The sequence below is a fragment of the Streptomyces sp. NPDC054047 genome, from assembly GCF_055585065.1.
In genome coordinates this window covers 544862-601215 of the sequence record NZ_JBVJKV010000002.1, presented here as the reverse complement: position 1 = coordinate 601215, position 56354 = coordinate 544862, and the positions used below count along the sequence as shown (strand labels likewise).

Annotated in this window: 50 protein-coding genes and 1 pseudogene (1 of these 51 cut by a window edge); 23 read left to right on the top strand and 28 right to left on the bottom strand. The window is 71.7% G+C overall.

The annotated features are described in order from the left end of the window. The 6 genes from ACZ6ZP_RS09320 to ACZ6ZP_RS09295 form a co-directional block, all read left to right on the top strand. Nucleotides 1–928, top strand: partial view of an enolase C-terminal domain-like protein gene (locus ACZ6ZP_RS09320; protein WP_361461862.1) — the 3' portion only. 173 nt of this gene lie to the left of the window's left edge; only the last 928 of its 1101 coding nucleotides appear in the window; the start codon falls outside the window, past its left edge; the stop codon is at nucleotides 926–928. Nucleotides 929–956: 28 nt separating this feature from the next. Then, entirely contained in the window at nucleotides 957–1529 is a 573-nt protein-coding gene (locus ACZ6ZP_RS09315; protein ID WP_469406192.1) for a nucleoside/nucleotide kinase family protein, read from the top strand. Nucleotides 1530–1539: 10 nt separating this feature from the next. After that, entirely contained in the window at nucleotides 1540–1893 is a 354-nt protein-coding gene (locus ACZ6ZP_RS09310) for a VOC family protein (protein WP_351159150.1), read from the top strand. A gap of 62 nt (nucleotides 1894–1955) precedes the next feature. Further along, nucleotides 1956–2678 carry a GntR family transcriptional regulator gene (locus tag ACZ6ZP_RS09305; protein ID WP_469406191.1) on the top strand — a complete coding sequence of 241 codons (723 nt, stop codon included), beginning with the start codon at nucleotides 1956–1958 and terminating at the stop codon, nucleotides 2676–2678. Between the two features lie 173 nt (nucleotides 2679–2851). Beyond that, complete coding sequence (locus ACZ6ZP_RS09300; RefSeq protein ID WP_366461823.1) at nucleotides 2852–4150, top strand: amidohydrolase family protein; 1299 nt, start codon at nucleotides 2852–2854, stop codon at nucleotides 4148–4150. A gap of 65 nt (nucleotides 4151–4215) precedes the next feature. Beyond that, nucleotides 4216–5511, top strand: a complete 1296-nt coding sequence (locus ACZ6ZP_RS09295; protein ID WP_469406190.1) for an amidohydrolase family protein — start codon at nucleotides 4216–4218, stop codon at nucleotides 5509–5511. A gap of 54 nt (nucleotides 5512–5565) precedes the next feature. Here the strand turns inward: ACZ6ZP_RS09295 and ACZ6ZP_RS09290 are convergent, their stop codons facing one another. The 10 genes from ACZ6ZP_RS09290 to ACZ6ZP_RS09245 all read right to left on the bottom strand — a co-directional run bounded on the left by ACZ6ZP_RS09290 (nucleotide 5566) and on the right by ACZ6ZP_RS09245 (nucleotide 16095). Continuing rightward, nucleotides 5566–7545 carry a DUF5107 domain-containing protein gene (locus ACZ6ZP_RS09290; RefSeq protein WP_469406189.1) on the bottom strand — a complete coding sequence of 660 codons (1980 nt, stop codon included), beginning with the start codon at nucleotides 7543–7545 and terminating at the stop codon, nucleotides 5566–5568. A 69-nt stretch (nucleotides 7546–7614) separates the two neighbouring features. Continuing rightward, nucleotides 7615–8154, bottom strand: coding sequence for a GNAT family N-acetyltransferase (locus ACZ6ZP_RS09285; protein WP_469406187.1), 540 nt, complete (start codon nucleotides 8152–8154; stop codon nucleotides 7615–7617). Nucleotides 8155–8171: 17 nt separating this feature from the next. Beyond that, nucleotides 8172–8486 carry a hypothetical protein gene (locus tag ACZ6ZP_RS09280; protein ID WP_469406186.1) on the bottom strand — a complete coding sequence of 105 codons (315 nt, stop codon included), beginning with the start codon at nucleotides 8484–8486 and terminating at the stop codon, nucleotides 8172–8174. Beyond that, entirely contained in the window at nucleotides 8483–8731 is a 249-nt protein-coding gene (locus ACZ6ZP_RS09275) for a LapA family protein (RefSeq protein ID WP_351159129.1), read from the bottom strand. Before ACZ6ZP_RS09275 ends, ACZ6ZP_RS09280 begins: the two co-directional genes overlap by 4 nt. A gap of 128 nt (nucleotides 8732–8859) precedes the next feature. After that, nucleotides 8860–9786 carry a S66 peptidase family protein gene (locus tag ACZ6ZP_RS09270; protein ID WP_469406183.1) on the bottom strand — a complete coding sequence of 309 codons (927 nt, stop codon included), beginning with the start codon at nucleotides 9784–9786 and terminating at the stop codon, nucleotides 8860–8862. Then, complete coding sequence (locus ACZ6ZP_RS09265) at nucleotides 9783–11768, bottom strand: S9 family peptidase (protein WP_383817935.1); 1986 nt, start codon at nucleotides 11766–11768, stop codon at nucleotides 9783–9785. The genes ACZ6ZP_RS09270 and ACZ6ZP_RS09265 overlap by 4 nt, the downstream gene beginning before the upstream one ends. 36 nt (nucleotides 11769–11804) lie before the next feature. Continuing rightward, nucleotides 11805–13157: a M20/M25/M40 family metallo-hydrolase gene (locus ACZ6ZP_RS09260; protein WP_361461878.1), complete on the bottom strand. Its 1353-nt coding sequence runs from the start codon at nucleotides 13155–13157 to the stop codon at nucleotides 11805–11807. Next, nucleotides 13150–13983 carry a M55 family metallopeptidase gene (locus tag ACZ6ZP_RS09255; protein WP_351159119.1) on the bottom strand — a complete coding sequence of 278 codons (834 nt, stop codon included), beginning with the start codon at nucleotides 13981–13983 and terminating at the stop codon, nucleotides 13150–13152. Before ACZ6ZP_RS09255 ends, ACZ6ZP_RS09260 begins: the two co-directional genes overlap by 8 nt. A 64-nt stretch (nucleotides 13984–14047) precedes the next feature. Continuing rightward, nucleotides 14048–14572, bottom strand: coding sequence for a pyridoxamine 5'-phosphate oxidase family protein (locus ACZ6ZP_RS09250; RefSeq protein ID WP_351159117.1), 525 nt, complete (start codon nucleotides 14570–14572; stop codon nucleotides 14048–14050). A 44-nt stretch (nucleotides 14573–14616) separates the two neighbouring features. Further along, a complete protein-coding gene (locus ACZ6ZP_RS09245) occupies nucleotides 14617–16095 on the bottom strand; it encodes an MFS transporter (protein WP_351159115.1) in 1479 nt (492 codons plus the stop codon). A gap of 144 nt (nucleotides 16096–16239) precedes the next feature. Here ACZ6ZP_RS09245 and ACZ6ZP_RS09240 point away from each other — a divergent pair, with 144 nt between their 5' ends. Beyond that, nucleotides 16240–17181 carry a LysR family transcriptional regulator gene (locus tag ACZ6ZP_RS09240; RefSeq protein WP_469406180.1) on the top strand — a complete coding sequence of 314 codons (942 nt, stop codon included), beginning with the start codon at nucleotides 16240–16242 and terminating at the stop codon, nucleotides 17179–17181. Here the strand turns inward: ACZ6ZP_RS09240 and ACZ6ZP_RS09235 are convergent. From ACZ6ZP_RS09235 to ACZ6ZP_RS09210, 6 genes are all read right to left on the bottom strand, one after another. Beyond that, entirely contained in the window at nucleotides 17165–18208 is a 1044-nt protein-coding gene (locus ACZ6ZP_RS09235; RefSeq protein ID WP_469406179.1) for a tellurite resistance/C4-dicarboxylate transporter family protein, read from the bottom strand. The genes ACZ6ZP_RS09240 and ACZ6ZP_RS09235 overlap by 17 nt on opposite strands. A 94-nt stretch (nucleotides 18209–18302) precedes the next feature. Beyond that, on the bottom strand, nucleotides 18303–18815 hold the full coding sequence (locus ACZ6ZP_RS09230; RefSeq protein WP_361461884.1) for a hypothetical protein: 513 nt from the start codon (nucleotides 18813–18815) through the stop codon (nucleotides 18303–18305). A gap of 56 nt (nucleotides 18816–18871) precedes the next feature. After that, a complete protein-coding gene (locus ACZ6ZP_RS09225; protein ID WP_383817735.1) occupies nucleotides 18872–19603 on the bottom strand; it encodes a class I SAM-dependent methyltransferase in 732 nt (243 codons plus the stop codon). Between the two features lie 153 nt (nucleotides 19604–19756). Next, on the bottom strand, nucleotides 19757–22210 hold the full coding sequence (locus ACZ6ZP_RS09220) for an ATP-binding SpoIIE family protein phosphatase (protein WP_469406178.1): 2454 nt from the start codon (nucleotides 22208–22210) through the stop codon (nucleotides 19757–19759). A 148-nt stretch (nucleotides 22211–22358) separates the two neighbouring features. After that, nucleotides 22359–24773 (bottom strand): MFS transporter, encoded by a 2415-nt coding sequence (locus tag ACZ6ZP_RS09215; protein ID WP_351159103.1) that lies wholly within the window; start codon nucleotides 24771–24773, stop codon nucleotides 22359–22361. Nucleotides 24774–25039: 266 nt separating this feature from the next. Further along, complete coding sequence (locus ACZ6ZP_RS09210) at nucleotides 25040–25483, bottom strand: SRPBCC family protein (protein WP_351159101.1); 444 nt, start codon at nucleotides 25481–25483, stop codon at nucleotides 25040–25042. A 167-nt stretch (nucleotides 25484–25650) separates the two neighbouring features. Between ACZ6ZP_RS09210 and ACZ6ZP_RS09205 the strand changes: the two genes are divergently transcribed. From ACZ6ZP_RS09205 to ACZ6ZP_RS09195, 3 genes are all read left to right on the top strand, one after another. Beyond that, nucleotides 25651–26694, top strand: a complete 1044-nt coding sequence (locus ACZ6ZP_RS09205; RefSeq protein WP_351159099.1) for an Rv2578c family radical SAM protein — start codon at nucleotides 25651–25653, stop codon at nucleotides 26692–26694. Between the two features lie 132 nt (nucleotides 26695–26826). Then, nucleotides 26827–28395: an alpha/beta hydrolase gene (locus ACZ6ZP_RS09200; RefSeq protein WP_469406174.1), complete on the top strand. Its 1569-nt coding sequence runs from the start codon at nucleotides 26827–26829 to the stop codon at nucleotides 28393–28395. Nucleotides 28396–28476: 81 nt separating this feature from the next. After that, complete coding sequence (locus tag ACZ6ZP_RS09195) at nucleotides 28477–28869, top strand: RidA family protein (RefSeq protein WP_469406173.1); 393 nt, start codon at nucleotides 28477–28479, stop codon at nucleotides 28867–28869. 17 nt (nucleotides 28870–28886) lie between these two features. On the opposite strand, the gene ACZ6ZP_RS09190 is transcribed toward ACZ6ZP_RS09195, so the two are convergent. Then, nucleotides 28887–29456: an adenylosuccinate lyase gene (locus ACZ6ZP_RS09190; RefSeq protein ID WP_361461902.1), complete on the bottom strand. Its 570-nt coding sequence runs from the start codon at nucleotides 29454–29456 to the stop codon at nucleotides 28887–28889. 344 nt (nucleotides 29457–29800) lie between these two features. On the opposite strand from ACZ6ZP_RS09190, the gene ACZ6ZP_RS09185 reads away from it, so the two are divergent. From ACZ6ZP_RS09185 to pssA, 9 genes are all read left to right on the top strand, one after another. Continuing rightward, nucleotides 29801–31582, top strand: coding sequence for a 3-hydroxyacyl-CoA dehydrogenase family protein (locus tag ACZ6ZP_RS09185; RefSeq protein WP_351159091.1), 1782 nt, complete (start codon nucleotides 29801–29803; stop codon nucleotides 31580–31582). A gap of 124 nt (nucleotides 31583–31706) precedes the next feature. Beyond that, on the top strand, nucleotides 31707–32510 hold the full coding sequence (locus tag ACZ6ZP_RS09180) for a TetR family transcriptional regulator (protein WP_237330317.1): 804 nt from the start codon (nucleotides 31707–31709) through the stop codon (nucleotides 32508–32510). Nucleotides 32511–32957: 447 nt separating this feature from the next. Further along, a complete protein-coding gene (ccrA, locus tag ACZ6ZP_RS09175) occupies nucleotides 32958–34295 on the top strand; it encodes a crotonyl-CoA carboxylase/reductase (protein ID WP_469406172.1) in 1338 nt (445 codons plus the stop codon). A gap of 17 nt (nucleotides 34296–34312) precedes the next feature. Then, entirely contained in the window at nucleotides 34313–36340 is a 2028-nt protein-coding gene (locus ACZ6ZP_RS09170; RefSeq protein ID WP_351159084.1) for a protein meaA, read from the top strand. Next, nucleotides 36337–37302 carry an HpcH/HpaI aldolase/citrate lyase family protein gene (locus tag ACZ6ZP_RS09165; RefSeq protein WP_351159082.1) on the top strand — a complete coding sequence of 322 codons (966 nt, stop codon included), beginning with the start codon at nucleotides 36337–36339 and terminating at the stop codon, nucleotides 37300–37302. The genes ACZ6ZP_RS09170 and ACZ6ZP_RS09165 overlap by 4 nt, the downstream gene beginning before the upstream one ends. Before the next feature lies 1 nt (nucleotide 37303). Continuing rightward, on the top strand, nucleotides 37304–37831 hold the full coding sequence (locus ACZ6ZP_RS09160; protein WP_468612058.1) for a MaoC family dehydratase: 528 nt from the start codon (nucleotides 37304–37306) through the stop codon (nucleotides 37829–37831). A 2-nt stretch (nucleotides 37832–37833) separates the two neighbouring features. After that, entirely contained in the window at nucleotides 37834–39039 is a 1206-nt protein-coding gene (locus ACZ6ZP_RS09155; RefSeq protein ID WP_351159076.1) for an acyl-CoA dehydrogenase family protein, read from the top strand. 169 nt (nucleotides 39040–39208) lie between these two features. Continuing rightward, the gene (locus ACZ6ZP_RS09150) at nucleotides 39209–39865 is read left to right on the top strand and encodes a phosphatidylserine decarboxylase (RefSeq protein WP_160508247.1); all 657 of its coding nucleotides are present in this window, start codon (nucleotides 39209–39211) and stop codon (nucleotides 39863–39865) included. Next, complete coding sequence (pssA, locus tag ACZ6ZP_RS09145; protein WP_351159072.1) at nucleotides 39852–40706, top strand: CDP-diacylglycerol--serine O-phosphatidyltransferase; 855 nt, start codon at nucleotides 39852–39854, stop codon at nucleotides 40704–40706. The genes ACZ6ZP_RS09150 and pssA overlap by 14 nt, the downstream gene beginning before the upstream one ends. A gap of 92 nt (nucleotides 40707–40798) precedes the next feature. On the opposite strand, the gene ACZ6ZP_RS09140 is transcribed toward pssA, so the two are convergent. The 6 genes and pseudogenes from ACZ6ZP_RS09140 to ACZ6ZP_RS09115 all read right to left on the bottom strand — a co-directional run bounded on the left by ACZ6ZP_RS09140 (nucleotide 40799) and on the right by ACZ6ZP_RS09115 (nucleotide 45713). Next, complete coding sequence (locus ACZ6ZP_RS09140) at nucleotides 40799–42064, bottom strand: ABC transporter substrate-binding protein (RefSeq protein ID WP_351159069.1); 1266 nt, start codon at nucleotides 42062–42064, stop codon at nucleotides 40799–40801. Further along, entirely contained in the window at nucleotides 42061–43176 is a 1116-nt protein-coding gene (locus tag ACZ6ZP_RS09135; RefSeq protein WP_383817613.1) for a branched-chain amino acid ABC transporter permease, read from the bottom strand. Before ACZ6ZP_RS09135 ends, ACZ6ZP_RS09140 begins: the two co-directional genes overlap by 4 nt. Continuing rightward, nucleotides 43169–44059 (bottom strand): branched-chain amino acid ABC transporter permease, encoded by an 891-nt coding sequence (locus ACZ6ZP_RS09130; RefSeq protein WP_351159067.1) that lies wholly within the window; start codon nucleotides 44057–44059, stop codon nucleotides 43169–43171. Before ACZ6ZP_RS09130 ends, ACZ6ZP_RS09135 begins: the two co-directional genes overlap by 8 nt. Continuing rightward, the gene (locus ACZ6ZP_RS09125; RefSeq protein WP_469406556.1) at nucleotides 44056–44181 is read right to left on the bottom strand and encodes an ABC transporter ATP-binding protein C-terminal domain-containing protein; all 126 of its coding nucleotides are present in this window, start codon (nucleotides 44179–44181) and stop codon (nucleotides 44056–44058) included. Before ACZ6ZP_RS09125 ends, ACZ6ZP_RS09130 begins: the two co-directional genes overlap by 4 nt. A 117-nt stretch (nucleotides 44182–44298) precedes the next feature. After that, nucleotides 44299–44811: pseudogene (locus ACZ6ZP_RS09120) on the bottom strand (ABC transporter ATP-binding protein); the annotation flags it as partial. A gap of 89 nt (nucleotides 44812–44900) precedes the next feature. After that, the gene (locus ACZ6ZP_RS09115) at nucleotides 44901–45713 is read right to left on the bottom strand and encodes an ABC transporter ATP-binding protein (RefSeq protein ID WP_351159064.1); all 813 of its coding nucleotides are present in this window, start codon (nucleotides 45711–45713) and stop codon (nucleotides 44901–44903) included. A gap of 263 nt (nucleotides 45714–45976) precedes the next feature. Here ACZ6ZP_RS09115 and ACZ6ZP_RS09110 point away from each other — a divergent pair, with 263 nt between their 5' ends. Then, nucleotides 45977–47176 carry a PucR family transcriptional regulator gene (locus ACZ6ZP_RS09110; RefSeq protein WP_351159061.1) on the top strand — a complete coding sequence of 400 codons (1200 nt, stop codon included), beginning with the start codon at nucleotides 45977–45979 and terminating at the stop codon, nucleotides 47174–47176. A 488-nt stretch (nucleotides 47177–47664) separates the two neighbouring features. Here ACZ6ZP_RS09110 and ACZ6ZP_RS09105 read toward each other — a convergent pair whose 3' ends face one another. Then, the gene (locus ACZ6ZP_RS09105) at nucleotides 47665–48816 is read right to left on the bottom strand and encodes a glycerate kinase (protein WP_351159058.1); all 1152 of its coding nucleotides are present in this window, start codon (nucleotides 48814–48816) and stop codon (nucleotides 47665–47667) included. A 369-nt stretch (nucleotides 48817–49185) separates the two neighbouring features. Between ACZ6ZP_RS09105 and ACZ6ZP_RS09100 the strand changes: the two genes are divergently transcribed. Next, nucleotides 49186–50247, top strand: coding sequence for an ADP-ribosylglycohydrolase family protein (locus tag ACZ6ZP_RS09100; RefSeq protein WP_351159055.1), 1062 nt, complete (start codon nucleotides 49186–49188; stop codon nucleotides 50245–50247). 76 nt (nucleotides 50248–50323) lie between these two features. Then, nucleotides 50324–50815, top strand: a complete 492-nt coding sequence (locus ACZ6ZP_RS09095) for an NUDIX domain-containing protein (protein WP_469406167.1) — start codon at nucleotides 50324–50326, stop codon at nucleotides 50813–50815. A gap of 50 nt (nucleotides 50816–50865) precedes the next feature. Here the strand turns inward: ACZ6ZP_RS09095 and ACZ6ZP_RS09090 are convergent, their stop codons facing one another. The 3 genes from ACZ6ZP_RS09090 to ACZ6ZP_RS09080 form a co-directional block, all read right to left on the bottom strand. Beyond that, on the bottom strand, nucleotides 50866–51366 hold the full coding sequence (locus tag ACZ6ZP_RS09090) for a methylated-DNA--[protein]-cysteine S-methyltransferase (protein WP_351159393.1): 501 nt from the start codon (nucleotides 51364–51366) through the stop codon (nucleotides 50866–50868). A 26-nt stretch (nucleotides 51367–51392) separates the two neighbouring features. Continuing rightward, complete coding sequence (locus tag ACZ6ZP_RS09085) at nucleotides 51393–52874, bottom strand: AlkA N-terminal domain-containing protein (RefSeq protein ID WP_383817932.1); 1482 nt, start codon at nucleotides 52872–52874, stop codon at nucleotides 51393–51395. Nucleotides 52875–53017: 143 nt separating this feature from the next. Next, nucleotides 53018–54427, bottom strand: a complete 1410-nt coding sequence (locus tag ACZ6ZP_RS09080; protein WP_351159050.1) for a phytoene desaturase family protein — start codon at nucleotides 54425–54427, stop codon at nucleotides 53018–53020. A 98-nt stretch (nucleotides 54428–54525) separates the two neighbouring features. Here ACZ6ZP_RS09080 and ACZ6ZP_RS09075 point away from each other — a divergent pair, with 98 nt between their 5' ends. Further along, nucleotides 54526–55122, top strand: a complete 597-nt coding sequence (locus tag ACZ6ZP_RS09075; protein ID WP_351159047.1) for a hypothetical protein — start codon at nucleotides 54526–54528, stop codon at nucleotides 55120–55122. Here the strand turns inward: ACZ6ZP_RS09075 and ACZ6ZP_RS09070 are convergent. Continuing rightward, the gene (locus ACZ6ZP_RS09070; protein WP_361461923.1) at nucleotides 55058–55888 is read right to left on the bottom strand and encodes an inositol monophosphatase family protein; all 831 of its coding nucleotides are present in this window, start codon (nucleotides 55886–55888) and stop codon (nucleotides 55058–55060) included. The genes ACZ6ZP_RS09075 and ACZ6ZP_RS09070 overlap by 65 nt on opposite strands. Nucleotides 55889–56354 lie beyond the last annotated feature (466 nt).

The window sequence follows — 56354 nt, the reverse complement described above, 5'->3', positions numbered from 1 at the left end:
CGCCCTGATCGCCGAGCAGCTCGCCCCTGCCGTCACGGGCCTCGACGCGCTCGACATCCCCGCGGCGCACGCGGCGATGACGAAGGCCGTCCGCAACACCGGCCGCCCCGGCGCCGCTTCGTGCGCCGTCTCGGCGATCGACATCGCCCTGTGGGACCTGAAGGCACGCCTCCTGGAGATGCCGCTCGTCCGTCTCCTCGGCGCGGCCCGCGACGAGGTCCCCGTCTACGGCAGCGGGGGCTTCACGACGTACCACGACACGCATCTGGCGGCCCAGTTGAACGGCTGGGTGCACGGCCAGGGCATACCCCGCGTCAAGATCAAGGTCGGCGAGGCGTGGGGGCGCGCGGCGGCCCGGGACGTGCTGCGGGTGCGCACGGCGCGTGATGTCATCGGCTCGCAGGCCGAGTTGTACGTCGACGCGAGCGGCGCCTACACCCGCAAGCAGGCGATCCGGGTGGGCCGGGTGCTCGCCGAGCACGGCGTCGGCTGGTTCGAGGAACCGGTGCCGTCGGACGACCTGCGGGGGCTCGCGCTGGTGCGGGACGCGCTGGTCTGCGACGTGACGGCCGGGGCGTACGGCTACGACCTCTCCTACTTCGCGCGGATGGTGCCCTCCGTGGACTGCCTGCAGCTGGACGCGACGCGCTGCGGCGGACTGACCGAGTGGCTGCGCGCGGCGGCCCTGGCGCAGGCGCACGGCATCGAGGTCTCGGCACGCTGCGCCCCGCACGCGCATGCGGCGGTCGCCGCGTGCGTACCGAATCTGCGGCACATCGAGTGGTTCCACGACCACGTGCGGATCGAGTCGATGTTCTTCGACGGCGCCCTCGACCCGACGGGCGGCTTCGTGCGCCCCGACGGCGGCGTCGGCCACGGCCTGGAGCTGCGGCGCACGGAGGAAGTCGAGGAATATCGGGTCGCATAAGGGCCCGCCGCCCTGCCACGCTCGCCTCATGCGGAAGACGGAGGCACTGCTCATCGGGGGCCGTTCCGGGGCCGGCAAGTCCTCGGTGGGGTGGGAGGTCGCGGCGCTGCTGCGGGCGGCGGACGTGGGACACGCGTACATCGAGGGCGACACCCTGGACGCGGTCCACCCGACACCGGACGGCGATCCCGACCGCTCCCGGATCACCGAGCGCAACCTCGCGGCGCTCTGGGCGAACTACACGGACCTGGGCTGCCACCGCGTCGTCTACACGAACACGGCGAGCGTCCTGGGCAGCGAGGAGTGGCTGTTCGCCGGCGCGCTGCGCGGCCCGCGCATCGTCCGCGTCCTGCTCACGGCGTCGGACGCCACCGTCGAGGAGCGTCTCACGCGCCGCGAGCTGGGCTCGGAGCTCCAACAGCAGCTGCGCCGCAGCGCGTACATGGCCCGCCGGCTGGAGGAGCAAGCGGCCGACGGCACCCATCGCGTGGCGACGGACGGGCGGCGGATCGGGGACATCGCGGCCGATGTGGTGGCCGCCACGGGGTGGAACCCCCGGAAGTCGCCGGAAACGATCTCACGTCCGGGCCGGGCCAACTAGGCTCGCCCGTATGGAGATCCTGGGAACCACGCTGCGTATCTGCGTCGAGGACCTGGAGTCCTCGGTCGCCTTCTACGAACGCCTCGCGGGCGGCCCCGCGCAGCGCTTCGAGCGTGCGGGCGTGTCGGTCGCCGCGGTCGGCTGCTTCCTGCTGATGAGCGGTCCCGAGCGGGAGCTGGAGATCCTCCGCAAGGTCTCCGCGACGATCGCGGTGGAGAACGTCGACGAGGCGTACGCCGTCCTGAACGCGTCCGGCGCCCATGTCGTCGCGGGCCCCGTCGCGACCCCGGCGGGCCGCAACCTCATCGCGATGCACCCGGACGGCTCGGTCTTCGAGTACGTGGACCGGCGCGTCGCGACCTGACCGCCCCGGCAGGGGCGCCCCGTATCCTCCACGGCAGGCAGGGTGATCGGAGGACGGTGCACGTGGCGGGCAGTACGGCGGACGGATCGGCGGGCGGCACGGAGCGGGTGTCGCTGAGCGCCCAGGCGCGCGAGGCGGTCCGCCAGCGCATCGTGGACCGCCGCTATCCGCTGGGCGCGCGCCTGGTGGAGCGCGAGGTCGCCGAGGAGCTGCGGATGTCGCGGGTCCCCGTGCGCGAGGCGATGCGCGCGCTGGTCGCCGAGGGCCTGCTCGAACTCCTGCCGCACAGCGGGGTGCGGGTGCGCCGCCTGGAGCGTGCCGACGTACGCCATCTGTACGAGGTGTGGGAGCCGCTCGCGGTCCAGGCGTCGCGGCTCTCCGCGCGCCGGGTGGCGGCGAGCGCGCCGGACGAGCCGCCGGGTCTCGCCGCGCTGCGGGCCACGCTCGGCCAGGCCGAGCAGGCGTCCGACGTGGACGACGGGCCGCGCGAGGTCGCCGCGCACACGGCGTTCCACGAGGGCATCGTGACCCTCTCCGGCAATCCGCTGCTGGCCCGCACGATGGAGCAGCTGAGCTGGCAGCTCCAGCTCCTGTTCGGCATGCGCGCCGAGCCGGACCACATGCGGGCCCAGCACGACCTCATCTACCGCCAGATCGCGGCGGGCGACGAGGAGACCGCGGCGGCGAGCACGCTGCTGCACGTGCGGGACAGCCAGGTGGTGGCGCTGCGGTCGCTCTTCGAGGAGAGCGGGGGCGGGAGCGCCGCCGCAGAGAGCGACGTCTGAGGGCGAAAGCCCTGCCGACGGACTCTGTATACCAATAGCCTCCATGACTGCCACAGCTCTGTTCATCACCCTGCACATAACAGCCCATTCCCGCACCCCTCCTTGCGGGCCACTCCAGGTTGGTATACAAACTGCGGACGCGACCCCTCCGTATCCCGCCCTGGAGCAGCCCCATGTGCGTCGAGTCCATCCCTCCGCCCTCCTCCCGGCTCACCCGGCGTGGCGTCCTCGCGGGCGCGGCGGCACTCGCCGGAACCACGGCGGTGCTGTCCGCCTCCGCTCCCGAGGCGAGCGCCACCGCACGCGAAGCCGCCCTCGAAGCCGCCCGCGAGGGCCGGCAGACCGGCGGTGATCTGGTCATCGAGGGCGGCACCCTCCTGGACCCCGCGACCGGCGAGGTGACCGAGGACGCGGTGGTCGTCATCGTGGACGGCGTCGTGCGCTCGGCGGGCAGGCGCGGGCGGACCGAGGTGCCCGAAGGGGCCGAGGTGCTCGACGCGCACGGGCGCTGGGTCCTGCCGGGCCTCGTCGAGGCGCACATCCACCTCAACACGGCGGCCGAGGCGCGCGACGCGGTGCTGCTCGGCGCGACCAGCGCCCGCAGCGGCTCGACCAACTTCTACCAGGACATCGCCGTACGGGAGCTGGCCCGCCAGGCCCCGAAGCAGGCGCCCCGGCTGCGTGCCGCCGGAGTCTTCGTCACGCCCGACCTGGGCGACACGATCCTGGCCGACCCGGATCTGACCCCGCTGGCCAGGCTGCGTGACGGCGTGCGGTCGCCCGAGGCGCTGCGCCGCGTCGTCGAGGTCAACCTCGCCCGTGGCGCCGACGTCATCAAGACCCGGGTCAACGAGCGGGCGGGGCTTCCCGAGCAGGACCCGCTGGCCCAGGTGTACGACCGCGAGCAGCTCTCCGCCGTGGTGGCGGCGGCCCGGCGCGGCGGCAAGGGCGTGCTCTGCCACAGCTACAGCGAGAAGGGCTGCCACGACGCCGTCATGGCGGGCATCCGCTCGCTGGAGCACGGCGCGTTCGTCGGCGAGCGCACGCTGCACGAGATGCGGCGCAGGGGCACGTACTTCACGCCGACGCTCACCGCGATCGCCGGTCTCGCCGAGTCGTCGGACCCGGTGCTCGCCGAGCGTGGCCGTCAGTACCTGCCGGTCCTGAAGCGGGCCGTGCTCGCCGCGCACGAGATGGGCGTGCCGCTCGCGGCGGGCACGGACTCCTCCGGCGGCAAGATCAAGCCGATCGGCCGCGAGGTGGAGCTGATGCGGGCGGCGGGGCTCTCCGCGCTCGACGCGATCCGCACGGCCACCACCGGCGCCGCGAAGCTGCTCGGCCTCGACCGGACGGCGGGCCGCCTCGCGCGCGGCTTCGCCGGTGACGTGCTCATCGTGGACGGCGACCCGCTGTCCGACGTGACGGTCCTCAAGAAGCCCGTACGCGTGGTCCGTTCGGGCATCGCGCTCTGAACCCCACCTCAGCCCCGGAATCCCCGAAATCCGCGGAATCCCCGGAATCCCCGAAGGAGATCTCTGTGACGCCTCTCTCCCGTCGCGGCGTGCTCGGCGCCGCCGCAGCGTTCGCCGGTACCGGAGCCGCCGTGTCGGCCGGCTCCCCGGCCACCGCGTCGTCCCGTGGCGGCGGCCACCGCCCCGAGGCCGTGGTGTTCCGCGACGTCCGGCCCTTCGGGGCGACGAAGCCCGTGGACCTCACGGTGGTCGACGGCCGCATCACGGACGGCAAGGCGCCCAAGGGCGCCAAGGTGATCGACGGCGGTGGCCGGGTCGCCCTGCCCTCGCTCGTGGACGCCCACATCCACCCGGACAAGACGACGTGGGGCGGCTCCTGGGTGACGCGGAAGCCGGCGAGCGGCATCGCCGACTACTGCGCCCAGGACGTGGAGCTGTTCAAGGGCCAGGACCGGCCGGTCGGCGAGCGCGCGTACGGCCTGATGGCGCACGCCGTGACCCGCGGCACGCGCGCGATGCGCGCCCATGTGGACGTGGCGCCCGCCTACGACCTGGCGGGCGTCGAGGGCGTGAACACGGCCCGCGAGCGGCTGCGGCACGCCCTCGACGTGCAGATCGTGGCCTTCCCGCAGCACGGCGTGATCCGGACCCCCGGCACGGCGGAGCTCCTGGAGGAGGCGGCCCGCTCCGGCGCCATCGACCTGATCGGCGGCATCGACCCGATCAGCTTCGACCACGCGATGGACGAGCAGCTGGACCTGGTCTTCGGCCTCGCGGACCGGCACGGGGTCGGCGTGGACATCCACCTGCACGACCGCGACGAGAAGGGTACGAAGGTCCTGCGGGCCATCATCGACCGCACCCGCGCGCTGTCCCTGCGCGGCAAGGTCACGGTCAGCCACGTCTTCTGCCTGCCGAACCTGCCCGACACCGAACTGGGCAGAATGGCGGCCGACTTGGGCGAGCAGGACATCTCCCTGACGACGGTCGCGCCGAACGAGTCGCTGGTCCTGCCGATCGCGAAGCTGCGCGAGCACGGGGTGCGGGTCGGGCTCGGCTCGGACGGGGTGCGCGACGCGTGGAGCCCGTTCGGCAACGCCGACATGCTGCACCGCGCGCACATCCTGGGCTGGGTCACCGACGTCCGCCTCGACGACGAACTGACCGACTGCTACAACGTGGGCGCGCACGGCGGCGCCGACGTGCTGGGCCTTGACCACGCGGACCTGAAGCCCGGCGCACCCGCCGACTTCATCCTCGTACGCGGCGAGTGCCTGCCGCAGGTCCTGGTGGACATGCCGCAGCGGGACATGGTGGTACACGGCGGCCGCGTCGTGGCCAGGAACGGCGAGTTGGCGTAACCGGCCCCCTGGAGGGGGCGACTGCCCTCGTCCCCTCCAGGCTCCCCGGGACCCTCACTCCTCCGAAGCCGCCCGCATCCGGTAGTCGTACCGGGCGGGCAGCTTTTCGTCGGTCACCGCGTGCCACAGCTCGCCGAGCACCTCGGCGCCCTCGCGCAGGTCGGCGACCTCGAAGCCCTCGTCGAATATCGCCCGCGCCGCCGCCTTCTCGCCCTCGGCGACGAGCAGTTGGATCTCGACGAGGCGGAAGCGGCCCTCCGCCCGCGTGGACTCCCGCAGGCGGTCCCACACGCCGCGCGCCACCGCGGGACGGCCGGCAGCGAGCAGCACGCCGATCGCCTCCCTGCCGAGGGCGGCACTCGCGGCGGTCCACAGGACGCCGTCGTCGCGGCGCTCCTGGCACAGGTCGTCGAAGGCTTCCGCGTACCGGTCGGCGGCGCGCTCGATGTGGCCCGAATCCTGGTCGGCGACCGCCAGGCACCGCAGCAACGGCCAGCGCGATGGGGCGAGTTGGAGGCCGCGCTCCCAGCTGCGCACCGCCTGCGCGCGGTCGCCCGCGTGCCACTGGGCCACGCCCAGGTGGTACTCGGCGACCGGCCGCGCGGGCGCCGTCTCCAGCATGTCCCGCCAGTGCGGGGCGACCAGGGTCGGCCCCGGCGGCGCCACCCGGCGCGGCTCGGGGACGGCGCCGGAGTGCAACAGCTCAAGCCACGGCTCCTGTTCGGGGCCCAGCGTGGACTCGGCGAACGGCGTGCCCGGCACCTTGTAGTGCGCGCGCAGGACTTCGAGCGCGCCCCACCCGGACCCGGTGGCGAGCACCTCGCCCGGCTCGGTGTCCGCGCACGGCCGCCACGCGTCGTACGCCTCCTCCACCGCACCGCGGGGCAGCGCGTCCGCGAGCCGCGCCCGGGTCTCCTCGCGCGCGGCCCGCCAGTCGGGGCCGTGCACCAGGGCGGGGTCCGCCGACAGCGGGCCGTACGACTCCAGCCAGCTGAACTCGGCCTCGGCGTCCAGCCGTACGTGCTCCAGCTGGGTCCGCGCGAGGCCCGCCTGGATCTCCGCGTACCCGCCGGTGCCCGGCTCGGTCAGCCACTCCTGCCAGCGCCGCCCGCCCGTGCCCGAGCCCCACACGAAGAGCTTGCGGCCGCGCAGCAGGTCGGTCGACGTCTGGACGAGGCCGTGCCCGTCGTCGTCGAGGGCGGCTATCCAGCGGCGCTCCCGGTCCGGCACGTCGTAGAAGTAGTCCGCGGCGTACTCGCTGCGGGGCGGGTAGGTGCGGTCCACGCCGTCGGCCTCCGGCACCGGCACCCGGCGCAGGCCGCCCGCGTACCCGAAGTGCCAGGCCTCGTCGGCCGGCGCGATGACCCTGCGCTCCTGCGGCACCGCGATGTTGGACCACCAGTAGACCGGCACGGCCTTCTCGTGCGGATTGCGGATCCGCACGCCGACATGGAGGAAGTCGGACCCTTCCGGCAGCCACAGGTCCACCTGGAACGGCACGTCCCGCAGCCGCTCCCACTCCCAGAGCCGCAGCATCTCGCCGCCGTCGGGCGCCGTCACCCGCGCGGCGTGCAGCGGCGCGCAGGACAGGGTCGTATGGCCGGTGGCGCCGATGTTCCACTCGATGCCGCCGGAGAACCAGGCGCCGTTCAGGGCGAAGGCGGCGGGCTGCAACACCGGGTTGCGGTAGAGGAGTTCACGGCCGGTGGGCTTGTGGAAGAGGGAGTGGACGCGACCGCCGAACCCCGGCAGGACGGTGGCGCGGAGCCGGTCGTTCTCGATGACCAGGGTGTCCAGCGTCGTGTCGGTCCGCTCGCGTCCGTACCCGTCGAGCACCCGCGTCGGCAGGACGCCGCGCAGCGGCTCGAACCCGAGCTGGCGCGCCATGTCGCGCGGCAGGCCCTGTCTGCCGCGCTCGTCCAGCGTGTGCACTTCACGGAGCGGCCGCAGCGGTGGCAGCGGGTTCTCGGGGCCCAACGGGGCGGCGGGCAGCGTCAGTACGTCACGTCGCACGGTGGTCGTCACGATCACCATGGAACACGGTCGGCGCCGCCGCGACCAGGGGCTATCCACGTCAGGATTGCGCAAAGGCGCGCGGCACGCCTATTCCGGGGCGGTCAGCGCCCACCGTTCGTGGTCGCGCCAGGCCCCGTCGACGAAGAGGAAGTCGGGCGAGTAGCCCTCGTGCCGGAACCCGGCGCGGCGGGCGAGCGCGATCGACGCGGTGTTGCCGGGCTGGACGTTGATCTCCAGGCGGTGCAGCTCCAGTACGTCGAAGGCGTACCGCGTGAGGAGTCCGAGCCCCTCGCTCATCAGGCCCCGGCCCGCCGCGTGCGCGAAGGCCCCGTACCCCAGCGCCCCGCACCGGAAGGCGCCCGCGACGATGTTGTTGATGTTGATGAACCCGGCGATGGCGCCCCCGGCCGCGCGCTCGCAGACCAGGAACCCGGCCTTGGCCCGGTCCTCGATGAGCGAGCCCGCGTACGCGGCGTACGCCTCGTCCGTGGCGGGCGGGAACAGCCAGGGGCGGTGCAGCTCTCGGCTCTCCCGCGCGCGTGCGGTGAACTCGGGACCGTCGGCGTAGGTGAAGGGACGCAGGGCCGCGCGGGGTCCCTCGGCGAGATGATCGGCGCTGTCGGACATCTCGCCACGCTATCCGCTCACCGGGCGGGGCAGCGCTCCGCCTTCTTCACGACGCCGATGGTGACCGGCTGACCGTTCAGCTGCCTGCCCGGGGCCGGGGACTGCGTGCACACCTTCCAGCTGGGCGGCCACAGCACGTTCCGGCGGTGGCCGCTCACGTCGTTCACGTCCACGCGGGTGCGGTGGTCGAGGCCGGAGAAGACCCGGATCAGACCCTTTCCCCGGAAGTCCGGCATCGGGGGCCCGGCCGCCGCCGCGGCCGTGACGGTCAGGGCGCAGGACGCGACGGCGACACTCGCGACGACGCCCACGCGCCGCAGCCGGGCCCTCACTTGCGCCGCCGCATGAAGTAGGCCCCGCACAGCGCGCCGATCAGGGCGGTGCACAGCAGCGCCACCCACAGCGGCATGGTCACCTCGGGGATCAGCAGCCTGATCTTGGTGTGGTGGGTGTTCTCGAAGATGAAGACCAGGGTGAGGACGGCGACCACGAAGACGGCGATCCTGCCGGGCGTCATGACGCCACCGCCGCCGCCCGAGCCGCTCCTGGAGCCACCCGAGGAGGTGTTGGGACTCATACGTAGGACCTTCCGTCGGAGCTTCGACCGGCCTCCCCCGGTGACCAGCATGGGCAGCTGGGCGGGTTTGCGCGCGGTGGATGCCCCTCCGGAGTGGGGGTGTGGGCCGTACGGGTGAGTCCCCGGGCTCACGCAAGCGCGGGCACGTCCAGCGTCAGCGTCCCGGCATCCGCGTCCAGTTCGGCCGCCGCCCCGAAGGGAATCGTCAAGGCCCCCTCGCAGTGTCCGAACCCGAACTCCTCGACGATGGGCACCCCGAGGTCGCCGAGCCGGTCGAGGAGGAGGGCTCGCACCATGGCGGGCGGGTCGCAGTCCACCCACGACCCGAGGGCGATCCCGGCGACGCCGTCCAGCCATCCCGACCGCGACAGCTGCGTGAGGATGCGGTCCAGGCGGTAGGCCTCCTCGCCGATGTCCTCGACGCACAGCAGCCCGCCCCGCGCGGACGCCCTCGCTCCCGGTGTCCCGAGCTCCGCCGCCAGGAGACTCACGCACCCGCCGAAGGTGACGCCCCGGGCCCTGCCCGGAACCAGCGCGGATGCCCCCTCCGAGGCGATCACCCGCACCGCCTCCGGCTCGAAGAGCGTCGCGCGCAGGTGCTCCTGGGCCCGCGCGTTCTTCAGGAAGCCGACGACGGCCGCCATCGGCCCGTGCAGGGTGGCGAGCCCAAGGCGGGCGGCGAACGCCTCGTGCAGCGTGGTGATGTCGCTGTAGCCGACGAACACCTTGGGCCCGGCCGCGCGCATCGCCGACCAGTCCAGAAGATCCACCATGCGCGCGGCTCCGTACCCGCCGCGCGCGCAGAACACGGCGGCCACGGAAGGGTCGCACCACGCACGCTCCAGGTCGCGCGCCCGGTCCGCGTCCGCTCCCGCGAGGTAGTCGAACTCCCGGTGCCGGTCCAGGACATGGGGTGCGACGACCGGGTCCAGGTCCCAGCCGCGCAGGATGTCGAGCCCCGCGTCGAGCTGCTCCGGCGGCACAGGACCGCTGGGCGCCACGACGGCGACCCGCGCGCCGGGGGCCAGCCGCGCGGGACGTATCAGGGGATTCACTTGGCGAGCTCCAGGGTGGGCGCGCCGCCGGACAGGTTGAGCCGGAACACCTGGGCGTACAGGGCGAGTTCGGCCTCCAGGGCGCGGATCAGCGTGTCCGCGCGGCGGAATCCGTGCCCCTCTCCCTCGAAGGCGATGTAGGCGTACGGCACGCCGCGCCCCTCCAGCTCGGAGACGAACCGCTCGGCCTGCTCGGGCGGACAGATCACGTCGTCGAGCCCCTGGAGCAGCAGGAAGGGCACGCTGACCCGGTCGACGTGCTCCGCGGGCGAGCGCTCCACGTACCGCGTCGGCACCTCGTCGAAGGGTCCGATCATCGAGTCCAGGTACCGCGACTCGAAGTCGTGGGTCCCTCCGGCGGCCCACTCCGTGAGGTCGAGGATCGGATAGATGATCGTGCCGCAGGCGTACACGTCCGTCGTGGTCAGCGAGGCGGCCGTGGTCCAGCCGCCCGCGCTGCCGCCGCGGATCGCGAGGCGGGCGCGGTCGGCGGTGCCCTCGTCGGCCAGGGCGAGCGCGACGGCCGCGCAGTCCTCCACGTCGACGATGCCCCACTGCTCGCGCAGGCGGTTGCGGTACGCGCGGCCGTAGCCGGTCGAGCCGCCGTAGTTGACCTCGGCGACGCCGATGCCGCGCGAGGTGAAGTAGGCGATCTCCAGGTCGAGGACGAGCGGGGAGCGGCCGGTGGGGCCGCCGTGCACCCACACCACGTACGGCGGGAGTTCGTCGTCGGGGGCGACGCGGGCCGGGTGGTGCGGAGGGTAGACGTGCGCGTGGATCTCGCGGCCAGCCGGGCCGCTGAAGGTGCGGATGCGCGGCTCGGGGTAGTACGCGGTGTCCACCGGGTCGTCGTGCGCGGCGCCGATCACGCGGGCGCGTCCGGTGCTCGTGTCCAGCTCCACGACCTCGTACGCGCTGCGCGGGCTGGCCGCGACGCCGACGGCGCGGGTGCCGTTGACCGCGACGGTCGCCGACCACTCCGTCCAGGGCCCTGCCGCGTCGACGACCTCGCCGGTCTCCGGGTCGAGCACGCCGAGCGCGGTGGCGCCCTTGCCGTGCACGACGGCGACCAGGCCGCTGTCCAGGGGCGCGAACCAGCCGGAGCCGACCTGCCACAGCGGGCCCGCGAACTCCTCCTGGCGGGGACAGATGGCTGTTCCGGTCCCGCCGTCCGCCGGGTCCGCGCGGTAGAGGTTCCACCATCCGGTCCGGTCGCTCGCGTACAGGAGCCGCCCGTCGGGCGCCCACTCCACCTGCGGAATGGATTCTTCCGGGCCGCCCGCGAGCACCCGCGGCGCACCGAACGTGCCGTCCGCGCGGACCTCGGCGACCAGGAGTTCCGTGCCGTCCCACGGCATCCGGGGGTGGTCCCAGACGATCCACGCCACGCGGGCGCCGTCCGGCGAGAGCCGGGGCGCGGTGATGAACCGGTGCCGGTCGTCGGAGAGTTCACGCAGCGCCGCACGGTCGCCGGCCGCCGAGCCGTCCAGCGGCACGGCAACGGCGACCCGCCGCACGTCGGTGGGCGCCTGACCGGTGAACTCCTCCAGGACGCACCACACCTCGCCCCGGTCCAGGTGCACGCACGGGTCGACGTAGCGCAGGCCGCCGCCGATGTCGGAGAGCGGGGTCAGCGGGCGCGGCGCGGCTCCGGGGGTGTCGGGCTCGTACGCGTACAGGCGCTGGTCCGAGAAGTTGGCGAACACCACCAGCGGCCCGTCCGGTCCCTCGGCCCCGGCCCAGGCATGCCCCCCGTACTCCAGGACCCGGCTGCGCACGTTCCACGGCTCGGGCAGCACGGACTCCTCAGCGCCCCCCGGACGCCGCCGCACCAGGGCCCGCCTGCCGCCCTCGGCGGGCCTCGGCTCGGTCCACCACGCCTCGTCCCCGACGAAACCCACGTGGGCCGGTGAGCCGTCGTGGGCGGCGGCGAGCGCCGCGTCGATGGGCGACGGCCATGATCCGTAAGCCTGGGTCTCCATCATGTCCTTCTCTTCCCCCATGATCGGTTGTGTTCCCTAGGCCGTTCTCAGATAGCGGTCGAGGACACGGACGCCGAAGTGCAGTGCGTCGACCGGGACGCGCTCGTCGACTCCGTGGAAGAGCGCTTGGTAGTCGAAGCCCTCCGGTGTCTTCAGCGGCGAGAAGCCGTAGCCGGTGATGCCGAGCCGTGAGAACTGCTTGGCGTCCGTGCCGCCGGACATGCAGTACGGCACGACATGCCCCTCGGGCGCGAACTCCTCGACGGCCGCCCGCATCTTCGCGTACGTGGACGAGTGGACCGGCGCCTGGAGCGCCACCTCGCGGTGGTGGAACTCCCAGTCGACGTCCCCTCCGGTGAGCCGGTCAAGGGTGGCGGCGAACTCTTCCTCTCCACCGGGCAGAAAGCGGCCGTCCACGTAGGCGACGGCCTCCCCCGGGATGACGTTCACCTTGTAACCCGCCTGAAGCATCGTCGGGTTGGCGCTGTTGCGCACCGTCGGCGCGACCAGGTCGGCGGCCGGGCCGAGCTTCTCCAGGAGCGTGTCCACGTCGAAGCCGGGCACATCCAGGTCGGCCTGTTCCCCGTACAGCGCGGCCAGTTCGGTCAGGGCGGCGCGGACCGTCGGAGTGATCCGCACCGGCCACCGGTGCTCCCCGATGCGCGAGATCGCGGCGGCGAGATTGCTCACGGCGTTGGCGTGATTCACCTTGGAGCCGTGGCCCGCCTTGCCGCGCGCGGTCAGCTTGAGCCAGCCGGTGCCGCGCTCCCCCGCGGCGATGGCGTAGAGCTGATTGCCGCGCCCGTCGTGGAAGGTGAAGGCGCCGGACTCGCTGATGCCCTCCGTGCACCCCTCGAAGAGGGACGCGTGCTGGTCGGCGAGGAACCCGGAGCCGTCCTCGGCGCTCGCCTCCTCGTCGGCGGTGAACGCGATCACGATGTCCCGCCGGGGCCGCACCCCCGCGCGCGCCCAGCCGCGCACCACGGAGAGGATCATCGCGTCCATGTTCTTCATGTCGATGGCGCCACGGCCCCAGACGACGCCGTCGCGGACCTCTCCGGAGAACGGGTCCACGCTCCAGTCGGCGGCCTCGGCGGGCACGACGTCCAGGTGGCCGTGGACGAGCAGCGCGTCGGCGGAGGGGTCCGTGCCCTCGATCCGCGCGACGACGTTCGTCCGCCCCGGTGTGCGCTCCAGGAGCGTGGGCTGGAGCCCGGCGCCGGCCAGGCGCTCGGCCGCGTACTCGGCGGCGGGGCGCTCGCGGCAGTCGCCGCCGCCCCGGTTCGTGGTGTCGATGCGGATGAGCTCCGAGGTGAACCGGACGACCTCGTCGAGCGCTTGCCCGTCGACGTGTCCGGTGGCCTGATGGCCCGGCTGATCCTCAGCCATATTGCTCCTCCACAGCCGCCGAGGCGATCGTCGTGACCGCCTTGAAGGTTCGAATGCCCTCGTACATGGTCTCGCTGGTGTAAGCGATCTTGCGTTCGCCGGTGCGGCGCACCCCTGGCACGACGGTGGACGCCATGGACAGGTGCTCGGCGTCGAATTCGAGCTCCACGGTGAACGGCCCGCCCTGGACCGGTTCGTGCCGCACGGCGAGCGCCGCCGCCTCCTTCGCCGCGGCCCGGATGTCGGAGGCGGTGCGCCGCGGGGTGCGGCAGACCGCCGCGTACCGCGACACGTGGTCCTTCACGGCGACCTTCAGCGCGCCGGGCGCGTAGCCGAGCGCGTCCTCGCAGGCCAGGTCGTCGCCGGTGACGAGGACGACGGGCACTCCGTACTCGGCCACGACATGGGAGTTGAGCAGCCCCTCGCTGGCCCGGACGCCGTTGACCCAGACCCCGGTGATCGAGTTGGCGAGGTAGGTGTGCGCGAGCACACCCTCCATGCCGGCGCCCGCGTGGTAGCCGATGAACGCGATGCCGTCCACGTCGTCGTGCTGGACGCCCTCGACCATGGAGAGGGACTTGTGGCGCCCGGTGAGCATCTGGGCCCGCTCGTCGAGCTTCTCCAGGAGCAGGTTGCGCATGGTCCAGTGCGCCTCGTTGATGAGCACCTCGTCGGCGCCCCCGTCGAGGAAGCCGAGCACGGCCGCGTTGACGTCCGATGTGAACATCGAGCGGCAACGCTCCCACTGCGGCGTACCGGGCAGCACGTCGGCCGGCCAGGTCACGCCCGTGGCGCCCTCCATGTCGGCGCTGATCAGGATCTTCATGCCGCCTCACGCTACGCGGTCGTCAACTTCTGGGCCAGGTCCGTCGGCGACCGCGTCGCGTGCCTCACTTTCCCGGCGGCCCCCCGGCTGTGATCGCGGCCGTGATCGCGGCCGGCTGCCAGAGGGTGCTGCGCAGATCCGATCCGCGGACCAGCTGAATCCGCCAGGGCTCGATGCGGATCACGTGGTACTCGGGATCCTCCGGGCCGCCGCGCCAGTAGTGGACGGGGTCGTAGCCCACGCCGGGCGGGCCGCCCCTGGTGTAGAGGTCCCAGGCGTGGCGTCTGGACGCCTCGTCGTCGGCCCAGGCGGAGAGGGCGTCGACGTGGACGGTGTTCTGCCGGGGGTTCCAGTAGGAGTAGGTGGTGTGCGGGTTGTCGGCGAGGTGGGCCGTCTTGACGGGGGTCTTGTACGCGGCGAGCCAGCCGAGCGGGCGGCCGTCGACGATCTCCCAGACGGGGAGCAGGACGCGGGCCCGGGGGCGGTTCGCGCGGTCGACGGTGATCATCGTGGCGTACTTGATGTCGCGTACGTACGAGAAGAACGTGTCCCGCAGCTCGGAGAAGTCGCTGACTTTGGTGGTGGGCATGGCGGGTGCTCCTTGGTGAGTGGGGTGCCGGGCCGGGTGCCGGTTCAGTGCGCGGCGGGGATCTCGGGGGTGCGGTCGTCCACCGGTGCGCCGGACGCCGTCACCGTGCCCGGCCGTGAGCGGAGCCCGAAGGCGCTGATCAGCGCGGCGAGCAGGGCCGCGGCGAGCGGGACCCACAGGGCCGCGCGGTAGCCGTCGAGGAGCGCGGAGGGTGAACCGGACGTGGTGGCCCGGACGTTGACCGCGGTGACCGCGGAGAGGCCGAGGGCGGCGCCGAACTGGAAGGCGGTGTAGAGCAGTCCGCCTGCCAGGCCCTGCTCCTCCTCCTTGACGCCCTCGGTGGCCACGATGGTGAGCGGTCCGTAGGTGAGGGCGAAGCCGAGGCTGAGGACGATCAGGCTGGGGAACATCGCCAGGTACGTCCAGTCGGCGCCGACCGGCAGGAACAGGGCGTAGGAGAGCGCGGCGAGCAGCAGACCGCCGAAGATCACCCGGGCGTTGCCGAACCGATCGACCAGCTTGGGGGTGAGGGTCGGCGAGAGCACCGCGTCGGCACCGACGACGATCATCGCGAGGCTGGTCTGGAGCGTGGACCAGTCGCGCAGCTCCTGGAGGTAGAGGACGACCAGGAACTGGAATCCGAAGAAGCCGCCCGCGAAGAAGAGCCCCGAGAGGTTGGCGCGGACCAGGGCGCCGCTGCGGAAGATCCCCAGGCGGACGAGCGGGGATGCCGAGCGGCGCTCCACGGCGACGAAGAGGGCGAGCAGGGCCAGGCCCGCGCCGAGGGTGCCGATCGTGGCGGCGGCGCTCGCGTGGGAGGCGCGCTCCACGCCCAGGACGAGCAGCACGATCGCGGCGGTGACGGTGAGGGCGCCCGCCAGGTCGACGCCCTGCCCGGTGCGGTCGGGGCGCGCGGACTTCGGGACGAAGGCGAGCGCGGCGGCCAGGATCAGGGCGGAGAGCACCACGGGCACGAAGAAGACCCAGCGCCAGCCGACCGCGGTGAGCAGACCGCCCACGACCAGGCCGATGGAGAAGCCGCCCGCGGCGGTGCCGGAGTAGAAGAGCAGCGCCTTGTTGCGGCGCGGGCCCTCCGCGAAGCCGGTGGTGATGATGGAGAGTCCGGCGGGCGTCATGAAGGCGGCGGCGACGCCGGTGACGAAGCGGGCGACGATCAGTGTCCAGCCCTCGGTGGCGAAGCCGCCGAGGCCGGAGAAGACCAGGAAGACGGAGAGCCAGAAGACGAACATCTGGCGGCGCCCGAAGAGGTCGGCCGCACGGCCGCCGAGCAGCATGAAGCCGCCGTATCCCAGGACGTAGGCGCTCATGACCCACTGGAGGGAGCCGGTGGACAGGCCCAGGTCGGCGCGGATGGAGGGCATGGCCACGTTGAGCATGGCCACGTCGATGCCTTCGAGGAAGATCGCGCCGCACAGGACGAGCAGGACACCCCACTCGCGCCGCTCGAAGGTGACCGGGGAGGCGCTCGGCGCCTTCGCTGATGGTTCTCTCTGCGTACTCATGTCGGCTCTCCGCCAATTCATGGATGGTGCGGGGGATTTCCCGGCCCACCCACCATCGATCGGGGCGCACGGACGGAACAACGGCGAAGATCGCAACGTTCGTTCAACCAGGCTTACCGATCCGAGCTGCCTGGGGGGACGTCGATGGAACGCGATGAACTGGAGTGCTTCCTGCTCCTGGCCGAAGAGCTGCACTTCGGCCGGACGGCCGAGCGCATGCGCCTGTCCCGCGCCCGGGTGAGCCAGCTGATCCAGCGCACCGAACGCCGGGTCGGCGCACCGCTGTTCATCCGCACGAGCCGCCGCGTCGCCCTCACCGCGCTCGGCCGCCAGCTCCGCGCCGACCTGGAACCGCACCACCGGGCGATCGACGCCGCCGTCGAGCGGGCCGCGGCCACCGCGCGCGGCATCGACAGCGTGCTGCACGTCGGCTTCGCCAATCCGCTGGCCGGGGAGATCGTGATGCGGGCGACGGAGGCACTGCGGGTGAGCCACCCGGGGCTCGCGGTGGAGATCTGCGAGGTGCCGCTGGGCGATCCGTACGGGCAGCTGCGCAAGGGCGAGTTCGACGTGCAGCTCACCGAGTTCCCGGTGCGCGAGGAGGACCTGGGCGGCGGTCCCGCGCTGCTCGCGGAGGAGCGCGTCCTGGCGATCGCCTCGGCGCATCCGCTGGCCGCGCGGGACTCGGTGTCGCTGGAGGACCTGGCCGACGTGCCGCTCCTGACGATCGACGGAGAGGTGCCGGACTACGTGCTGGAGCACCACGTCCCCTCGCGCACCCCGTCCGGCAGGGCGATCGGCCGCGGTCCTGGCGTGACCAACATGCAGGAAGCGCTGATGCTGGTGGCGGGCGGCAGGGGTGCGTTCATCGCCCCCGCGCACACCGGGACCTACTTCACCCGTCCCGGTGTCGCGTACGTCCCCTTCGCCGACGCCGAGCCGGTCGGTTACGGCCTGGTGTGGCGGGCCGGCCACGGCACGGGCGCGGTCGCGGCCTTCGCGCGCACCGCCCGCGATGCGGCCCGTGACGTGGCGCAGGGAGATCCCCGCAGCGTGGTGCCGCAGGCCGTCAGGGCGGCGGGCTGAGCCCGGCGGGGGCCGGGGACCCGGAGCGTTCGCGCGCCGCCGCACGCAGCGCGCCGACCGCGACCACGGTCCAGACGGCGAGTGCGGGCCACAGCAGCACCTTCCCGCAGATCCAGAGCCACGGGACGGCCGCGGCCGTGGAGGTGGAGAGCGCGGCGACGGCGGTCATGCCGAGGGGGAAGACGGTGGCCCAGCGGCGTACGTCGTAGTGCGGGCGGGGCCGCATCAGTTCGCAGACGACGAGCACCGCGTACCAGGCGAAGGCGAGGCCCAGGGCCACCAGGGTGGCGACGCGCAGGGTGTCGTGTGCCGAGGTGGCCCAGTGCAGCGGACCGTGCGGCGCCGAGGCGGCGACCAGCTTCGATCCGGCGAGGGCGGAGATGGCCATGGCACCGGCGATGATCCAGTGGTCGCCCCGGCCGGTGACGAGTTGGCGGAAGTCGAAGCGGCGCAGCACCACGGCGTACAGGACGAGGCCGATGACGAAGAGGACCAGGGCGGGCCACATCAGCCACGTCAGCCGGTCGGCGGTGGCCACGGTGGCGGCGAGGACGACGATCGCCTGCGTGGCCACGCACACCAGGTAGGCGGCGCCCGGCAGCCTGCTCTGCCAGTGGCGGATGACGTGGGACATCAGCAACGGCCAGAGCAGCACGCTGAGACAGAGCAGCGCCACCGACACGGGCTGGTGGCCGAGGAGCGAGAGGCGGGTGCCGAGGACCGCCGTCGCGGCGACGGCGGTCAGGGCGGGCGGGGTGTCGATCTCGTGGCGCCAGCGGTCCCGTTCGGTCAGCAGGTGCCGGGCGAAGACGGCGGCGAGGAACAGCCAGACGACCAGGGCGACGACGAGCAGTGCCAGCGACGCCCACTCCACGCCGAGCAGGTGCAGTCCGACGGAGAGGACGGCGGTGGCCATGACCACGGCTCCCGTGGCGGGCGGCAGACCGTCGGCCCAGTCCGTCCAGCGGGGGCTGCGGGGTCTTTCGGGGCTGCGGGGGCTGCGGGGGCTGGCCGCATCACTCGGCATGGCGCGACTCCATCGGCGTACGAGCCCCTGCCCGTGATCCTGACACGGCCCGGCGCCCGCGGCATGTCGGTGGCCGGAGCGCCCCCGCGCCCGCTCACAGCTTGAAGACCACTCCCCGCCACACCCACCCGGCGCCCAGGACCGCGTCCCGCAGCGGGTCCTTCATGTCCGCGGGGTCGAAGCGGAACGTCTCTGTCCGGTGCCGCTTGCCGTCGGCCCCTCGCTCGTACGTCCAGGTCCGGGTCTTCATGGTCACCTGACCGCGCGCGTACTCGCCCGACACGGCGATCCTGGGCGTGTCACCGACCCACGTGACCTCCAACTGCTCGTCCACGGTGCGCACTTCGTGGCTGTCCGGCACCAGGCGCATCCGGGTCTTGAGGGTCCTGTCCAGCTGGCTCCGGACGAAGAACGTGTGCCAGGCCGGCTCCATGATCCGCCACTCCGCCACCAGGTCGGCGCTCTCCGCCGGGGTGCCGTTGCGCACGCGGTAGGGCACGTCCGGCCCGTTGACGGCGAGCAGCGCGGCCCGGACCTCATCGGCGGTGCGCGGTGCGACACCGCTGTCGGGGTGCCTGGTGCCGGTCAGTTTGTCGAAGAGACCCATCGGGTCAACCTATGGACGGTTGACGCGAACCTGCAAACGCTTGCCGATCACGCCGGTCACGCCGGACCCGTCCGCCCCACCACCAGCCACTTCGACGGCAGCTCGATCCGCGTGCCGTCCGGCGTGAACTCCGTGGTGGTCAGCGGCAGTTCACCCCGAGCGAGGACCGTGAGGCCCGCCGCCCTGACGTACGCCGGCACCGCGGCGTCCGCGACCTCGCCCGGCGCGATGCCGTGCGCGAACACCGGCGCCAGCTTCGGCGGCGGGCCCTCGGGGCTCTGGGCGAGGCCTCTCAGGACCCTCCCCGCGGCTTCGGCGAGCTCGACGACGAAGGCTCTGCCGCGCTCGCCGAGCAGCGCGGCGATGCCGTCGACGAGCGGCTGACGGTCGGCGGGGTCGCACTGGTGGAGCACCCCGCGCATATAGACGTTCACGTCGCCGAGCTCCGCGTGCAGTTGCTCGGCCTCGGCCTTCTCCGCGGCGTCGACCTGCCGGAACTCGACCTGTCCCGCCGGGTCGGCGCGCCGTGCGTGCCGCAGTGCGGCCGCGGACAGGTCGGCGCCCAGGACCCGCGGGTAGCGGTCGGCGAGGAAGCGGGTCTGGGTGCCGTTGCCGCAGCCCAGGTCCACGACGGGGAGTCCGGCGGCCGCCAGGTGCGGTTCGAAGAGGGCGAGATGGATGCCGACGGTGAGCACGGGTTCGGCGTCCCAGAAGACGGCCCCTGGTTCCTCGGGGGCTTCCCGCCAGAACCCCTCCCACGCCTCCTTGTACCGACTCGTGACGCTCATGCCCAGCTCCCCAGGATGCGACGACGACCGCCGAAGCCGACGGCGAGATCGGTGTACCGCGCCCTGGGTGCGCGGACAAGTCACCGGCGCAATCATTCACGGCGCCTTCTCCACGTTCCCCCCCCGGGCGCACGCCCCAGGGGTGTCCGGGTCTCACCTGCGCGGCGGCACCAGCTCGAACCACACGGTCTTGCCGGAGGCCGTACGGCTGGTCCCCCACTCCTTGGCGAGCACGCTGACGATCCGCAGTCCGCGCCCGAACTCGTCGCCGGGGCCCGCGCTCAGGAGCGTGGGCAGGGTGTGGTCGTCGTCCTCGACCTCGCAGATCAGCGTGGCACCGGAGCGCACCAGGCGCAGTTCCACGCGGCGGCCGCGCGAGTGCCGTACGGCGTTGGTGACCAGCTCGCTGACCAGGAGCTCGGCGGTCTCGGACAGGGCGTCGCGCGACCAGGCGTGCAGCTGTTCACGCACCAGGTCGCGCGCCCTGCTCACCTCGCTGGGATCGAGCGCGAGCCGCCAGGTCGCGACGTCCTCGTCCGCGACGCCGTTCAGGCGTGCCATCAGGAGGGCGACGTCGTCCTTGCGTCCACCCCTGGTGTTGAGCGCGCGGATGATGGTGTCGCAGGCGTCGTCCATGGAGGCCGCCGGGTGGGCCGCGGACTCGGTGAGCGTGGCGAGTCCGACGCCGATGTCCTCGCCGCGCACCTCGACGAGGCCGTCGGTGCACATCAGGAGCCGGTCGCCGGGCGCCACGCGCACGGTGACCGCCTCGAAGGGCACGCCCCCGACGCCGATGGGCGCCCCTGTCGGCAGGTCGAGGAGTTCGCTGCGCCCGTCGTCGGCGCGGACCAGGACGGGCGGGATGTGGCCCGCGTTGGCGAGGCGCAGTTCGCTCGCGATGGGGTCGTAGACCGCGTACAGGCAGGTCGCGAGATAGTGCTCGCCGAGCCGCTGGGCCAGGTCGTCGAGGTTGCGCAGGAGCTGGGCGGGCGGCAGGTCGAGGGCGGCCATGGTCTGCACGGCGGTGCGCAACTGGCCCATCATCGCGGCCGAGTTGAGGCCGTGGCCCATGACGTCGCCGACGACGAGCGCGGTGCGCGACCCCGGCAGCTTCACGGAGTCGAACCAGTCGCCGCCGACCCGGCCGAGGAGCGTGCCCGGCAGATAGCGGGTGGCGATGTCGCAGCCGGTCATGCGCGGCTCGATGTGCGGCAGCATGCTGTCCTGGAGGGTGTCGGCGACGCTCTCCTGGTAGGTGTACATGCGGGCGTTGTCGAGCACGAGGCCCGCGCGGGCGGCGAGTTCGGCGCCGGTGACGCGGTCCATGTCGTTGAAGACGGGCCGCTCCCGGTGGCGCAGCAGGATCATGAATCCGAGCACCACGTTGCGGGCCTTGAGCGGTACGACGAGCATCGAGCGGTGGTTGATGAGCGGGCGGATGTCGCGCTTCTCGAACTGCGAGGCGATCGCGTTGCCCATCTCCTCGGTGATGCGCGGCACGAGGACCGGATCGCCGGTGGTCATGCACTGGAAGAACGGCGTGTGCGACGGGAACGGCATGGACTCGCCGACGGGCACGACGTCGTCCCAGCGGCCCGGCTCGTCCGTGTGCTCGACGGCGACCCGGTGCCACATCGTCGTCTCGTCCGGCGGGCCCTCGGGGAAGCCCTCACCCGCGACGACCTGTTCGCGCAGGTACGTGCCCGCGACGTCCGTGAACCGCGGCACGACGGCCCGGCTGACCTCGATGATCGTCTGCGAGAGGTCGAGCGAGGAGCCGATGCGCCCGCTGACCTCGTTCAGGAACTCCAGGCGCTCGCGCACCGCCGCGTACTCGAGGTCCTCGGCGTCCTCGGCGTCCTCGGCGTCCCCGGTCTCACCGGGCGTGCCGTGCTCCGGCGCGAGCCCCTCGGCGGCGGCCCGCTGGGCGCGCAGCCTGCGTGCCCTGCGCTCGGCGCGGCGCGGCACGCCCCAGTCCGGGGTGACGGGCACGCGGTCGTGCTTGCTGAACTCCAGGACGGGATAGCCCAGTTCGAGGATCTGCGCCACGATGCGGGAGCTCTCGCCCACGCTCATGCTGGGCAGGATCTCGGGCAGCCCGCGCGCCAGCTCGTCCGCTCCGGGGAAGTCCGTGTGCAGGGCGAACCCCGGCGCTATCCGCTCCACCTGGCCCGGCTCGTGCCCCTCCTCGTCGGCCAGGCGGTCGGCGTCCGCGGCGAGCACGAGCAGCCGCTCGGGTCCGGGGCCGACGAGCGGGTACGCCCACCACAGGACGTCCACGCGGTGCTGTTCGCCGCCGGGTACGGAGAGCCGCGCGCGCCCGGCGGCGGGGTACGAGATGTGTCCGTCGAGGGAGGTGCCCAGGTCGGGCCCCAGGCCGTCGTACTCCCCGAAGTGCGCGCGTTCCTCGGGGATCGCGCCGGCCACCGGGAGCAGGTCGGCCGCCGGGGTTCCGACGGCCTCCTCCTTGGAGTACCCGAACAACTTGCGTGCGCCGCTGCTCCAGTGCGAGACGAGGCCCGCGCCGTCCACGACGACCACGGCGAGCGGGATCCGGCCGGCCACGGCGTGCTGCGCCACCGGCCCGTCCGGGGTGCCGTATTCCATGGCCAACGCTCCTTCCGGCGGCACCGCGAAGGCCTGCACCGCCCCAACCACCGTACGACCGGCGCAGGTTGCCGTGCGGCGCAATAGGGGAATTGGGCCGCACGGGGGCGCCTCCGGCGGGTATTTCGGGCCGCCCCGGGCGCCAGGCCTAGTCCTCGTGCCCCAGCTGGAGATCCCGCTCCGTACGGCCGCCGCCCGCGACCTGGAGGACGGTGGCCACCGGCGGGTAGCCCGCGGCGATGACCGTGTACTCGCCGGACGACAGATCGATGAACCGGAAGGTGCCGTCCTGGCCGGTCGTGAGGGTGTCCACGACGTTGCCCGCCGCGTCCAGCAGCGTCACGCGTGCGTCCTCCACGGGCCGCCCGCCGCTGGCCCGCACGGTGCCGCGCAGGACGGCGCCGCCCGCGAGCTCGACGTCCTGGCGGGTCTCGCGCGAGGCCTGCACGCTGACGGGCAGGGCCGCCGGGCGGAAGGCGGGTGCGCTGGCGGCCAGGGTGTACTCACCGGCGACCAGCTCCGTGATGACGTAGCCGCCTTCGCGTCCGCTGCGGGTGGTGGCGACGACCTCTCCGCGTACGTCGGTGAGAGTCACCGCGGCGTCCCTGACCGGGGTGCCGTCCGCGGTGAGCACGCTGCCTGCCAGGCGTCCCGCGCCGCCGAGCACCACGTCGAGTTCCACGGGGCGCTCGCCGACGGTGACGGTGACCGCCTGCGGCTGGTGGCCGCCCGCGGCCGCGATCAGGACGAACGACCCCGTGCCGGGCGTGGAGAGCGCGTACCGCCCGTCGTCGCCGCTCGCGCCGCGGCCGATCTGCCGGCCCCCGACGTCGATGAGGGTCAGGGCGGCGCGGGGCACCACGGTGCCGTCCGGGTGCTGCACGGTGCCGCAGACGGGCACCCCGGCGGCGTACGGGGTACGGGCCTGGGGAAGGGGCGTGGGCTCGGCCGTGGGGGCGTCCTGGGACGCTGCGCTGGACAACAGGGGTGACTCCTTGAGGAAGAAGGTGATCAGCAGGCCGAGGACGAGGACCGGCACCAGGTAGAGGAAGATGCGCGGCATCGCGTCGGCGTACGCCTGGATGTAGCCCTCGCGCAGCGGGGCGGGCATCGCGTGGACGAGCTGCGGGGTGATGGCCTCGGGGTCGGGGAGGCCGGCGCCGGCCGGGATGCGGTCCGCGAGCGAGTCCGCGAGCCGGTCGGCGAAGAGCGTGCCGAAGATCGCGGCGCCGACGCTGCCGCCGATCTGCCGGAAGTAGTTGTTGGCGCTGGTGGCCGTGCCGAGGTCGGCGGGGCGTACGGCGTTCTGCACGGCGAGGATGAGCACGGGCATGACCAGGCCGACGCCCGCGCCGAGCACCGCCATCCAGATGCTGTAGTGCAGGCGGGGCGTGTCGGCCTCGAGCCGGGAGAGCAGCCACATGCCGATGACGGAGAGGATGCCGCCGACGACCGGGTAGGCCTTGTAGCGACCGGTGTGGCTGATGAGCTGTCCGGAGAGGATCGAGGCGCCGACGATGCCGCCCATCATCGGCAGCATGAGCAGTCCGGACTCGGTGGCGCTGGCGCCGTCGACCATCTGAAGGAAGGTCGGCAGGTAACTGGCCGCTCCGAAGAGGGCGATGCCGACGACCACGCCCACCAGGCCGGTGACGTTGAAGACCGAGTCGCGGAACAGGCGCAGCGGGATGATCGGTTCTGCGGCGAAGCGCTCGGCGACGACGAAGAGCACGACCGAGGCGACGGCCCCGGCCGCGAGCCCCAGGATGACGCGCGAGCCCCACTCGTACTCGGTGCCGCCCCAACTGGTCAGGAGCACCAGGCAGGTGGAGGCCGAGGCGAGCAACAGCGCGCCGAGCACGTCGAGTCGGGCCTTCGCGGTGGGCTTGGGCAGCTTCAGGCCGAGGCTGACGACGAGGAGGGTGACGAGCCCGAAGGGCACGTTGAAGTAGAAGCACCAGCGCCAGGTGGCGTGGTCGGTGAAGAAACCGCCGAGCAGCGGTCCGGCGACCGACGCGAGGCCGAACGCGGCACCGATGAGGCCCATGTAGCGGCCGCGCTCCCGGGGCGGCACGATGTCCGCGATGATCGCCTGTACGCCGATCATGAGGCCGCCCGCGCCGACGCCCTGGAGGGCGCGGAAGGCGATGAGCTGGTCCATCGTCCGCGACCAACCGGCAAGCGCCGAGCCGATGATGAAGATGAGAATCGCGAACTGGAAGACGCCCTTGCGCCCGAAGAGGTCCCCGAGCTTGCCGTAGATGGGCAGCCCGATCGTGGACGTCAGGAGGTAGGCGGTGATCGCCCAGGACATCTTGTCCAGGCCGTGCAGCTCACCGACGATCTTCGGGAGCGCGGTGGCGACGATCATCTGCTCAAGGGCGGCGAGCAGCAGCGCGAGCATGAGCCCGACGAAGACCATCCGGACGCGTGCGGGGCTGAGCCCGTCCGTCGCCGATGTGTGCTCCGCGAGCGGTGGCGGTGGCGCCCCGTCGCCCGGAGGCGCCGAGGCCACCGCCACGTCCCCCTGCTCGGCGCCCTTCACCAGCGTTGTGCCGCCCACGTCCTGCTCCCCTCGTCACGCCTGCGCCGCACATTTCTCGCATTGCGCGAGAACTGCGGGCAAGCGCGACGAGTCGCCCCTGTGTGGGGTCCGGCGCACGTATGCGCCGGTGGGAGCCCTACGCCGTACAACAGCCCCGAACAGAAAACCACTCGAAACGGTGAGCGTGACAACAACCCTGATGGGCTACCGGAGTTGAGGACCGGTCAGGCGTCGGCCCACTCCCCGGCCTACTTCTGGACCGGCTTCCGGACCTATTTCTCGGCCTACTTCTCGACCTCGGCGGCGAGCTTGCCGAGCACCTCGTCGTAGATGCGCCCGAGGCCCTTGGGCGCGAAGGTCTTCTCGAAGAAGCCGCCGATGCCGCCCGCGCCGTTCCAGACGGTGGAGACGACCACGCGCGCCTTGCCCTCCCCCGCCGGGGTCACGGTCCAGGTGGTGACCATGGAGGAGTTGCGGTCCTTCTCGACGAGCTCCCCGTCGGTCGGCTCGGTCACCTCCAGGAGGCAGTCCCGGATGCGCTTGCTGGTGGCCTGCAGCTTCCAGTGGACGAGCGTGCCCTCGCCGTCGCCGCCCTCACGCACCTCGAACTCGCTGAAGTGCTCCGACAGGATCTTCGAACGCGTGCCTTCGTAGTCGGCAAGCGCGTCGAAGACGTCCTCCGGCTGCGCCGCGATGATCCGCTCCGTGGTCGCCTCGACCTGCGCCATGGCACTTCCTCCAGCACTCGGTTGTCACTCGGGGTGTTCACGGAGAGCCAACCACCCTGCGTACCGGCCCCTCAAATCGGGGTCGCCCCGGCACCACCGGGGTACCGGGTCGCACGATCAAGGGAACATGTGTTCTATTCTGTGGTCAGTGCTACCGAGGAGGCGTCATGCGCTGGGAGAACCTCGCCGACGGGCCGTCACGGGGTGTCGCGGATGCCGCGCTGTTCGGCGCGGACGCGGTCACCACGAGGACCTTCGACACCCCTGAGTTCCGTGGGATCACCTTTCACGAGATCCGGGCCAGAACGATCGTGAACCGGGTGCCGGGGGCGTCCCGCATGCCCTTCGAGTGGACCGTCAATCCGTACCGGGGCTGCACGCACGCGTGCGTCTACTGCTTCGCGCGCAAGACCCACAGCTATCTGGACCTGGACACGGGGCTCGGCTTCGACAGCCAGATCGTGGTCAAGGTCAACGCCCCCGATCTGCTGCGCCGCCGGCTCGCGTCGCCCCGCTGGCACGGCGAGCACATCGCGATGGGCACGAACGTCGACTGCTATCAGCGGGCCGAGGGGCGCTACGGACTCATGCCCGGGATCATCGCCGCCCTGCGCGACCACGCGAACCCCTTCTCCATCCTCACCAAGGGCACGCTGATCCTGCGCGACCTCGACCTGCTGCGGCAGGCCGCCGCCGTCACGGACGTCGGCATCTCCGTGTCCGTCGGCTTCGTCGACCAGGAGCTGTGGCGCACGGTGGAGCCGGGCACGCCCGCTCCGGAGCGGCGGCTCGACGTCGTACGGACGCTGACCGAGCACGGCATCGGGTGCGGCGTGCTCATGGCGCCCGTGATCCCGTTCATCGGGGACCGGCCCGAGCAGCTGCGGGCGACCGTGCGGGCCGTCGCCGCGTCGGGAGCCACCTCCGTGACGCCGCTGGTGCTGCATCTGCGGCCCGGAGCGCGCGAGTGGTTCATGGCGTGGCTCCAGCGGCACCATCCGTACCTCGTGCGGCGCTACGAGCGGCTGTACGCGGAGGGTGCCTACGCGCCCAAGTGGTACCAGCGCCGGATCACCCGGCAAGTGCACGAGCTGGCCGAGGAGTTCGGCATCGGGCCCGCGCGGGCGGGCGCCGCCCGCCGGGTCCGCGTGCCGGAGGAGCCCGCGACCGCACCCGTCACGCCCGGCGGCACCCAGCTCACCTTCCTCTGAGCCCATCGGCTCCCTTCTCTGCGCCTTTCAGGTCATTCATCGGCAGGGCGGCGTCTTCAGGGCGGGCTTTCCGGGACGATGCCGCGGGGGCCGTGCGCCCACGGCCCCGAACCCCCCGTTCTGGGAGGCCCGATGAAGAAACGCGCCGTCGCCCTGTGCGGCGCCGCCGCGGTGGTGGCCTCGTTGGTCACGGCCGCGGTGCCCGCCGCGAGCGCCGACACCGCGAGCACCCCGCGCACTTCCCCGCTCACCTGGAAGGAGTGCGCGACCAAGGACTACCCCACGCTCCAGTGCTCGTCGCTCAAGGTCCCGCTCGACCACGACCGGCCGCACGGCCGGCAGATCACCCTCGCGCTGACCCGCGTCCCGCACACCGCGAAGAAGTCCCAGGGTCCGCTCCTGGTGAACCCAGGCGGCCCCGGCGGCAGCGGCCTGACGCTCGCCGGGTTCGTGGCCAGGACACTGCCGAAGAAGGTGGCGGCGCAGTACGACGTCATCGGCTTCGACCCGCGCGGCGTCGGCAGGAGCAGGCCCGCCCTCGACTGCCGCCCCGGCCACTTCTCGCCGGTGCGGCCCGCCAGCGTGCCCGCCACGCACGGCGTCGAGAAGGCGAACCTCACGCGCGCCCGGGCCTTCGCGAAGGCCTGCGCCGAGAAGTACGCCGACCTCCTGCCGTTCATCGACACGGTGAGCGCGGTCAAGGACATGGACGCGATCCGCGGCGCGCTCGGCGCCAAGAGGATCAACTACTTCGGCTACTCGTACGGCACCTACCTCGGCGCCGTCTACGGAAAGCTCTACCCGGACCGCGTGCGCCGCATGGCCCTCGACTCGATGGTCGACCCGACGGACGTCTGGTACGCCAGCAACATCAACCAGGACTACGCCTTCGACACCCGCCACAAGGCGTTCATGGCCTGGGTCGCCAAACACGACAAGGCCTACAAGCTGGGCACGGACCCGGCGAAGGTCGAGGCCAAGTGGTACGCGATGCACAAAGCCCTCGCCAAGAAGCCCGCGGGCGAGAAGGTCGGCTCCGCCGAGCTGGAGGACACCTACCTGCCGGGCGGCTACTTCAACGGCTACTGGCCGTTCCTGGCCGAGGCGTTCGCGTCGTACGTGAACGCCAAGGACGCGGACCCGCTCGTCGAGGCGTACGAGAACTTCGGCGCCGTCGACGCGGCGGGCGACAACGGCTACAGCGTCTACGCGGCGGTCCAGTGCCGCGACGCGTCCTGGCCGCGCGACTGGGGCACCTGGCGCGAGGCCAACTGGCGGGTGCACGAGAAGGCGCCGTTCTCCACCTGGAACAACGCCTGGTACAACGCGCCGTGCGCCTTCTGGCCCACGGGCTCGCTCCGGCCGGCCGACGTCTCCAACTCCCAGCTGCCGCCGACGCTGCTGTTCCAGGCGACGGACGACGCGGCCACGCCCTACGAGGGCGGCCTCACCCTGCACCGCAAGCTGCGCGGTTCGAGCCTGGTGGTCGAGCAGGGCGGCGGCAACCACGGCATCACCCTCTCCGGAAACGCCTGCCTGGACCGGCACTTGGCGACGTACCTGGAGAACGGCACGGTGCCGCGGAGCGGCGGCGAGGTCGACGCGGTGTGCGAGGCGCTGCCCGACCCGGCACCGATGAGCGCCAAGAGCGGTGCGGCGCGCGGGACCGCGCTGCACGGATTGCTCGGCCACCGCGGCTGAGCGGCGCACCGGCTCCCGCGTGACCGAGCAACACCCAAGCCCGTCGGGGGCGTTGTCAGACCCATGGTCCAGGATGGCTCCATGAGCCGACTGACCCGTATCAGCGCCCCCGACGGCGTCCTGCCCGCCACCGGGTACACCCACGTGGTCATGGGCACCGGCCGCTTCGTCGCGATCTCCGGGCAGCTTCCCCTGGACGAGGACGGGGAGCTGGTCGGCGAGGACGATCCGGCGGCCCAGGCGCGGCAGGTCTTCGACAATCTGCGGCGCTGCCTGCTGGCCGCCGGCGGCGGCTTCGAGGACGTCGTGAAGCTGACCTATTTCGTCACGGACATGGCACACATGCCCGCGATACGGGCCGCGCGGGACGTACACATCGACCCCGAGCGGCTCCCGGCGTCTTCCGCCGTGCAGGTCGCCGGTCTCGTCTCGCCGCGGTTCCTGATGGAGATCGAGGCGTACGCCGTCCTGTAGCCCGACGGGCGGCGAAGTTAGGCCGGCAGGCGTGCGAGGGCCGCCGACGCCGCTGCCGCGAGGCGTGGATAGGCGCACGCCTGAGTCAGGACGGGCCGGGCCCGCGGGTCCCCCAGTGCTCCCAGGCCCTCGACGCAGGCCAGCGCGATCTTGCCGTACGGATCATGCGGGGCGAGCCTGCGCTTCAGCGTGGTGATCAGGGCGGGCGCCGACTCGGGCGCCCGCAGCTCGGTGAGCAGACGCACCGGGTGCAGGGCGTAGGCGACCCGCAGCTCATTGGTGGCCAGGGCGGCTGCCGCCCGTGCCGTACGCGGATCGCCCAGCCTGGCCAGGGCGTACGCGGCGGCGGCACACCGCGAGGGGTCCCGGTGGTTCAGGAGCAGCACCAGGGACTCGAAGGCCCGGTTGTCCCCGGCCGTGCCGAGCCGGACCGCCGCCAGCTCCCGCGCCCACAGGGGCTGGCCCGCCGCGGCGAGCACCTCCGCGAGTTCCTCCACATCGCCGGTCGTGACCAGCCTCTCGTAGGTCTCCGAGACTCCCGCCTCACGGCGTAAGCGTTCCGTCACCGTCCGCAACTCCACGTCCATGACGGGGAGCCTATCCGCGATGTAGATCACAAACCCCGGGGACTGGCGCGCTCGTTACTCGCCGGTTAATCTCATGTGAGCGGGGCACACTCCTCGCTGGCAGTTCCTCAACCTCGCAGCGGCCTGGTGACGCAGCCACTGCGGGTGCATGTCGGTTCGGTGCTTGAGCACCTCAGCTCCACCCAGCACGACGCGGCTCCGGGACAGGGCCGGTCGACTCCTCACGGGCGTGCGCTCTTCGCCGCCCGGTCACGACACGCAGCAGCTCACCCTCCGTACGCCGCGCCGCCGTTGCGCGCACCGCGTGCGCCCCTCAGTCGTCACTCACTTCCTGGAGTCCACGCATGGACACTCCCTTGAACACCGTCGCCGTGATCGGTCTCGGCACCATGGGCACCGGCATCGCCGAGGTCCTGGCCCGCGCCGGACGCGAGGTCATCGGCATCGACATCAGCGAGGCCGCGGGCGCCCAGGCCGTCACCGCCATCGAGTCGTCGACCGCACGTGCCGTGCGCCGTGAGCAGCTCACCGAGGACGAGCGGCGGGACGCCCTCGCCCGCATCCGCACGTTCACCGATCTGCAGGCGGCGTCCGACGCCGACCTGGTGATCGAGGTCGCCCCGGAGTCGTACGAGATCAAGCAGCAGCTCATCCGTGAGCTCGACGGCGTCGTGCGCCCCGAGACGATCATCGCGACCGGCACGAACGCGCTGTCCGTGACGCGTCTGGCCGCCGAATCGCAGCGCCCCGAGCGGGTGCTCGGCCTGCACTTCTTCAACCCGGCCCCGGCGATGAAGCTGGTCGAGGTGGTCTCCTCCGTGCTGACCGCGCCGGCGGCCGTCGCCTCCGTCACCGACCTGGCGTACGCCCTGGGCAAGGAGCCCGTCGCGGTCGGCGACCGGCCCGGATTCGTCGCCGACGGCCTGCTCTTCGGCTACCTCAACCAGGCAGCGGCGATGTACGAGGCGAAGTACGCCTCCCGCGAGGACATCGACGCCGCCATGCGGCTCGGCTGCGGCCTGCCGATGGGCCCCCTCGCGCTGCTCGACCTGATCGGCGTCGACACGGCCCGCACGGTCCTGGACGCGATGTACTCCGAGTCGCACGACCGGCTGCACGCGCCCGCGCCGATCCTCAAGCAGCTCAGCGAGGCGGGCCTGACCGGCCGCAAGGCGGGGCGCGGGTTCTACTCGTACGAGGCTCCCGGCAGTTCGGTCGTCGTGCGGGACGCGCTGACCCCGCCCGAGGGCGGGCGGCAGGGCGGCGGACGCACCATCCGCTCGGTCGGCGTCGCGGGCTCCGGGACCATGGCGTCCGGCATCGCCGAGGTCTTCGCCAAGGCGGGCTACGACGTGGTGCTGGCCGCGCGCAGCGAGGAGAAGGCGGAGAAGGCCAAGTCCCGTATCGCCAAGTCGCTTTCGCGCTCCGTCGACAAGGGGCGGATGACGGCGGAGACCGCGGCCAAGACCCTGGACCGGATCGCTCCGGCCGGTACGTACGAAGCGTTCGCCGACGTCGACCTGGCCCTGGAGGCGGTCGCCGAGGACCTGGAGATCAAGCAGCAGCTGTTCGCGGCGTTCGACAAGGTCTGCAAGCCGGGCGCGATCCTGGCGACCACCACCTCGTCCCTGCCCGTCGTCGCCTGCGCCCGCGCCACCTCGCGCCCCGGCGACGTGATCGGCATGCACTTCTTCAACCCGGCCCCGGCGATGAAGCTGGTCGAGGTGGTCCGCACGGTCCTCACGGACGACGACGTGCACGCGACGGTCCGCCAGGTCTGCGCGACCATCAAGAAGCACCCGGTGGACTGCGGCGACCGCGCGGGCTTCATCGTGAACGCGCTCCTGTTCCCCTACCTCAACAACGCGATCAAGATGGTCCAGGAGCACTACGCGACGCTCGACGACATCGACGCCGCGATGAAGCTCGGCGGCGGTTACCCCATGGGGCCCTTCGAGCTCCTGGACGTCGTCGGCCTGGACGTCTCGCTCGCCATCGAGAAGGTCCTGCACCGCGAGTTCCGCGACCCGGGCCTGGCCCCCGCACCCCTGCTCGAACACCTGGTGGCCGCGGGCTGCCTCGGCCGCAAGACCGGCCGCGGCTTCCGCGAATATGCCCGACGGTAAGCCGGGATCGGACGGGGGCGCGCCTGACGACAGACCGCGCACGGACTGGGGCGGGCTGCTCGAACCCTCGGGCGGCCCCGTCCCGCAGGAGCGATCGGCTGCGCATATGCAGTACGTTCGGGTCATGCCCAAGGCCGCCAAGTCCTCACGTACGCCCGCTACGCCCGACGCTCCCGAGAGCGCGGCCGGCAGCCGGGCCGCCGCCCAACGGCTCAAGATGCGCCGGGAGCTGGCGGCCGCGGCGATGGAGCTCTTCGCGTCCAAGGGGTACGAGGCGACGACGGTCGACGAGATCGCCGCGCAGGCCGGGGTCGCCCGCCGGACCTTCTTCCGGCACTTCCGCTCCAAGGAAGAGGCGATCTTCCCGGACCACGACGACACCCTGATCCGGGCGGAGGCGGTCCTGAACGCGGCGCCGCCGCACGAGCACCCGCTGGACACGGTGTGCCGGGGCATCAAGGAAGTCATGAAGATGTACGCGGCGTCCCCGGCGGTCTCCGTCGAGCGGTACCGCCTGACGCGCGAGGTCCCCACGCTGCGCGAGCGGGAGATCGCCTCGGTGGCCCGCTACGAACGGCTGTTCACGCGCTATCTCCTGGGCCACTTCGACGAGCAGGCCCACCACGACGGGAACGACGACCCGCTGCTGGCGGAGGTGGCGGCCTCCGCGGTGGTGACCGCGCACAACCACGTCCTGCGCCGGTGGCTGCGTGCGGGCGGCCAGGGCGACGTGGAGACCCAGCTGGACCACGCCTTCGCCATCGTCCGCAGGACGTTCGGTTCGGGCATCGGGGCGGGGCGTGACACCACCACCGCTCCGGCGGCCTCGGTGAGCACCGGGGGCGACGTCCTGGTCACCGTGGCCCGGACGGACGCACCGCTTGACGAGATCATGCGGACGATCGAGAAGGCGCTGCGGGAGTCATAGATTCCGTTTTCCGCCCTTTCATCCTGGGCTTTTGAGGGGGCGCTACCCACCGGTAGCGCCCCCTCCGTCATGCCGTCACACCCTCTGACCTGCACTGATCGATCATCCATCAAAAATTGATGGCACTCAGTGTCTTGCCGACTGGCACGCGGTGTCATACGTTGATGTTGTCCGGGCGGCCGGCGTGCAGAGAACTTCCGTACGCCGGCTGTCCCCTCAAGCCACGGCTCGAGCGCCCGGACGCCTGCGTCACAGGCAACCTCCCGCGCCACACCAAGCGCTGCCGAGCATCACCCTTCGCCGAACCGACGGCACACCTCCACCACCTGCACCAGCAGCACCCGACGTAACCCTCAAGAGCGTGCTCCCCTTTTTTTAGAGGGCCCGCTTCCCCAAGCTCTCGGCTTCGCTCGAGCAGGGGAGACCCCATCCGCCGGAGGCATCACCGTGAAGGAAATCCTGGACGCGATCCAGTCGCCGGACTCCACGTCCGCCGACTTCGCCGCTCTCCCCCTGCCCGACTCGTACCGCGCGATCACCGTGCACAAGGACGAGGCGGAGATGTTCGCCGGGCTCGCGACCCGCGACAAGGACCCCCGCAAGTCGCTGCACCTGGACGACGTGCCGGTGCCCGAACTCGGCCCGGGCGAGGCCCTGGTGGCCGTCATGGCCTCCTCGGTCAACTACAACTCCGTGTGGACCTCGATCTTCGAGCCGGTCTCCACCTTCAGCTTCCTGGAGCGCTACGGCCGTCTGAGCGAGCTCACCAAGCGCCACGACCTGCCGTACCACGTCATCGGCTCCGACCTGGCGGGCGTCGTGCTGCGCACCGGCCCCGGCGTGAACGCCTGGAACCCGGGCGACGAGGTCGTCGCGCACTGTCTGAGCGTCGAGCTGGAGTCCTCGGACGGCCACAACGACACGATGCTCGACCCCGAGCAGCGCATCTGGGGCTTCGAGACCAACTTCGGCGGCCTCGCGGAGATCGCCCTGGTCAAGTCCAACCAGCTCATGCCCAAGCCGGACCACCTGAGCTGGGAGGAGGCCGCTTCCCCCGGCCTGGTGAACTCCACCGCCTACCGCCAGCTGGTCTCGCGCAACGGCGCGGGCATGAAGCAGGGCGACAACGTCCTGATCTGGGGCGCGAGCGGCGGCCTCGGCTCCTACGCCACCCAGTTCGCCCTGGCCGGCGGCGCCAACCCCATCTGTGTCGTCTCCAGCGAGCAGAAGGCGGACATCTGCCGCGCGATGGGCGCCGACGCGATCATCGACCGCAACGCCGAGGGCTACAAGTTCTGGAAGGACGAGCACACCCAGGACCCCAAGGAGTGGAAGCGCTTCGGCAAGCGCATCCGCGAGCTGACCGGCGGCGAGGACGTGGACATCGTCTTCGAGCACCCGGGCCGCGAGACCTTCGGCGCCTCGGTGTACGTCACGCGCAAGGGCGGCACCATCGTCACCTGCGCCTCGACCTCGGGCTACAACCACGAGTACGACAACCGCTACCTGTGGATGTCCCTGAAGAAGATCGTGGGCTCGCACTTCGCGAACTACCGCGAGGCCTGGGAGGCCAACCGCCTCATCTCCAAGGGCAAGATCCACCCCACCCTCTCCCGCGTCTACTCCCTCGAAGAGACCGGCCAGGCCGCCTACGACGTGCACCGCAACCTCCACCAGGGCAAGGTCGGCGTCCTCGCCCTCGCGCCCCAGGAGGGACTCGGGGTGCGCGACCCGGAGACGCGGGCCAAGCACATCGACGCGATCAACCGCTTCCGGAACGTCTGAGGGCTGAGGGTTCGCACATGACAGAGCGTCAGAAGGACCGGCCGTGGCTCATGCGGACCTACGCCGGTCACTCCACGGCCGAGGCGTCCAACGAGCTGTACCGGCGCAACCTCGCCAAGGGTCAGACGGGCCTCTCGGTCGCGTTCGACCTGCCCACGCAGACCGGCTACGACCCGGACCACATCCTCGCCCGCGGTGAGGTCGGCCGGGTCGGCGTCCCCGTCTCGCACGTGGGCGACATGCGGCGGCTGTTCCAGGACATCCCCCTGGACCAGATGAACACCTCGATGACGATCAACGCCACGGCCATGTGGCTCCTGGCGCTCTATCAGGTGGTGGCGGAGGAGCAGGGCGTGGACATCACGCAGCTCCAGGGGACGACGCAGAACGACATCGTCAAGGAGTACCTCTCGCGCGGGACGCACGTCTTCCCGCCGGTGCCCTCCCTCCGCCTCACCACCGACATGATCACTTACACGGTGGCGCACATCCCCAAGTGGAACCCGATCAACATCTGCAGCTATCACCTGCAGGAGGCCGGTGCCACTCCGGTGCAGGAGATCGCGTACGCGATGTCCACCGCCGTCGCCGTCCTCGACGCCGTGCGCGACTCCGGGCAGGTGCCAGAGGAGAAGTTCGGTGACGTCGTCGCCCGCATCTCCTTCTTCGTGAACGCGGGCGTCCGCTTCGTCGAGGAGATGTGCAAGATGCGGGCGTTCGGCCGCATCTGGGACCGCATCACGCGCGAGCGGTACGGCATCACCAACCCCAAGCAGCGCCGTTTCCGCTACGGCGTGCAGGTCAACTCGCTGGGCCTGACCGAGGCGCAGCCCGAGAACAACGTCCAGCGCATCGTCCTGGAGATGCTGGCCGTCACGCTCTCCAAGGACGCACGCGCGCGTGCCGTGCAGCTTCCCGCCTGGAACGAGGCCCTGGGGCTGCCCCGGCCGTGGGACCAGCAGTGGTCGCTGCGCATCCAGCAGGTGCTCGCCCTGGAGAGCGACCTCCTGGAGTACGAGGACATCTTCGAGGGCTCGCACGTCATCGAGGCCAAGGTGGAGTCCCTCGTCGAGGAGTCGCTCGCCGAGATGGACCGCATCGAGCAGATGGGCGGCGCGATGGCCGCCGTCGAGTCCGGCTACCTGAAGTCGCAGCTGGTCTCCTCGCACGCCGAGCGCAGGGCGCGCATCGAGTCGGGCGAGGAGAAGATCGTCGGCGTCAACGCCTACGAGTCGACCGAGCCGAACCCGCTCACCGCGGACCTGGACACCGCGATCATGACGGTCGACCCCGCGGTCGAGAACCGCGTCGTGAACGCCCTCCAGCACTGGCGCGACACCCGCTACCAGCCGCCGTTCAACCACCCGCGCCCCTGCAAGGCCCTGGAGAAGCTCAAGGAGGTCGCCGCGGGCACGGGCAACCTCATGGAGGCCACCCTGGAGTGCGCACGCGCCGGTGTGACGACCGGGGAGTGGTCCGGCGCCCTGCGGGAGGTCTTCGGGGAGTTCAGGGCGCCCACGGGCGTCTCCAGCGCTCCGGTGGCCGTCACCGCGGAGGCGGGCACGCCGCTCGCCCTCGTCCGCGACAAGGTCGCCAAGACCGCCGCCGACCTCGGCACCGGCAAGCTGCGCTTCCTGGTCGGCAAGCCGGGCCTGGACGGGCACTCCAACGGGGCCGAGCAGATCGCGGTGCGCGCCCGTGACGCCGGCTTCGAGGTGGTCTACCAGGGCATCAGGCTCACGCCCGAGGAGATCGTGGCCGCCGCGCTCGCCGAGGACGTGCACGCGGTGGGCCTCTCGATCCTCTCCGGCTCGCACGCGCAGCTCGTGCCCGACGTGCTGGTGCGCCTGCGCGAGGCGGGTGCGCCCGACATCCCCGTCATCGCCGGCGGCATCATCCCCAACAGCGACGCCGAGGACCTGAAGGCGGCGGGTGTGGCCGCCGTCTTCACCCCCAAGGACTTCGGCATCACCGAGATCATCGGCCGTATCGTCGACGAGATCCGGAAAGCGAACAAGCTCGACCCTCTGGAGGTCCCCGCATGACCGCGCCCATCAACCGCCTTCGTCCCCGCCGTTCGTGTCTGGCGGTGCCGGGTTCCAACCCGCGCTTCCTGGAGAAGGCCCAGGGCCTCCCCGCCGACCAGGTCTTCCTGGACCTGGAGGACGCCTGTGCGCCGCTGGCCAAGCCGGAGGCCCGGCACACCATCGTCAAGTTCCTCAACGAGGGCGACTGGACGGGCAAGACGCGGGTCGTGCGCGTCAACGACTGGACGACCGAGTGGACGTACCGCGACGTGGTCACGGTCGTCGAGGGCGCGGGCCAGAACCTCGACTGCATCATGCTGCCGAAGGTGCAGACCGCGGACCAGGTCGTCGCGCTGGACTTCCTGCTGACCCAGATCGAGAAGACGATGGGCTTCGAGGTCGGCAAGATCGGCATCGAGGCGCAGATCGAGAACGCGCAGGGCCTGAACAACGTCAACGCGATCGCGCAGGCGTCGCCCCGCGTCGAGACGATCATCTTCGGCCCGGCCGACTTCATGGCCTCCATCAACATGAAGTCCCTGGTCGTCGGCGAGCAGCCGCCCGGCTACCCGGCCGACGCCTACCACTTCATCCTGATGAAGATCCTGATGGCCGCCCGCGCCAACAACCTCCAGGCGATCGACGGCCCCTACCTCCAGATCAAGAACGTCGACGGCTACCGCGAGGTCGCGGGCCGCGCCGCCGCGCTCGGCTTCGACGGCAAGTGGGTCCTGCACCCCGGCCAGGTCGACGCCGCCAACGAGGTCTTCTCGCCCTCCCAGGAGGACTTCGACCACGCCGAGCTGATCCTGGACGCGTACGACTACTGCACCTCCGAGGCGGGCGGCAAGAAGGGCTCCGCGATGCTCGGCGACGAGATGATCGACGAGGCCAGCCGCAAGATGGCCCTGGTCATCTCGGGCAAGGGGCGCGCCGCCGGCATGACGCGCACCTCCAAGTTCGAGATCCCGGAGGCCTGACATGCAGTTCGGCCGCACCTACGAAGAGTTCACCGTCGGGGACGTCTACAAGCACTGGCCCGGAAAGACGGTCACCGAGTACGACGACCACCTCTTCTGCCTCCTGACCATGAACCACCACCCCCTCCACATGGACAGCAACTATGCGGAGAAGACGACCGACTTCGGGAAGAACGTCGTCGTGGGCAACTACATCTACTCGCTGCTTCTGGGCATGTCCGTGCCGGACGTCTCGGGCAAGGCGATCGCCAACCTGGAGGTCGAGTCGCTCAAGCACGTGGCGCCGACCTTCCACGGCGACACGATCTACGGCGAGACCACCGTCCTGGACAAGACCCCCTCGAGGTCCAAGTCGGACCGCGGGATCGTCTACGTGGAGACCAAGGGCTACAAGCAGGACGGCACGCTGGTCTGCGTGTTCCGCCGCAAGGTGATGGTCCCCACCGAGACGTACATCAAGGAGCGCGGCGGCGAACAGCCCGGCCGCCCGGAGCTGCGGGACACCGCGAAGAAGACGCAGGAGAAGTAGCCATGAGCCGACTCGCGCAGACCGCTGGCCTCACGGACGTCCAGCAGGAGATCCTGTCCACCGTCCGGGACTTCGTCGACAAGGAGATCATTCCGGTCGCCACGGAGCTCGAGCACCGTGACGAGTACCCCCAGCAGATCGTGGATGGTCTCAAGGAGTTGGGCCTCTTCGGGCTCATGATCCCCGAGGAGTACGGCGGTCTGGGCGAGTCGCTGCTCACGTACGCACTGTGCGTCGAGGAGATCGCGCGTGGCTGGATGTCGGTCTCCGGCATCATCAACACCCACTTCATCGTCGCCTACATGCTCAAGCAGCACGGGACGCAGGAGCAGAAGGACACCTTCCTGCCGCGCATGGCGGCCGGCGAGGTGCGCGGCGCGTTCTCCATGTCGGAGCCCGCGCTCGGCTCGGACGTGTCGGCGATCACGTCCAAGGGCGTCAGGGACGGCGACGAGTACGTCCTGAACGGTCAGAAGATGTGGCTGACCAACGGCGGTACGTCGACGCTGGTGGCCGTTCTGTGCCGAAGTGACGAAGGACACCCCGAGGGCACGGCGCCCCACAAGTCGATGACGACCTTCCTCGTGGAGAAGGAGCCGGGCTTCGGAGAGGTCCGCCCCGGCCTCACCATCCCCGGCAAGATCGACAAGATGGGTTACAAGGGCGTCGACACGACCGAACTCATCATGGACGGACTGCGAATTCCGGCCAATCGCGTGCTCGGCGGGACCACCGGGCGCGGTTTTTACCAAATGATGGACGGCGTCGAAGTCGGCCGCGTGAATGTCGCGGCGCGTGGCTGCGGTGTTGCTCAGCGTGCATTTGAGCTCGGTGTCTCATATGCCCAGCAACGCCACACTTTCGGCAAGGCGATCGCTCAGCACCAGGCGATTCAGTTCAAGCTGGCCGAGATGGCTACCAAGGTCGAGGCCGCCCATGCGATGATGGTGAATGCAGCACGCAAAAAGGACTCCGGGGAACGAAACGACCTCGAAGCAGGGATGGCGAAGTACCTCGCGTCCGAATACTGCAAAGAAGTCGTAGAGGACGCGTTCCGGATTCATGGCGGTTACGGCTTCTCGAAGGAGTACGAGATCGAGCGCCTGTACCGTGAGGCTCCCATGCTGCTGATCGGCGAAGGTACCGCCGAGATCCAGAAAATGATCATTGGGCGGCGACTGCTCGAAGAGTATCGATTCCAGGGCTAGATGCCCGATTTGGGGTGTTTTCATCGAGAAGAAGGTCACACCCTGTCAACACTCTTCGGCCGTCGACTCCGCTTCCTGGCTTGCCCAGTTGTGGCTCGCAACCGATACCATCCGGAAAAAGCCGCCGTCCCCCGTTCATGCGCGGCATCATCCGCTACGAAGGTCATCCATGCCCCACAGCCAAACCTCTGCACCACGCGACAGCCTCGCTGGCGTACGCCTTGCGCGCGGAGCATCGCCGTGGCTCCTGCCGACTGTCGCCACCGCGGCACTCAGCCTCGTGCGTGCGCGTCGCTCCAAGGGCGCCGCGGCCGTGGCCGTGCCTGCCACCGCTCTGGCGGCGGGCATGCTGTGGTTCTTCCGCGACCCCGAGCGCGACATCGCCCAGGGCCGGGTCATCTCCCCGGCCGACGGCGTGGTGCAGAGCATCATGCCGTGGAAGGACGGGCGTACCCGCGTCGCGATCTTCATGAGCCCGTTGAACGTCCACGTCAACCGCGCGCCCCTCGCGGGCACGGTGACGTCCGTGGAGCACATCCCCGGCGGGTTCGTCCCGGCGTTCAACAAGGAGAGCGAGAACAACGAGCGCGTCGTCTGGCACTTCGACACCGAGCTCGGTGACATCGAGATGATCCAGATCGCGGGCGCTGTCGCGCGGCGCATCGTTCCTTACGTGCCGCAGGGCACGAAGGTGGAGCAGGGCGAACGGATCGGCCTGATCCGCTTCGGCTCCCGTGTCGACATCTATCTCCCCGAGGGTGTCGACGTGGACGTCGAGGTCGGTCAGAAGACCGTGGCTGGGGTGACTCGAATTGACCGTGGTTGATCCAGAGACACAGGCGGGCTGGGTGCCCGAGGCGGCCGAGGACGAGGCCGACGAGGAGATGCCTCTCTCACTCCGCCTCTCGATAGCGGACACCCTTACGCTCGGTAACGCCACGTGCGGGTTCATGGCGGTGTACTTCACCACCACCGGCATCCTCATCCCGCACCTGCAGGGCAGCAACGAGAGCGGCATGGCGCGGCACTCCGCCGCGACCGCCGTGATCCTGATGCTCTGCGCGGCTGTCTTCGACCTCTTCGACGGGCTCGTGGCGCGCAAGCTGCGGTCCTCGCCGATGGGCGCCGAGCTCGACAACCTGTCGGACCTGATCAGCTTCGGTCTGGCCCCGGCGTACTTCGTGCTCGTCTACGGCATGGTCGCCGACGACGCGCACCAGAGAGTCGCCGCGGTCGGAGCGATCGTCGTGCTGCTCGCGGTGGTGCTGCGGCTTGCGCGGTTCAGTTGCGTGACCGTGAAGGACGGCACCTTCCAGGGCATGCCATCGCCCTTCGGTGCCCTCACGGTCGTCTCGATCGTGCTCCTGGAGCTGCCCTTCTGGGCGACGCTCATGGCGATCATCGGCACGGCCTGGCTCATGGTCAGCCGCGTCGAGTACCCCAAGCCGCGCGGTCCCCTCGCGGTGGCCATGCTCTCGTGGATCGTCGCGGCCATGGGGCTGCTCGCGGCCTGGGCGTTCGACGCCCCCGGCGGCCTGCTGCTCCTGCAGACCGGCTGCGCGCTCCAGGTCGTCCTCGGCGCGGTGATCCCCCTCTTCGCCACGGCGCGCAGGGTGAACAACTTCCGGGACAACCGGCGTGAGGCGCGGGCGGCACAGCTGCCGTAGCGGCTCCCGTACGTAGCCCGAAGGGGCCCGAACCACTTGGTTCGGGCCCCTTCGGCTTGCTCGGAGCGGGTCGGCCGGACGCCGTGTGCGGCTCAGGCGCCCGGTGTGTAGCCCTCGGCCGCCTCAGCGGCGCCCGGCTCCCTGACCACCTTCATGCCGCCCGTCACGCCCTTGTCGGGGCGCAGGATGACGCTCTCCTTCGAGGAGGGCGCCTTGGGGTCGGTGAAGTCCTGGGAGACGCCGAAGCCCGTGTCGTACGAGTCGATCGTCAGGAGCGCCTTGTCGACGCCCTCACGGGTGAGGTCCTTGCTCTCGCAGGCCTTCTTCAGGGCCTCTCCGAAGACGGACGCCGCGGTCCAGCCGGCCGTCACGCCGTTGTCCAGGGCGTCCTTGGGGTAGGCCTTCTTGTAGTCGGCGACCAGCTTCTTCGCGGCGGGGGTGTCCGCGCCGATCGGGAGGGTCGGCGAGGCCACGTAGTAGTTCTTCGCGAGCGCCGGGCCCGCCTGTGTGCCCAGGAGCTGGGGCGCGAACGCGGAGTTGTTGCCGATGATCGGGACGTCGAACTTGCCGGCCGCCGCGACACCCACCAGCGAGGCCGCCTGCCGCGGGCCCGCGCTGATCACCACACCCTTCACTCCGGCCTTCTTCAGGGCCGCGACCTGGGCCGTCATGTCGTTGTCGGTCGCCTTTATCTTCTGCTCCACGACGGTGAGGCCCGATTTCTTCGCCATGTACTGCGAGCCCTTCAGCGCGTTCTCGCCGTAATCGCCCTCGAAATAGACATGGCCGAGCTTGTCGCCTTTCTTGAGGCCCTTCTCCTTCATCAGGAAGTCGATCGCATTGATCGTCTCCAGGTCGTACGTCGAGCCGACGACCCGGACGTAGGGGCTGCCGAGGAGATTCGCCGACCAGGCCTGCGGCAGCACGAGCCCCTTGTTGCCGTCGACCCGCTGCTTGACCGCGGCGACGAACGGGGAGCCGATGAACTGGGCGAAGCCGAGGACGTCCGGCTCCAGCTCGGTGTACCCGGCGACCGCCTTCTGGGGGTCGTAGCCGTGGTCGCGGACGGTCAGCTTCAGCTTGCGGCCGCAGATGCCGCCGTCGGCGTTGGTCTGCTTCACGTAGAGCTGCTGGGCCTGGGTGACGCTCTTGCCCAGGGTCGCGTAGACACCGGTCATGTCGGTGAGCACGCCGAGCGTGATCGCGTCGGCGGAGACCCCGACACCGGTCTTGACCCCGCCCGCCCCCTCCTTGTCGCCCTTGTCGTCCTCCGCCTTGGAGCTGCAACCCGCCACCGCAAGCAGCGCGGCGAGCGCCGTCGCCGTCGCGGTGGCCCTTTTCAATGTGCGTGAACTCATCGTTCCTCCCCTGGAGTTGGGCCGGACGTCGGCCTGGTGCGCCGGGCGGCGATGCTGGCCAGGCCGCCGGGCAGGAACAGCACCACCGCCACGACGGCGGCGCCGTACAGATACCGGGACGCCTCGCCCGGTGTGATCCCGCCACTGCCGGGGGCCGAGACCAGGGGCAGCGCATCGCTGTACCGGGTCAGGAGCTGCGGCAGCAGGGACACGACGGCCGCACCGGCCACCGCGCCCGCCACCGAGCCGAGGCCGCCGATGACGATCATGGCGAGGTATTCGAGGGACAGCGTGATGCCGAAGTAGTCCGGCACGGTGCGCTGGAAGACCAGGGCGAGCAGGACGCCTGCGAGGCCCGCGTACATCGACGACAGGACGAAGACGCCCGCGCGGTAGCGGGCGACGGGCACCCCGATGACGCCGGCGGCGATGCGGTGGTCGCGGATGGCGTTCATCGCGCGTCCGGGCCGGCCGCGCAGCACGCCGCGGGCGAAGAGCCCGCAGCCGAGGAGGAGGACGAGCCCCGCGTACCAGAGCTTCTCCGACGCCCCGAACGGCACGGCCGCCACGACGAGTTCGCTCTCGTCGAAGGTGATGCCGAAGACGCTCAGGGGCGGTACGTCGCGTCCGTTGGAACCGCCGGTCAGATCGTGGGCGTTGAAGAGCACGTGCTGCCCGATGAAGATGAGGGCGAGGGTCGCGATGCCGAGGTACGCGCCGCGCAGCCGGCCCGCGATGGGGCTGAAGAGCCCGCCCGCGATCCCCGCGACGAGGACCGCGAGGGCGGCCGCGATCCAGGTGGGCAGGCCGAGTCCGGTCAGGCCGTCATCGCCGTCCCCCGCGAAGACGCAGTATCCGTACGCGCCGATCGCGAGGAAGAAGGCGTGCCCCATGGAGAGCTGGCCGGTCGCGCCGGTGAGGAGGTTGATGCCGATCGCGCCGATGGCGGCCGCCATGGCGAACAGGCCCGCCTGGAGCCAGAAGCGGTCGAGGTAGAAGGGCAGGGCGAGCAGGACCACGGCTCCCGCGAGCCAGACGTACGTCCGCGGGCGCGTCAGCCTCGTACGGCCTCGGGAGCGCAGCTCCCGGCCGCGGGCCAGGACTTCAGACACGGGCGAGCTCCTTCGTGCCGAAGAGTCCGGCGGGCCGGATGAGGAGGATGACGGTCATCACGAGGTAGGGCGCGAGATCGCCCAACCCCCTTCCCAGGAAGGTCAGTTCGCTCTGGTAGCCGGTGGCGAGCGACTCGGTGACGCCTACCACGAGCCCGCCGACGAGCGCGCCCGTGGTGGAGTCGAGGCCGCCGAGGATCGCGGCGGGGAACGCCTTCAACGCGGCCAGCGAGGTGGCCCGTTCGAGCCCCGGGGTCGGGAAGACGGTGAGGAAGAGCGCCGCAACGGCGGCGAGTCCGCCCGCCACCGCCCAGGCGCCGAGCGAGACCCGGCCCAGGCGCACACCCATCAGGGCGGCGGTCTCCGGGCTCTCCGCCGCGGCGCGCATCGCCACGCCCCAGGAGGTGTAGCGGAAGGCGAGCAGGAACACGGTGATCAGGAGAGCGGCGGCGACGAACGCGGCGATCCGCGTGTGCGCGATGGAGATCGACCCGATGGTGAGCACGGAGTCGCCCCAGGGGTCGCCGAGCGAGAGCACGTCCGTGCCCAGGCGGCGGGTGAGCTCGGTGGTGAGCAGGATGTCGACGCCGATGGTGACGATGGCGAGGACGCTGTGGTCGGAGCCGCGATAGCGCCGCATGACGAGGAACTCGATGGCCGCGCCGACGACGGCGGCGCCCGCGATGCCGACGAGCAGCGCAGGCCAGAAGCCGATGTCGTCGTGGAGGATCGCGGTGATGTAGCCGCCCGCCAGGAGCAGCGAGGCGTGCGCGAAGTTCACGACTTCGGTGGCCCGGAAGATGACGACGAAGCCGAGGGCGATCAGGGCGTAGACGGAGCCCATCGAGAGCCCGTTGAGAAGAAGCTCGACGAAGGTGGTCATGAGGTGGCCTCCTCTCCCAGGTACGCGCGCACGACCGCCGGGTCGTTCTGCACGGCCGCCGGTGCGCCGTCCGCTATGCGCCGGCCGAAGTCCAGTACGGTCACCGCGTCCGCGAGCCGCATCACCACCCCCATGTCGTGTTCCACCAGGACGATCGAGATTCCGAGGCTGTCGCGGACGCCCGCGATGACGGCCGCCGTGCGGCGCCGCTCGTCCGCGGTCATGCCCGCCACCGGCTCGTCGAGCAGGAGCAGCCGCGGCTCCATGCACAAGGCGCGGGCCAGTTCCGCGAGTTTCTGCTGTCCGTACGGCAAGGAGCCCGCCGGAGCGTGCAGTTGGCGCTCTATCCCCACGAACGCCGCTATCTCGCGCACTCGTTCGCGGTGCAGGCTCTCCTCGCGCGCGGCCGACGGGAGGCGCAGTCCCGCGGCGACGAACCCCGTGCGGGTCAGCCGGTGCCGGCCGAGCATCAGACTGTCGGCGACCGTCGCGCGCGGCGGCAGGGCGAGGTTCTGGAAGATCCGCGCGACGCCGAGGTCGGCGATGCGGTGCGGAGGCATCGCCGTCAGTTCGTGCTCGCCGAAGCGGACGCTGCCGCCGGAGGCGCGGTACACGCCGGACAGGACGTTGAAGCAGGTGGACTTCCCCGCGCCGTTGGGCCCGATGACGGCATGCACGGTGCCGGGCCGGACGGTGAAGCTGACGGCGTCGAGCGCGGTGAGCCCCGCGAACCGGACGGTCAACTCCCGCACCTCCAGGGCGGGTACGTCGTCCCGGCCCACGAGGTCCTCGGGGTCGACGGGGTTCATGGGCGACGTGTCGGGCGCCGTGCGGTCCTCGGTCACCGTCGGCCCGCCCATCGCCGCAGCACGGGCAGCGCGCTGACGCCGCGCGAGGCGTCGGCCGCGGCGGCCTCGTCGACCACGCCGAGGTAGCGGCGGCGCACCTCGTCGGACGCGGACAGTTCGTCCGCCGCTCCGGCGAGTGCCACTTCGCCCACGTCCAGGACGTACGCACGCGATGCGAGGCGCAGCGCGAGGGCGGCGTTCTGTTCGACGAGGAGGACCGCGGTGCCCTGGGTGTTGATCTCCTCGATGGTGTCGGCGATGCGTGCCGCCATCAACGGAGCCAGTCCCAGGGAGGGTTCGTCCAGGAGCAGCAGCTTCGGCGAGGCCATCAGCGCCCTGGCGACCGCCAGCATCTGCTGCTCGCCGCCCGAGAGGAGCCCGGCGCGCTGGCCCGCGCGTTCGGCGAGCACGGGGAAGAGTTCGTGGACGCGGTCCAGCGCCCTGGCCTTCGCGGCCCGGCTCCCCGCGGAGCCGAGCGCGCCCGCCCGCAGGTTGTCGGCGACGGTCATCCGGGCGAACACCCTTCTTCCTTCCGGCACTTGGGAGACTCCGGCGGCGACCACACGGTCCGCGTGCAGCCCGTCGATGCGCCGCCCGCCGAAGTGGATGGAGCCGGTGGTGAGCGCACCCCGGTGAAACGCGAGGGTGCGTGAAATGGCGCGCAGGAGCGTCGACTTGCCCGCGCCGTTGCCGCCGAGCACCGCGACGACGGCACCGTCCGGCACTTCGAGCGACACCTGGCGCAGTGCGCGCACCGGTCCGTATCCGACCGACGCGTCCTGTACGACCAGTCCGGAACCACCCACCTGGGACCCCCTGTCCTCCGCCTGCCCTGCTCATGGCGCTCGGCCGCCCGCCCCGCACGGCCCTCCGCGTGGCGCTCACAACAGCACCGCCGCGCCCGCCCGTCCACGGCCTGTGTCCGAATCGCTGCGGGTGACCAGCGGGACCGGCCACCCGTTGTGCACGGGCACAACACCCCGTGTCAGGGGCCTGCCAGGGGTGGCCGAGCAGTGGCATCCTCCGCAGCACGGAGGCACGGCGGGCAGCGGCGACGGGGGAGAAATCCATGAGCGGACGCAGGCCTCGGACAGGCCACGACTGGAAGGTGCTCGAGGAGGCGTGCGTGGCGCTGCTCCCCCGCATCCCCGAGCTGGTGGACGAACATCTGCGGCAGCTCTTCGAGCACTCGCCGGTGTACGCACGCGTGCTGCCGTACGACCAGCAGTGGCGGGAGGCGGAGGACGCGATGCGGATCGGCATCGAGACGATCTCGGCGCCCCGCGCGTCGCCGCGCCGCGATCTGGAGTACGCGGAGGAGGCCGGGCGGCGCAGGGCCCAGCAGGGTCTTCCGCTCGACCTGGTGGTGCACTCGTACCGCAACGCGGGCTATCTGGTCTGGGACTCGCTGCTCGAAGGCGCCGTGGGGCAGGACCCGGAGAAGCTGGCGGTCCTGATGCGGTCGGCGACGATGGTGTGGTCGGCGGTCGACGCGCAGGCCGCGGCGGCGTCCGACGCCTACCGGGCGACGGAGATGGAGCTGCGGCGCCGCACCGACGAGCAGCTGCAGGCGCTGCTCGACGCGCTCCTGGAGGGCCAGTCGGCCCCCGGGCTCGCCGCGCAGGTGGCCGCGGGGCTCGATCTGCCGGAGCGCGGGCCGTACGCGGTGGTGGTGCTGCGCGCCGAGCGGCGGGACGGTCGTGCCGCGTTCCACCGGCAGATCCAGCGGGCCGGGTTCCGCTTCGTCTGGCGGATGCGGACGGACCGGGAGGTGGGGGTGGTGGCGCTCGGCGCGGAGGAGGGCCTGGACGAGCTGGCCGCCGCGCTGGACGGGCGGTGCCCCGGGCCCGGCGGCATCAGCCCGGTGGTGGCGGGGCTCTCCGAGCTGGGGCACGCGCGACGCCTCGCCGAGCTGGCCCTGCGTACGTGTGCGCCGGACGCGACCGGGATCGTGCGGCTCGACCAGCGGATGCCGACGGCTCTGGTGGTGAGCCAGCCGGAGCTGGCGGGGCGGCTGGTGTCGGACGTCTTCGGCGAGGTCCTGGCCCTGGAGCCGGCCGACCGGGCGGTGCTCCTGGAGACGCTGGACGCGTGGCTGCTGTGCGAGGGCTCGGCGGGGCGGGCCGCGGGGCGGCTGTACTGCCACCGGAACACGGTGTTCAACCGCCTGCGGCGCCTGGAACAGCTGACGTCACGGTCGCTGGCGCGTCCACGGGACCTGATGGAGATGACGCTGGCCCTGGACGCGTACCGGCTGGCGCCGGGCTAAGGCGGGGTCTTTTCCGCCCCCGGTGGCGTTGCGCGCCGCCGATCACCGGCTCCGCCGAGTTCGTCCTCAAACGCCGGACGGGCTGAAAATCCCATCCCGTCCGGCGTTGAGGGGGCGGCTCCCGTAAGGAACACGAGGAACTGCACGACCAGACCGGCCGGGGGAATCGCACCGGGCCCCGTAAGGGGCGCGAGGACCTGCACGACCATCCACCATCGGCCCGCGGCGCATCGCTGAACTCAGCCAAGCACCGGGCCCCGTAAGGGGCGCGAGGAACTGCACGACCAACCCCCACCGGCCCCCGGCGCATCGCTGAACTCAGCCAAGCACCGGGCCCCGTAAGGGGCGCGGGGAACTGCGCGACCAACCCCCACCGGCCGGGGCATGCGAACCAAGCCCGGCCAGCATCCAAGCCCCCCAGGGGCGCGGGGAACTGCGCGGCCAGCCCCCCACCGGCCAGGAGGGGGAATCCACGCCCCCGGGCACGTCTAGCTCAGGAAGTCCCTGGCGATGCCCTCCGCCACCGTTTCCAGGATGGGCCCCGCCTCGGCGATGCAGCGGGCCACGTCCGGCTCCACGTCGGTGAGCGCGTACGCCCGCCTGATGCCCGCCTTGCCCAGCTCCTCCGCCGGAAGGGCCAGGCGGCCGCAGACCGCCACGACCTCGACGCCCGCCTCGCGGGCCGCCGCCGCGACGCCCGCGGGGGCCTTGCCGTGCAGGGTCTGCTCGTCCAGCGAGCCCTCCCCCGTGATCACCAGCGACGCCCGCGCGAGGGCGGGGGCGAAGCCGAGGACGTCCAGCATGACCTCGATGCCGGGGCGGAAGCTCGCGCCGAGCCCGACGAGAGCGCCGTACCCGATGCCGCCTGCCGCTCCGGCTCCCGGGGACTCGGCGTACTCGGCCGCGGAGGGGCCGACCGACTCGGCGAGCACCTTCGCGAAGTGCGCGAGGGCCGCGTCCAGCTCGGCCACGTCCTGCGGGGTCGCCCCCTTCTGCGGGCCGTAGACCGCCGGAGCGCCCTTCGGGCCGGTCAGCGGGTTGTCCACGTCACTGGCGAGGACCAGGTCCACCGAGGCGAACCGCCGGTCGATCCGGGACAGGTCCGCCGTGGCCAGCGAGGCCAGCGGGCCGCCTCCCGGCGCCACCGGCTCCCCCGCCGCGTCCAGGAAGACCGCGCCCAGCGCGGCCAGCATTCCGGCCCCGCCGTCCGTCGTCGCACTGCCGCCGACGCCGAAGACGATCGTTCGCGCGCCCGCGTCGAGCGCGGCGAGCAGCAGTTCCCCGGATCCGTACGTCGTGGACGTGAGCGGCGCGAAGACTCCCTCGGGCAGCAGCTGGAGGCCGGAGGCCTCCGCCATCTCCACCACGGCGGTCCCGTCCCGCAGCGCGTACGCGGCGGTGACCTCGTCGCCGAGCGGTCCCGTCACCCGCACCTCACGGCGCTCGAAACCGGCCGCGACCGCCGCGGCGACCGTGCCGTCCCCGCCGTCGGCCACCGGCAGAGCCTCGACCTCCACGTGCGGGGCGACGCGGCGAAGCCCGGCCGTCACCCGCTCCGCGACCTGCACGGCCGTGAGTGAGCCCTTGAACTTGTCCGCGGCGATGAGCACATGCCCCGCCGTCCCAGCAGCGTCCGCCACCTTGGATCCCCTTGCTTTCCGGGCCTTGCTCGCGTCAAGGCAGTCGCGCCGCTGCGACCATAACCGCAGGAGGGGCCGCCTGCCCATGGCCGCCCGCATTTCGGAGTCTCGGATCTCCCCTTTAAATCAGCGTAAAACCATCTATAGCGGCGCACCGCGATCACGGAAATGATCGATCAGTGGCCGCGAAGGGGGCGCGGACGCGCGACGGCCTTCACGGCCGCGCGCCAGCCGTCACGGCCGCACGCCGCGTCACGGACACCCCCAAGAATGCGCATCTGATCGAAAACCAGACAAACGTCTCGCGCTCCGCGCCGAACCGGTCGCGTTGACCGCGCACAAGCGCCCCGAATTCGGTAGACCGGAGGCATGACCCCAGCACATACGGAACTCGCCGACCGCGTCCTCGGCGGCTGGATCGGGCGGATCGCGGGCAACATGCTCGGCAAGCCCATCGAGCGGGGCGACTACTGGACACGTGAGCGCATCGAGCGCTACCTGCGGCAGGCCGACGCGCTGCCACTCACCGACTATCTGCCCGAACCACCCTCCTGGGTCGAGGAGTTCCAGCTGAGGCCCGAGTGGCAGCAGTGCGTGCGCGGCGGGGTGCACGGCAGCTGCCGTGACGACGACGTCGACTACGCGATCCTGGGACTGCACCTCCTGGAGACGCACGGGTTCGCGTTCAGCACCGAACAGGTCGGCGAGCTGTGGCTGCTGCGCCTTCCCTATCTCCAGACGTTCACCGCCGAGCGCGCCGCGTACCGGAATCTCGCGAACGGTCTCAAGCCGCCGCTCACCGCGACGTACGAGAACGCCTGTCAGGAGTGGATCGGCGCCCTCATCCGTGCCGACATCTTCGGCTGGACGAACCCCGGCGCCCCGCGCCGCGCCGCCTCCCTCGCCCGCCGCGACGCGGCGCTCTCGCACACCGGCAACGGCGTCTACGGGGCGATGTGGGCGGCGGCGCTCGTCGCGGCCGCGTTCACCGCGGGCACGCCGCGGGCCGCGCTGGAGGCGGCGTTCGGCGTGATCCCGTCGAGCTGCCGGCTCGCCCGTACGGTGCGCCGGGTCGTCACCCTGCACGAGGCCGGGCTCGGCTGGGAGGAGACGCTGGCCACCGCCGAGGCGGAGACCTCCGGGCTCGGCTGGATCCACGCGGTTCCGAACTCGGCCGTCCTGACCGCCGGACTCCTGTACGGGGAAGGCGACTTCACCCGCACCATCGCCCTGACGGTGCGCGGCGGCCTCGACACCGACTCGAACGGCGCGACCGCGGGGTCCGTCGCGGGGGTGCTGTGCGGGGCCAAGGCGATCCCCGCGCAGTGGCGGGACCCCCTCGAAGACCGGGTGCGCAGTGCGGTGTTCGGCTTCGACGGCTCCAGGATCTCCGAACTCGCGGCAAGGACCGTGGAGTTGGCGGAGGGGTAGCCGGGGCGGGCTCCTCCCGCTGGTCGGATCCGCTCGGGCCACCGGCTCGGTCCGGCGGCGCGTCTACCCTTTTCACGTGACCACTCAGGACTACGCCACGTACATCGCGGGCCTCCCCCGCATCATCGCCGGGGCCGCCGCGCTCTTCCGGGACGCCGAGGGCCGTGTGCTGCTCGTCGAGCCCAACTACCGCGAGGGGTGGGCCCTGCCCGGCGGCACCATCGAGTCGGACGAGGGCGAGACACCGCGGCAGGGGGCGCGCCGCGAGACCGCCGAGGAGATCGGCCTGGACGTACAGCTGGGGGCGCTGCTCGCGGTGGACTGGGTGCCGGGTTCGACGCGGCCGCCGCTGGTCGCCTATCTGTACGACGGCGGAGTGCTCGACGCCGACCAGCTGAAGTCGATCAGGCTCCAGGAGGCCGAGCTGCTCTCCTGGCGGCTCGTGGCCCGCGAGGACCTCGCGGAGTTCCTGCCGGGCGAGCTGGGGCTGCGGGTGCGGGCCGGGCTGGAGGTGCTCGATGCGGGGACGGGTCCTGCGGAGCTGGAGAACGGGGTGCGGGTGGGCTGACTGCCCGCGTTTTTTGGGCCCCTGGGTCCCTCGTCCCGTCGCCCTGAGGTTCAGAAGAGGGCGTCCTCGCTCCTCGTCGCTGCGCCCTCGAAGGCCAACAGGCGCTGCTTGCGGTCGAGTCCGCCGCCGTAGCCGGTCAGCGACCCGCCCGAACCGATCACCCGGTGGCAGGGCACGATGACCCCGATCGGGTTCTTGCCGTTGGCCAGGCCGACCGCGCGTGAGGCGTTGGGCTTGCCCAGCAGGGCCGCGAGCTGACCGTACGAACGGGTCTCACCGTACGGAATCAGCTGGAGCTGCTGCCAGACGGTGCGCTGGAACGGCGTGCCGTCGAGGCGCATCGGCAGGTCGAACTCCGTCAACTCGCCCGCGAAGTACGCCTCCAGCTGGCTGATCGTCTCCCCGAACGGCCCCGCGTCGCGGTCGCCGAAGGTCTCCTCGGGTGGGCGGTGGCGCTGCTCCGTCATGTAGAGGCCGCTGAGGACGCCGTCGGTGGCGACGAGGGTCAGGGGGCCGTAAGGGCTGTCGACGAGGGTGTGTTGGCGGTGCATGGGGCTGTCCTTCGCGGTGGGGGCTGTCACGCCGGGATGCTGTTGATGGGGTGGTCGTCGATCGCCCACAAGTACTGGACCGCGTACGCCCGCCAGGGGCGCCAGGCCGCTGCCCGTTCGGTCAGTGCCGCCGGGGTGTGCGGGAGGCCGAGTTCCTGTGCGGCGCGCCGGATACCGAGGTCGGTGGGGAGGAAGGCGTCGGGGTCGCCGAGCGCCCGCATCGCGATGACCTCGACCGTCCAGGGGCCGAAGCCGGGCAGTTCGGTGAGCCGGGCGCGGGCCTCCTCCCAGCCGCTCTCCACGCCGAGCCGGAGTGATCCGTCGGCGAGGTGACGTACGAGCGTGGTCAGGGTGGTGCGGCGGCTGCGCGGCAGGGCGAGTGCCTCCGGGTCGAGCGCGGCGAGGGCTTCCGGCGTGGGGAAGAGGTGGGTGAGGCCGCCCTCGGGGTCGTCGATCGGCTCGCCGTGCGCGGTGACCAGGCGTGCGGCGTGGGTGCGGGCGGCGGCGGTGGAGACCTGCTGGCCCAGTACCGCGCGTACGGCGAACTCCGCCTCGTCGACCGTGCGCGGCACGCGACGGCCCGGCGCCTTGGCCACCAGGGGCGCGAGCAGCGGGTCGGCGCTCAGCTGGGCGTCCACGGCGACCGGGTCGGCGTCCAGGTCGAGCATGCGGCGGCAGCGGCTGATGGCGATCGTGAGGTCGCGCATGTCGGTGAGGCTGAGGCGGCAGGCGATGTGGTCGGGGGCGGGGGTGAGGGCGACGACTCCGTGGCCGTAGGGGAGGCGGAGTGTGCGGCGGTAGGCACCGTCGCGCCACTCCTCGACGCCGGGTACGGCGGTGGCGATGAGGTGGCCGAAGAGGTTGTCGGGGTTGAGGGGGGCGCGGAAGGGGAGGCGGAGCGAGAAGGTGCCGGGGACGGCGGGGGCCGACGTCTGCTTGGCGGCCTTCGGAGCGCGGTCCCGTAGTTCGCTGGGGGCCAGGGCGAAGACTTCGCGGACGGTGTCGTTGAAGGTGCGGATCGAGGAGAAGCCGGCGGCGAAGGCGATCTCCGCCATGGGCAGGGGGGTCGTCTCGATGAGGAGGCGGGCGGTCTGGGCGCGCTGGGCCCTGGCCAGGGCGAGAGGGCCCGCGCCGAGCTCCGCGAGGAGCTGGCGCTCGACCTGGCGGGTGCTGTAACCGAGACGGGCGGCGAGGCCGGGGACTCCGTCGCGGTCGACGACTCCGTCCGCGATGAGGCGCATCGCGCGGGCCACGAGGTCGGCGCGCTGATTCCATTCGGGCGAGCCCGGGCTGCTGTCCGGCCGGCACCGCTTGCAGGCCCGGAACCCTTCCTGCTGACAGGCTGCCGCGCTCGGGTAGAAGCTCATGTTCTCGGGCTTCGGGGGGACGACGGGGCAGCTGGGGCGGCAGTAGATGCGGGTGGTCAGAACGGCGGTGTAGAACCACCCGTCGAACCGTGCGTCCTTCGACTGCACGGCCCGTACGCAGCGCTCGGCGTCGGTGTGCATCGAGGGGGGCGGCGGGGTCGTGGTGCCGGTGGTGGTGACCGCGGCGTGCGGGGCGGTGGGCATGGCTCAAGGATCGGGCATGGCGGGTGGGGGTGGCTGGCGAGAATCCGACATGGAGGTGGGGGGGGCGTGGGGCCCGGCCCTCAGGGCGTGCGGAGTTTGCGCCAGACGGCCTTGGCGGCGTTGTGGCCCGACATGCCGTGCACGCCGGGTCCTGGCGGTGTCGCGGACGAGCAGATGAAGACCGCCGGGTGCGCGGTGCCGTACGGGAAGAGGGAGATCTTGGGGCGGAGCAGCAGCTGGATTCCGCTGGCGGCGCCGCAGGCGATGTCGCCGCCCACGTAATTGGCGTTGCGCGCGGCCAGCTCCGGCGGGCCCGAGGTGGCGCGGGCCAGGACGCGGTCGCGGAAGCCGGGCGCGAAGCGCTCGATCTGGCGCTCCATCGCGTCGGTGAGATCGCCGTCCCAGCCGTTGGGCACATGGCCGTACGCCCAGAAGACCTGCTTGCCGGCGGGCGCGCGGGAGGGGTCGACGACGCTGGGCTGCACGGTGATCAGGAACGGCGGGTCCGGCGCGCGGTTCTCGCGCGACGCGGCGTGCAGCGCGGCGTCGATCTCCGCGCTGCTGCCCCCGATCTGCACGGTGCCCGCCTCGCGGGCCTCCTTGGCCGTCCACGGGACGGGCCCGTCCAGGGCGTAGTCGATCTTGAAGACGCTGGCGCCGTAGCGATAGTTCTCGTAGCTCCGCCCCAAACCCGCGATCCGGGCCAGCGCGGTGGGCGAGGTGTCGAAGATGTACGCGCGCGCCGGCGGCAGGTCGTCGAGCCGCTTGACCTCGTAGTCCGTGTGGACCGCGCCGCCGAGGTCCTTCAGATACGCGGTGAGCGCGTCCGAGATCGACTGCGAGCCGCCCCGGGCCACCGGCCAGCCGCGGGCGTGCGCGGCCAGCGCGAAGACCATGCCGACGGCGCCGGTGGCGAGTCCGCCGAGCGGCGCGATGACGTGGGCGACGAGCCCGGAGAACAGGGCGCGGGCCCGGTCGTCCCGGAAGCGCCGCATCAGCCAGGTGGAGGGCGGGAGCCCCGCGAGGCCGAAGCGGGCGAGGGTCACGGGGTCGCGCGGCAGGGCGGTCGACGGCAGCGCCATGAAGTCCTGCAGGAGCGTGTCCCACTTGCTCACGAAGGGCTCGATGAGCCTGCGGTACGCCCCGGCGTCGCGCGGCCCGAACGAGGCGGCCGTCTCGGCGACGGACCGGGACAGCACGGCGGCGCTTCCGTCCGGGAAGGGGTGCGCCATGGGCAGCTGCGGCTGGAGCCACTCCAGGCCGTACCGGTCCAGGGGCATGGTGCGGAACACGGGCGAGTTGACGCCCAGTGGATGTGCGGCGGAACAGGGGTCGTGCCGGAACCCGGGAAGCGTCAGCTCCTCGGTCCTCGCCCCGCCGCCGACGGTGTCCTTGGCCTCGAACACGGCCACCGAGAAGCCGCGGCGGGCCAGCTCGACGGCAGCGGTCAGACCGTTCGGTCCCGCCCCCACGATGACGGCATCAAGCATCGACGGCACCTTCGGACTCCTTTGTCAGCCGATGGCCTCTGCCGCCCAGGATAGGCCGGGCCACCGACAGCGCCGTGGGCGCGGGTAGCCTCTGACGGGTGACGTACTGGATCCGCCGCGCTGACGCGGGCTCCGACGACTGGTTCGAGACGGGCTCCGACGGGATCGCCGTACGTCAGGCATCCTTCACCGACCCGCTCGGAGCGGCGTCCGTGGCGGCCTCGCGCACCGAACTGACCTGGGCTCTCGACGAGTTCGAGCCGCTGGGGGCGCAACTCTACGAGGCGCGATACGGCGTACTCCTGGACGGCCCCGTCGACGGTGGAGAGCCGGTGTCCGAAGCGGAGTTCGATGCCGCGTGGCGACACGCCCGCCACAGCCGACACACCACGGCGGCGGAAACGGATGGCCCACTTCCGCAGGGCACCCGGCTGACCGGCACGGTCAGCGAGCTGCCGTGGGGCCCGGGGCGGACCGGGCTCTTCGTCGATCTGGGGCTGCCGATCGTCGGTTTCGTGGACCTGGGGCATCTGCCGCTCACCCCTGCGGACTGGCCGGGCGTGGGGACCGTCACGGAGTTCGAGGTCACCACCGTGCGGTTCAACTTCGAGCCGCGCGGTGCCCCGCAGATCAGGCTGCGGCCGACAGCAACGCCACCACCCGGTCGACCGTGGCGGCGTCCCGGGCGGCCGTGAACGGCAGCGCGTTCCCGCCCTCGATCCGGAAGGGCTCTCCGGCGACGGTCAGATTGCCGCCTCCGGCCTCGGCCACGAGCAGCAGCCCCGCCGCGTGGTCCCAGGCGAGCTCCCAGGAGAACGCGACCGCGTCCAACTCTCCCCTGGCGATGGCCAGATACTCGAGCCCGGCCGAACCGCAGGGCCGCGGCGCGACGCCGTCGACCCGCAGGCCGAGGAGCGCGCGCTTCTGCTCGGGGGTGGTGAAGTCCGGGTGCGACGTCGCCACTTCGATGACCTCGCCGGGCGAGCCGGCCACCAGCCGCTCCCCGTCCAGCCAGGCGCCCTTGCCGCGCACCGCCACGGCCATCTCGTCCAGCGCCGGGGCGTACGTCCAGGAGGCGAGCACCTCTCCGCGCCACGCCAGCGCGATCAGCATGCAGAATCCGGGGTCACCGTGCACGAACTGCCGGGTGCCGTCCACCGGGTCGACGATCCACACCGGCGCGTCGGCCCGTATCGCCTCGTACGTCGAGGGGTCCGCGTGCACGGCTTCCTCGCCCACGACGACGGAGCCCGGGAGCAGGGTGGTGAGGGCGGCGGTCAGGTGCTCCTCGGCGAGCCGGTCGGCCACCGTCACGAGGTCGTGCGGCCCGCTCTTCTGGACGACATCGCCCTCGGCGAGCTGCCGGAACCGCGGCATGACCTCGGCCGCGGCGGCCTTGCGGAGAGCTTCTTCGACGTCGGGGACGCCACGTACAAGAAAGTCTTCGATCGCTTCGATCATGCATCCATGAGAGCACGCCGGACTGACAATCCGTACGGCCCGGCGGTACGGGGGATGGATTCGAGATGAATCCCACGTGGCCTGGCCCCTGGGCCTCGCCCGTACTTCATCCCCCGCAGCCTCACCTGCAAGAACGGCCCTCTCCCACCCACCCACCGTTCCCCCGCAGCCTTGCCCGCAACGAACAGACCTTCCCCGCCCACCCGCCCGATTGCCCCGCGGTGTCAAGGGATGGGTGGGCGGGGTGGGTGGGGAGCGTACCGACCGGGGGTGGGCAGGGAGATCAACCCCGGCGTCCGCAGTCGGCAGCGCTCGGGAGGGGACGTGCCGGTATGTCCGCCCGGAGCACGGTTCGCGGCGCTCCGGGGCCGCAGCACCCAAGGGGCCACCGGACGATAGCGAGGACGGACATACCGGCACGGCCCCGCACCCACACACGGACCGGCCCCGCAGGACCCGCACCCCG

Coding starts and splice junctions, on each gene's coding strand:
- ACZ6ZP_RS09315 (WP_469406192.1), top strand. CDS start 957: ATGCGGAAGACGGAGGCACTGCTCATCGGGGGCCGTTCCGGGGCCGGC.
- ACZ6ZP_RS09310 (WP_351159150.1), top strand. CDS start 1,540: ATGGAGATCCTGGGAACCACGCTGCGTATCTGCGTCGAGGACCTGGAG.
- ACZ6ZP_RS09300 (WP_366461823.1), top strand. CDS start 2,852: ATGTGCGTCGAGTCCATCCCTCCGCCCTCCTCCCGGCTCACCCGGCGT.
- ACZ6ZP_RS09290 (WP_469406189.1), bottom strand. CDS start 7,545: ATGGTGATCGTGACGACCACCGTGCGACGTGACGTACTGACGCTGCCC.
- ACZ6ZP_RS09285 (WP_469406187.1), bottom strand. CDS start 8,154: ATGTCCGACAGCGCCGATCATCTCGCCGAGGGACCCCGCGCGGCCCTG.
- ACZ6ZP_RS09275 (WP_351159129.1), bottom strand. CDS start 8,731: ATGAGTCCCAACACCTCCTCGGGTGGCTCCAGGAGCGGCTCGGGCGGC.
- ACZ6ZP_RS09265 (WP_383817935.1), bottom strand. CDS start 11,768: ATGGAGACCCAGGCTTACGGATCATGGCCGTCGCCCATCGACGCGGCG.
- ACZ6ZP_RS09260 (WP_361461878.1), bottom strand. CDS start 13,157: ATGGCTGAGGATCAGCCGGGCCATCAGGCCACCGGACACGTCGACGGG.
- ACZ6ZP_RS09255 (WP_351159119.1), bottom strand. CDS start 13,983: ATGAAGATCCTGATCAGCGCCGACATGGAGGGCGCCACGGGCGTGACC.
- ACZ6ZP_RS09250 (WP_351159117.1), bottom strand. CDS start 14,572: ATGCCCACCACCAAAGTCAGCGACTTCTCCGAGCTGCGGGACACGTTC.
- ACZ6ZP_RS09245 (WP_351159115.1), bottom strand. CDS start 16,095: ATGAGTACGCAGAGAGAACCATCAGCGAAGGCGCCGAGCGCCTCCCCG.
- ACZ6ZP_RS09240 (WP_469406180.1), top strand. CDS start 16,240: ATGGAACGCGATGAACTGGAGTGCTTCCTGCTCCTGGCCGAAGAGCTG.
- ACZ6ZP_RS09235 (WP_469406179.1), bottom strand. CDS start 18,208: ATGCCGAGTGATGCGGCCAGCCCCCGCAGCCCCCGCAGCCCCGAAAGA.
- ACZ6ZP_RS09230 (WP_361461884.1), bottom strand. CDS start 18,815: ATGGGTCTCTTCGACAAACTGACCGGCACCAGGCACCCCGACAGCGGT.
- ACZ6ZP_RS09225 (WP_383817735.1), bottom strand. CDS start 19,603: ATGAGCGTCACGAGTCGGTACAAGGAGGCGTGGGAGGGGTTCTGGCGG.
- ACZ6ZP_RS09220 (WP_469406178.1), bottom strand. CDS start 22,210: ATGGAATACGGCACCCCGGACGGGCCGGTGGCGCAGCACGCCGTGGCC.
- ACZ6ZP_RS09210 (WP_351159101.1), bottom strand. CDS start 25,483: ATGGCGCAGGTCGAGGCGACCACGGAGCGGATCATCGCGGCGCAGCCG.
- ACZ6ZP_RS09205 (WP_351159099.1), top strand. CDS start 25,651: ATGCGCTGGGAGAACCTCGCCGACGGGCCGTCACGGGGTGTCGCGGAT.
- ACZ6ZP_RS09200 (WP_469406174.1), top strand. CDS start 26,827: ATGAAGAAACGCGCCGTCGCCCTGTGCGGCGCCGCCGCGGTGGTGGCC.
- ACZ6ZP_RS09195 (WP_469406173.1), top strand. CDS start 28,477: ATGAGCCGACTGACCCGTATCAGCGCCCCCGACGGCGTCCTGCCCGCC.
- ACZ6ZP_RS09190 (WP_361461902.1), bottom strand. CDS start 29,456: ATGGACGTGGAGTTGCGGACGGTGACGGAACGCTTACGCCGTGAGGCG.
- ACZ6ZP_RS09185 (WP_351159091.1), top strand. CDS start 29,801: ATGGACACTCCCTTGAACACCGTCGCCGTGATCGGTCTCGGCACCATG.
- ACZ6ZP_RS09180 (WP_237330317.1), top strand. CDS start 31,707: ATGCCCAAGGCCGCCAAGTCCTCACGTACGCCCGCTACGCCCGACGCT.
- ACZ6ZP_RS09170 (WP_351159084.1), top strand. CDS start 34,313: ATGACAGAGCGTCAGAAGGACCGGCCGTGGCTCATGCGGACCTACGCC.
- ACZ6ZP_RS09165 (WP_351159082.1), top strand. CDS start 36,337: ATGACCGCGCCCATCAACCGCCTTCGTCCCCGCCGTTCGTGTCTGGCG.
- ACZ6ZP_RS09160 (WP_468612058.1), top strand. CDS start 37,304: ATGCAGTTCGGCCGCACCTACGAAGAGTTCACCGTCGGGGACGTCTAC.
- ACZ6ZP_RS09155 (WP_351159076.1), top strand. CDS start 37,834: ATGAGCCGACTCGCGCAGACCGCTGGCCTCACGGACGTCCAGCAGGAG.
- ACZ6ZP_RS09150 (WP_160508247.1), top strand. CDS start 39,209: ATGCCCCACAGCCAAACCTCTGCACCACGCGACAGCCTCGCTGGCGTA.
- ACZ6ZP_RS09140 (WP_351159069.1), bottom strand. CDS start 42,064: ATGAGTTCACGCACATTGAAAAGGGCCACCGCGACGGCGACGGCGCTC.
- ACZ6ZP_RS09130 (WP_351159067.1), bottom strand. CDS start 44,059: ATGACCACCTTCGTCGAGCTTCTTCTCAACGGGCTCTCGATGGGCTCC.
- ACZ6ZP_RS09125 (WP_469406556.1), bottom strand. CDS start 44,181: ATGCGGCTCGCGGACGCGGTGACCGTACTGGACTTCGGCCGGCGCATA.
- ACZ6ZP_RS09110 (WP_351159061.1), top strand. CDS start 45,977: ATGAGCGGACGCAGGCCTCGGACAGGCCACGACTGGAAGGTGCTCGAG.
- ACZ6ZP_RS09100 (WP_351159055.1), top strand. CDS start 49,186: ATGACCCCAGCACATACGGAACTCGCCGACCGCGTCCTCGGCGGCTGG.
- ACZ6ZP_RS09090 (WP_351159393.1), bottom strand. CDS start 51,366: ATGCACCGCCAACACACCCTCGTCGACAGCCCTTACGGCCCCCTGACC.
- ACZ6ZP_RS09085 (WP_383817932.1), bottom strand. CDS start 52,874: ATGCACACCGACGCCGAGCGCTGCGTACGGGCCGTGCAGTCGAAGGAC.
- ACZ6ZP_RS09080 (WP_351159050.1), bottom strand. CDS start 54,427: ATGCTTGATGCCGTCATCGTGGGGGCGGGACCGAACGGTCTGACCGCT.
- ACZ6ZP_RS09070 (WP_361461923.1), bottom strand. CDS start 55,888: ATGATCGAAGCGATCGAAGACTTTCTTGTACGTGGCGTCCCCGACGTC.